The 55,493-nt window shown below is 70.1% G+C and carries 54 protein-coding genes, 1 tRNA gene and 6 pseudogenes (1 of these 61 running past the window's edge); 32 read left to right on the top strand and 29 right to left on the bottom strand.

Annotated features, from left to right (window positions below):
• A protein-coding gene (locus ABT297_RS25805) for an iron-containing redox enzyme family protein (protein ID WP_350554071.1) crosses the window boundary here: on the bottom strand, positions 1-447 show its beginning. 603 nt of this gene lie to the left of the window's left edge; only the first 447 of its 1,050 coding nucleotides appear in the window; the start codon lies at positions 445-447; the stop codon falls past the left edge of the window.
• 61 nt (positions 448-508) lie between these two features.
• On the opposite strand from ABT297_RS25805, the gene ABT297_RS25800 reads away from it, so the two are divergent.
• From ABT297_RS25800 to ABT297_RS25790, 3 genes are all read left to right on the top strand, one after another.
• Positions 509-1,474: a methyltransferase gene (locus tag ABT297_RS25800; protein WP_350554069.1), complete on the top strand. Its 966-nt coding sequence runs from the start codon at positions 509-511 to the stop codon at positions 1,472-1,474.
• Positions 1,474-2,616 carry a carboxylate-amine ligase gene (locus tag ABT297_RS25795; protein WP_350554067.1) on the top strand — a complete coding sequence of 381 codons (1,143 nt, stop codon included), beginning with the start codon at positions 1,474-1,476 and terminating at the stop codon, positions 2,614-2,616. Before ABT297_RS25800 ends, ABT297_RS25795 begins: the two co-directional genes overlap by 1 nt.
• Positions 2,617-2,973: 357 nt before the next feature.
• Positions 2,974-3,246 (top strand): GlsB/YeaQ/YmgE family stress response membrane protein, encoded by a 273-nt coding sequence (locus ABT297_RS25790; protein ID WP_350554065.1) that lies wholly within the window; start codon positions 2,974-2,976, stop codon positions 3,244-3,246.
• Positions 3,247-3,483: 237 nt separating this feature from the next.
• Here ABT297_RS25790 and ABT297_RS25785 read toward each other — a convergent pair whose 3' ends face one another.
• From ABT297_RS25785 to ABT297_RS25775, 3 genes are all read right to left on the bottom strand, one after another.
• Positions 3,484-4,623: a SigB/SigF/SigG family RNA polymerase sigma factor gene (locus ABT297_RS25785; protein ID WP_350554063.1), complete on the bottom strand. Its 1,140-nt coding sequence runs from the start codon at positions 4,621-4,623 to the stop codon at positions 3,484-3,486.
• Positions 4,624-4,952: 329 nt separating this feature from the next.
• The gene (locus tag ABT297_RS25780) at positions 4,953-5,450 is read right to left on the bottom strand and encodes an SPW repeat protein (protein WP_350554061.1); all 498 of its coding nucleotides are present in this window, start codon (positions 5,448-5,450) and stop codon (positions 4,953-4,955) included.
• 285 nt (positions 5,451-5,735) lie between these two features.
• Positions 5,736-6,428, bottom strand: coding sequence for a hypothetical protein (locus ABT297_RS25775; protein WP_350554059.1), 693 nt, complete (start codon positions 6,426-6,428; stop codon positions 5,736-5,738).
• 9 nt (positions 6,429-6,437) lie between these two features.
• Here ABT297_RS25775 and ABT297_RS25770 point away from each other — a divergent pair, with 9 nt between their 5' ends.
• A complete protein-coding gene (locus ABT297_RS25770) occupies positions 6,438-6,629 on the top strand; it encodes a hypothetical protein (protein ID WP_350554057.1) in 192 nt (63 codons plus the stop codon).
• Between the two features lie 445 nt (positions 6,630-7,074).
• Here the strand turns inward: ABT297_RS25770 and ABT297_RS25765 are convergent, their stop codons facing one another.
• From ABT297_RS25765 to ABT297_RS25750, 4 genes and pseudogenes are all read right to left on the bottom strand, one after another.
• Positions 7,075-7,524, bottom strand: coding sequence for a DUF1931 family protein (locus tag ABT297_RS25765; protein ID WP_350554055.1), 450 nt, complete (start codon positions 7,522-7,524; stop codon positions 7,075-7,077).
• 195 nt (positions 7,525-7,719) lie between these two features.
• Positions 7,720-8,514 (bottom strand): annotated as a pseudogene (gene gad, locus ABT297_RS25760) (glutamate decarboxylase); the annotation flags it as partial.
• Between the two features lie 213 nt (positions 8,515-8,727).
• Entirely contained in the window at positions 8,728-9,054 is a 327-nt protein-coding gene (gene trxA / locus ABT297_RS25755; RefSeq protein WP_350554107.1) for a thioredoxin, read from the bottom strand.
• Between the two features lie 256 nt (positions 9,055-9,310).
• Positions 9,311-9,580 (bottom strand): hypothetical protein, encoded by a 270-nt coding sequence (locus tag ABT297_RS25750; RefSeq protein ID WP_350554105.1) that lies wholly within the window; start codon positions 9,578-9,580, stop codon positions 9,311-9,313.
• A 778-nt stretch (positions 9,581-10,358) separates the two neighbouring features.
• Between ABT297_RS25750 and ABT297_RS25745 the strand changes: the two genes are divergently transcribed.
• From ABT297_RS25745 to ABT297_RS25725, 5 genes and pseudogenes are all read left to right on the top strand, one after another.
• Positions 10,359-10,715, top strand: a complete 357-nt coding sequence (locus ABT297_RS25745; RefSeq protein ID WP_350554053.1) for a hypothetical protein — start codon at positions 10,359-10,361, stop codon at positions 10,713-10,715.
• A 3-nt stretch (positions 10,716-10,718) separates the two neighbouring features.
• A pseudogene (locus tag ABT297_RS25740) lies at positions 10,719-10,899 on the top strand (phosphoribosyltransferase); the annotation flags it as partial.
• A 60-nt stretch (positions 10,900-10,959) separates the two neighbouring features.
• Positions 10,960-11,124, top strand: coding sequence for a hypothetical protein (locus ABT297_RS25735; protein WP_350554051.1), 165 nt, complete (start codon positions 10,960-10,962; stop codon positions 11,122-11,124).
• Between the two features lie 90 nt (positions 11,125-11,214).
• A complete protein-coding gene (locus tag ABT297_RS25730; protein WP_350554049.1) occupies positions 11,215-12,888 on the top strand; it encodes an FAD-dependent oxidoreductase in 1,674 nt (557 codons plus the stop codon).
• Between the two features lie 118 nt (positions 12,889-13,006).
• The gene (locus ABT297_RS25725; RefSeq protein WP_350554047.1) at positions 13,007-13,684 is read left to right on the top strand and encodes a BON domain-containing protein; all 678 of its coding nucleotides are present in this window, start codon (positions 13,007-13,009) and stop codon (positions 13,682-13,684) included.
• A 222-nt stretch (positions 13,685-13,906) separates the two neighbouring features.
• Here ABT297_RS25725 and ABT297_RS25720 read toward each other — a convergent pair.
• From ABT297_RS25720 to ABT297_RS25705, 4 genes and pseudogenes are all read right to left on the bottom strand, one after another.
• Positions 13,907-14,014, bottom strand: a pseudogene (locus ABT297_RS25720) (ClpB D2-like domain containing protein); the annotation flags it as partial.
• Between the two features lie 11 nt (positions 14,015-14,025).
• Positions 14,026-14,460: pseudogene (locus ABT297_RS25715) on the bottom strand (DUF2267 domain-containing protein); the annotation flags it as partial.
• Positions 14,460-14,672, bottom strand: coding sequence for a DUF2267 domain-containing protein (locus ABT297_RS25710; RefSeq protein WP_350554103.1), 213 nt, complete (start codon positions 14,670-14,672; stop codon positions 14,460-14,462). The gene ABT297_RS25710 and the pseudogene ABT297_RS25715, both read right to left, overlap by 1 nt.
• A gap of 99 nt (positions 14,673-14,771) precedes the next feature.
• Positions 14,772-15,353 carry an Hsp20/alpha crystallin family protein gene (locus ABT297_RS25705; protein ID WP_350554045.1) on the bottom strand — a complete coding sequence of 194 codons (582 nt, stop codon included), beginning with the start codon at positions 15,351-15,353 and terminating at the stop codon, positions 14,772-14,774.
• A gap of 175 nt (positions 15,354-15,528) precedes the next feature.
• On the opposite strand from ABT297_RS25705, the gene ABT297_RS25700 reads away from it, so the two are divergent.
• A complete protein-coding gene (locus ABT297_RS25700) occupies positions 15,529-15,801 on the top strand; it encodes a hypothetical protein (protein WP_350554043.1) in 273 nt (90 codons plus the stop codon).
• On the opposite strand, the gene ABT297_RS25695 is transcribed toward ABT297_RS25700, so the two are convergent.
• The 3 genes and pseudogenes from ABT297_RS25695 to ABT297_RS25685 all read right to left on the bottom strand — a co-directional run.
• Positions 15,782-17,206, bottom strand: a complete 1,425-nt coding sequence (locus tag ABT297_RS25695; RefSeq protein ID WP_350554041.1) for an NAD-dependent succinate-semialdehyde dehydrogenase — start codon at positions 17,204-17,206, stop codon at positions 15,782-15,784. The two genes, ABT297_RS25700 and ABT297_RS25695, sit on opposite strands and share 20 nt — an antisense overlap.
• 350 nt (positions 17,207-17,556) lie before the next feature.
• Entirely contained in the window at positions 17,557-18,708 is a 1,152-nt protein-coding gene (locus ABT297_RS25690) for a glutathione-independent formaldehyde dehydrogenase (protein ID WP_350554039.1), read from the bottom strand.
• 185 nt (positions 18,709-18,893) lie between these two features.
• Positions 18,894-19,264, bottom strand: a pseudogene (locus ABT297_RS25685) (IS1380 family transposase); the annotation flags it as partial.
• 114 nt (positions 19,265-19,378) lie between these two features.
• On the opposite strand from ABT297_RS25685, the gene ABT297_RS25680 reads away from it, so the two are divergent.
• Together ABT297_RS25680 and ABT297_RS25675 are read left to right on the top strand one after the other, a co-directional pair.
• Positions 19,379-19,684, top strand: a complete 306-nt coding sequence (locus ABT297_RS25680) for a hypothetical protein (RefSeq protein ID WP_350554037.1) — start codon at positions 19,379-19,381, stop codon at positions 19,682-19,684.
• A gap of 173 nt (positions 19,685-19,857) precedes the next feature.
• Positions 19,858-20,238: a response regulator gene (locus tag ABT297_RS25675; protein WP_350554035.1), complete on the top strand. Its 381-nt coding sequence runs from the start codon at positions 19,858-19,860 to the stop codon at positions 20,236-20,238.
• Between the two features lie 389 nt (positions 20,239-20,627).
• Here the strand turns inward: ABT297_RS25675 and ABT297_RS25670 are convergent, their stop codons facing one another.
• On the bottom strand, positions 20,628-20,930 hold the full coding sequence (locus ABT297_RS25670) for a hypothetical protein (RefSeq protein WP_350554033.1): 303 nt from the start codon (positions 20,928-20,930) through the stop codon (positions 20,628-20,630).
• A gap of 49 nt (positions 20,931-20,979) precedes the next feature.
• On the opposite strand from ABT297_RS25670, the gene ABT297_RS25665 reads away from it, so the two are divergent.
• The gene (locus ABT297_RS25665; RefSeq protein WP_350554031.1) at positions 20,980-21,156 is read left to right on the top strand and encodes a hypothetical protein; all 177 of its coding nucleotides are present in this window, start codon (positions 20,980-20,982) and stop codon (positions 21,154-21,156) included.
• A 667-nt stretch (positions 21,157-21,823) separates the two neighbouring features.
• Positions 21,824-22,927: an AI-2E family transporter gene (locus tag ABT297_RS25660; protein ID WP_350554029.1), complete on the top strand. Its 1,104-nt coding sequence runs from the start codon at positions 21,824-21,826 to the stop codon at positions 22,925-22,927.
• Positions 22,928-23,084: 157 nt separating this feature from the next.
• On the opposite strand, the gene ABT297_RS25655 is transcribed toward ABT297_RS25660, so the two are convergent.
• Both ABT297_RS25655 and ABT297_RS25650 read right to left on the bottom strand, forming a co-directional pair.
• Entirely contained in the window at positions 23,085-23,660 is a 576-nt protein-coding gene (locus ABT297_RS25655; RefSeq protein ID WP_350554027.1) for a type 1 glutamine amidotransferase domain-containing protein, read from the bottom strand.
• 1 nt (position 23,661) lies between these two features.
• Positions 23,662-24,213 carry an alcohol dehydrogenase catalytic domain-containing protein gene (locus tag ABT297_RS25650; protein ID WP_350554025.1) on the bottom strand — a complete coding sequence of 184 codons (552 nt, stop codon included), beginning with the start codon at positions 24,211-24,213 and terminating at the stop codon, positions 23,662-23,664.
• A gap of 319 nt (positions 24,214-24,532) precedes the next feature.
• Here ABT297_RS25650 and ABT297_RS25645 point away from each other — a divergent pair, with 319 nt between their 5' ends.
• Both ABT297_RS25645 and ABT297_RS25640 read left to right on the top strand, forming a co-directional pair.
• Complete coding sequence (locus tag ABT297_RS25645; protein WP_350554023.1) at positions 24,533-24,820, top strand: SRPBCC family protein; 288 nt, start codon at positions 24,533-24,535, stop codon at positions 24,818-24,820.
• Positions 24,821-24,915: 95 nt separating this feature from the next.
• Positions 24,916-26,076, top strand: coding sequence for a zinc-dependent alcohol dehydrogenase (locus ABT297_RS25640; protein ID WP_350554021.1), 1,161 nt, complete (start codon positions 24,916-24,918; stop codon positions 26,074-26,076).
• A gap of 82 nt (positions 26,077-26,158) precedes the next feature.
• Here ABT297_RS25640 and ABT297_RS25635 read toward each other — a convergent pair whose 3' ends face one another.
• Positions 26,159-27,061: a right-handed parallel beta-helix repeat-containing protein gene (locus ABT297_RS25635; protein WP_350554019.1), complete on the bottom strand. Its 903-nt coding sequence runs from the start codon at positions 27,059-27,061 to the stop codon at positions 26,159-26,161.
• Between the two features lie 27 nt (positions 27,062-27,088).
• On the opposite strand from ABT297_RS25635, the gene ABT297_RS25630 reads away from it, so the two are divergent.
• Complete coding sequence (locus ABT297_RS25630) at positions 27,089-28,582, top strand: recombinase family protein (RefSeq protein WP_350554017.1); 1,494 nt, start codon at positions 27,089-27,091, stop codon at positions 28,580-28,582.
• Between the two features lie 38 nt (positions 28,583-28,620).
• Here the strand turns inward: ABT297_RS25630 and ABT297_RS25625 are convergent.
• Positions 28,621-28,704, bottom strand: a tRNA-Leu gene (locus tag ABT297_RS25625).
• A gap of 326 nt (positions 28,705-29,030) precedes the next feature.
• Entirely contained in the window at positions 29,031-29,627 is a 597-nt protein-coding gene (locus tag ABT297_RS25620) for a hemerythrin domain-containing protein (RefSeq protein WP_350554015.1), read from the bottom strand.
• Positions 29,628-29,917: 290 nt separating this feature from the next.
• On the opposite strand from ABT297_RS25620, the gene ABT297_RS25615 reads away from it, so the two are divergent.
• Entirely contained in the window at positions 29,918-31,219 is a 1,302-nt protein-coding gene (locus ABT297_RS25615; RefSeq protein ID WP_350554013.1) for a M20/M25/M40 family metallo-hydrolase, read from the top strand.
• A gap of 37 nt (positions 31,220-31,256) precedes the next feature.
• Positions 31,257-31,973, top strand: coding sequence for a hypothetical protein (locus ABT297_RS25610; protein ID WP_350554011.1), 717 nt, complete (start codon positions 31,257-31,259; stop codon positions 31,971-31,973).
• A gap of 508 nt (positions 31,974-32,481) precedes the next feature.
• Here the strand turns inward: ABT297_RS25610 and ABT297_RS25605 are convergent.
• From ABT297_RS25605 to ABT297_RS25590, 4 genes are all read right to left on the bottom strand, one after another.
• Positions 32,482-32,802, bottom strand: a complete 321-nt coding sequence (locus ABT297_RS25605) for a hypothetical protein (protein WP_350554009.1) — start codon at positions 32,800-32,802, stop codon at positions 32,482-32,484.
• 270 nt (positions 32,803-33,072) lie between these two features.
• The gene (locus ABT297_RS25600; protein WP_350554007.1) at positions 33,073-33,264 is read right to left on the bottom strand and encodes a DUF5703 family protein; all 192 of its coding nucleotides are present in this window, start codon (positions 33,262-33,264) and stop codon (positions 33,073-33,075) included.
• Positions 33,265-33,276: 12 nt separating this feature from the next.
• The gene (locus ABT297_RS25595; protein ID WP_350554005.1) at positions 33,277-34,299 is read right to left on the bottom strand and encodes a YncE family protein; all 1,023 of its coding nucleotides are present in this window, start codon (positions 34,297-34,299) and stop codon (positions 33,277-33,279) included.
• 26 nt (positions 34,300-34,325) lie between these two features.
• Positions 34,326-35,297, bottom strand: coding sequence for an aldo/keto reductase (locus tag ABT297_RS25590; RefSeq protein WP_350554003.1), 972 nt, complete (start codon positions 35,295-35,297; stop codon positions 34,326-34,328).
• Positions 35,298-35,404: 107 nt separating this feature from the next.
• Between ABT297_RS25590 and ABT297_RS25585 the strand changes: the two genes are divergently transcribed.
• From ABT297_RS25585 to ABT297_RS25570, 4 genes are all read left to right on the top strand, one after another.
• Positions 35,405-36,448: an LLM class F420-dependent oxidoreductase gene (locus ABT297_RS25585; protein ID WP_350554002.1), complete on the top strand. Its 1,044-nt coding sequence runs from the start codon at positions 35,405-35,407 to the stop codon at positions 36,446-36,448.
• Positions 36,449-36,450: 2 nt separating this feature from the next.
• Positions 36,451-37,155 carry an MSMEG_4193 family putative phosphomutase gene (locus tag ABT297_RS25580; protein WP_350554000.1) on the top strand — a complete coding sequence of 235 codons (705 nt, stop codon included), beginning with the start codon at positions 36,451-36,453 and terminating at the stop codon, positions 37,153-37,155.
• A 191-nt stretch (positions 37,156-37,346) separates the two neighbouring features.
• Complete coding sequence (locus ABT297_RS25575) at positions 37,347-37,910, top strand: DUF3090 domain-containing protein (protein WP_350553998.1); 564 nt, start codon at positions 37,347-37,349, stop codon at positions 37,908-37,910.
• A gap of 6 nt (positions 37,911-37,916) precedes the next feature.
• The gene (locus tag ABT297_RS25570; RefSeq protein WP_350553996.1) at positions 37,917-38,720 is read left to right on the top strand and encodes an SCO1664 family protein; all 804 of its coding nucleotides are present in this window, start codon (positions 37,917-37,919) and stop codon (positions 38,718-38,720) included.
• Between the two features lie 11 nt (positions 38,721-38,731).
• Here ABT297_RS25570 and ABT297_RS25565 read toward each other — a convergent pair whose 3' ends face one another.
• Positions 38,732-39,091: a VOC family protein gene (locus ABT297_RS25565; protein WP_350553994.1), complete on the bottom strand. Its 360-nt coding sequence runs from the start codon at positions 39,089-39,091 to the stop codon at positions 38,732-38,734.
• Between the two features lie 109 nt (positions 39,092-39,200).
• Here ABT297_RS25565 and mshC point away from each other — a divergent pair, with 109 nt between their 5' ends.
• From mshC to ABT297_RS25550, 3 genes and pseudogenes are all read left to right on the top strand, one after another.
• On the top strand, positions 39,201-40,451 hold the full coding sequence (gene mshC, locus ABT297_RS25560; RefSeq protein ID WP_350553992.1) for a cysteine--1-D-myo-inosityl 2-amino-2-deoxy-alpha-D-glucopyranoside ligase: 1,251 nt from the start codon (positions 39,201-39,203) through the stop codon (positions 40,449-40,451).
• A 423-nt stretch (positions 40,452-40,874) separates the two neighbouring features.
• A complete protein-coding gene (locus ABT297_RS25555; protein WP_350553990.1) occupies positions 40,875-42,083 on the top strand; it encodes an RNA-guided endonuclease InsQ/TnpB family protein in 1,209 nt (402 codons plus the stop codon).
• A gap of 10 nt (positions 42,084-42,093) precedes the next feature.
• Positions 42,094-42,498, top strand: a pseudogene (locus tag ABT297_RS25550) (sodium:solute symporter family transporter); the annotation flags it as partial.
• Between the two features lie 162 nt (positions 42,499-42,660).
• Here ABT297_RS25550 and ABT297_RS25545 read toward each other — a convergent pair.
• The gene (locus tag ABT297_RS25545) at positions 42,661-43,776 is read right to left on the bottom strand and encodes a helix-turn-helix transcriptional regulator (RefSeq protein WP_350553988.1); all 1,116 of its coding nucleotides are present in this window, start codon (positions 43,774-43,776) and stop codon (positions 42,661-42,663) included.
• A gap of 90 nt (positions 43,777-43,866) precedes the next feature.
• Here ABT297_RS25545 and ABT297_RS25540 point away from each other — a divergent pair, with 90 nt between their 5' ends.
• Positions 43,867-44,328, top strand: coding sequence for an ester cyclase (locus tag ABT297_RS25540; protein WP_350553986.1), 462 nt, complete (start codon positions 43,867-43,869; stop codon positions 44,326-44,328).
• On the opposite strand, the gene ABT297_RS25535 is transcribed toward ABT297_RS25540, so the two are convergent.
• Entirely contained in the window at positions 44,325-45,119 is a 795-nt protein-coding gene (locus tag ABT297_RS25535; protein ID WP_350553984.1) for a GntR family transcriptional regulator, read from the bottom strand. The genes ABT297_RS25540 and ABT297_RS25535 overlap by 4 nt on opposite strands.
• Before the next feature lie 317 nt (positions 45,120-45,436).
• Between ABT297_RS25535 and ABT297_RS25530 the strand changes: the two genes are divergently transcribed.
• The 3 genes from ABT297_RS25530 (at position 45,437) to ABT297_RS25520 (ending at position 48,493) form a co-directional block, all read left to right on the top strand.
• Entirely contained in the window at positions 45,437-46,642 is a 1,206-nt protein-coding gene (locus ABT297_RS25530; protein WP_350553982.1) for an ISL3 family transposase, read from the top strand.
• A 66-nt stretch (positions 46,643-46,708) separates the two neighbouring features.
• Positions 46,709-46,912, top strand: coding sequence for a hypothetical protein (locus tag ABT297_RS25525; protein ID WP_350553980.1), 204 nt, complete (start codon positions 46,709-46,711; stop codon positions 46,910-46,912).
• Positions 46,913-47,185: 273 nt separating this feature from the next.
• Positions 47,186-48,493, top strand: a complete 1,308-nt coding sequence (locus ABT297_RS25520) for an MFS transporter (RefSeq protein ID WP_350553978.1) — start codon at positions 47,186-47,188, stop codon at positions 48,491-48,493.
• A gap of 412 nt (positions 48,494-48,905) precedes the next feature.
• Here ABT297_RS25520 and ABT297_RS25515 read toward each other — a convergent pair whose 3' ends face one another.
• On the bottom strand, positions 48,906-49,787 hold the full coding sequence (locus ABT297_RS25515; RefSeq protein WP_350553976.1) for a PAC2 family protein: 882 nt from the start codon (positions 49,785-49,787) through the stop codon (positions 48,906-48,908).
• A gap of 147 nt (positions 49,788-49,934) precedes the next feature.
• On the opposite strand from ABT297_RS25515, the gene ABT297_RS25510 reads away from it, so the two are divergent.
• Complete coding sequence (locus tag ABT297_RS25510; RefSeq protein ID WP_350553974.1) at positions 49,935-51,587, top strand: DUF2142 domain-containing protein; 1,653 nt, start codon at positions 49,935-49,937, stop codon at positions 51,585-51,587.
• A 10-nt stretch (positions 51,588-51,597) separates the two neighbouring features.
• The gene (metH, locus tag ABT297_RS25505) at positions 51,598-55,122 is read left to right on the top strand and encodes a methionine synthase (protein ID WP_350553972.1); all 3,525 of its coding nucleotides are present in this window, start codon (positions 51,598-51,600) and stop codon (positions 55,120-55,122) included.
• Positions 55,123-55,493 lie beyond the last annotated feature (371 nt).

Genomic DNA, 55,493 nt, shown 5'->3' with positions numbered 1-55,493 from the left:
CGGATCCGCCTCCCGCAGGTGATAGATCGATCGATGCATGACGAACTCGCGGAACTGTTCGATCGTGGCGCGGGCGGCGAGGTACTTCGACAGCTGCGGCCCGTCGTCGGCCTCGACCAGCGCGGTGAGCACGCGTGGCACCTCCCCCGGGTGGACCGAGGCTGGGAGCGGTACCAGCCGGCGCAGCGCAGCCTCGAAATGGCGCTCGGCCGCCTGACGCAGGGCCAGCAGCGACGGATGCCACTCCCAGCCCTCGTCGACGTCCTCGAAGCCCTGGTAGTGCAGCTCGTAGCAGACGTGCAGGGTCAGCTGCAGGTCCTCGTCGGCGAGCGGGTCCCCGGCGGCAGTGCCCGCTGCGGCAGGGCTGCCCGGTAGCTCGCGCGGGGCGCCGGCCAGGGCGTGCAGGAGCGCTGTCGAGAGCGGTCCCCGAGGGTGGGGTAGCTGCATGGGTGAGCAGGTTCCCGCCCGAGCCTCGGTTAAGCGTGAGGTTTCCGGGGAATTGCACGACGTGGGCTCAAGCATCGACGCCCTGCCGCGGCCGGACGCCGCGCTGCTCCGGCTCGGCGCGGCGCTCAAGGTGGCCGGCTACCGGTTCACCACTGTCACGCCTGCCACGCATGAGCGGGTCAACCGCCGGCCCGGCAACACATTCGGCCACAGCCTGACCGACGTACTGGGCTGGAGCCGGCCGTTCCGCCCCGACGCGGTGTCCGGCGAGGTCGTGGCGCTGCTCGACGCTGCGGGCGCGCTGCGGCGCGACGGCGACGTCTGGCGCAGCATGATCCGCGTCTCCAGCTACGACAATGAGCTGTTCGTGCACTCGGCGTTCCCGCCGGACGCACCCGACGCGGTGTTCTTCGGTCCGGACACCCACCGCACCGTCGACGCCGCGCTCGCGCACCTGGCCGGGCGGACGGTCGCGCCGGGGCGGGTCGCCGACGTCGGCTCCGGCAGCGGAGCGGTCGCCGTGGCCGTGGCCAAGCGCGTTGCGCGGTCCGACGTCCTTGCCGTCGACGTCAACCCCACCGCGGTGCGCTACGCCCGGCTCAACGCCGCGCTGGCCGGCACCACAAACGTCGAGGCCCGCCGCAGCGACCTGCTCGGCGACGTGGCCGGCAACTTCGACCTCATCGTCGCCAACCCGCCGTTCATGATCGACCCCGAGTGCCGGGCCTACCGCGACGGCGGCGGCCCGCACGGGCACGACGTGCCCATGGCCGTCATCGGCACGGCCGTGCACCGGCTCGCACCGGGCGGCTCCCTGGTGCTGTTCAGCGGCACCGGCATCACCGGCGGCCGCGACCCACTACTGGCGGCCGCCGCGGACCGGCTGGCCGGCACCGGCCTGCGCTGGACCTACCGCGAGGTCGACCCCGACGTGTACAGCGAGAACCTGGACGGCCCCGCCTACGCCCACGCCGAGCGGATCGCGCTCGCCGTGCTCACCGCGACCCGTACACGGGAGGACCGCTGATGGCGCTCACCGCATTGAGCCCGGCCGAGGTTGCCGCCACCGTCGCTGGGCAGACCGTCACCGTCGGCGTGGAGGAGGAGTTCCTGCTGCTGGACCCGGTCTCCTGGCACAACGCGCCACTGTGCGAGGCGGCCCGCGACGCGCTGCCGCCGGCCGTGCGCGAGCGTAGCCGGATCGAGTTCCGCCGCAGCATGATGGAGATGGTCAGCCCGGTCTGCACCGGCCTGCGGCAGTTGCGCCGGCACCTGCTGGAGAACCGGTCCGCCGCCGCGGACGCGGCCGCCGCGGTCGGCGCCCGCCTGGTGGCGGTGGCCGCCACCCCGCTGGGCGAGGCGGACACCAGCGTCGTCGACACGCCCCGGTTCCACGCGATCTCGCGTCACTACGGTCCGATCGCCCACGACCCGGCACTCTGCGGCTGCCACATACACGTCGGCGTGCCGGACCGGGAGCTGGCCATCCAGGTGTGCAACGCGATCCGCCCCTGGCTGCCGGTCGTGCAGGCGCTCACCGCAAACTCGCCCTTCCACGCCGGCGCCGACACCGGCCACGCCAGCTGGCGCGGCATCGCGCTGGAACGCTGGCCGAGCCTTGGTCCGTCGCCGTACCTCGAGTCGGCCGAGGACTACGAGCGCACCGTCGAGGAGCTGGTCGCGACCGGCGTGATGCTCGACGCCTCCATGGTGCTGTGGTGGGCGCGCCCGTCGTTGCGGTACCCGACGGTGGAGGTGCGTGTCGGCGACGTGTGCCCGACCACCGAAGACGCCGTCTTGGTCGCCGGCCTCGTCCGGGCGCTCGTGGCGACCGCCGTCGCCGGCATCGCCGCTGCCCGTCCGGCCCCGGGGGTGCCGGACCACCTGCTGCGCGCCGCCCACTGGAACGCGGCCCACGCCGGCCTCGACGGCACCCTGATCGACCTGCGCCGCCGCGCCGCCCGCCCGGCCTGGGAACTGGTGGACGAACTGGTGGCGACCGTAGGCGAAGCGCTCGACCAGCACGGCGACCGGGACGACGTCACGGCGGGCCTGGTGCGGCTGCGCCGGCACGGCAACGGCGCGGCTCGGCAGCGTCGCGCGTTTGCCAAAGGCGGCGGCGTACCGGGGGTGCTGGCCGAGCTAGCCGCGGTGACCACCAGCGGCTGACGGACATGGGGCCGATCAGCGCACGTCGCCGTCATGCTCGGCAGACCGGATTCCGTTGCCGGCCGGGAGTAGGCGCGCGGCACGCTTCGACACCGCACCCGATGGCGACTACTGGCACGACAACCCGGGCGTCGAACGCTGCGCATTGATCCGGCAGCACCGCGTTCTCCATGGCTCAGCGTTCGAGCCGGCCCCCGCCGCGGGCAAACCCCGGGCCGGGGAGCGCTCGTGGTCACCCGCGTTTGGCGACGGTCGCCGCCAGGTGACCTGTGCCACGGCGTGGGGTGGTGGTTTGCCGTCGATCCGGTTCGGGAATCCAGGCGTACAAGAACATTCCCCGAGACCTGGAGGCGTGACATGGCCATCGGTGGCATCATCTCCGCGCTGGTCGTCGGCCTGATCATCGGCGTGCTGGGGCGCCTGGTCGTACCCGGCAGGCAGCACATCCCGATCTGGCTCACCATCGTCATCGGCATCATCGCGGCGTTCATCGGCACCGCGATCGCGGGCGCCCTGGGCTACGCGAACACGCCCGGCATCGACTGGCTGGAACTGCTCACCCAGGTGGTGCTCGCCGCGCTCGGCGTGTGGGCGGTCGCCGGCTTCTACGGCCGGCGTAGCGCGCACTGACCCCGGTTCGGCTGGCTGCCGGCTGGGCCCGGGCGAGCGTCACGCCGGTGACGGGCCAGGAACTGCGCGACCGCGAACGCCCACTCCTGCACGGTGACGGTTTCTCCGCGCCAGATGGGCAGGTGCCCGAGTCCTGCGAGGATCAGCCCGGCGACGGTGGTGTAGCCGCCGCCGGGCAGGTGCTCCAGGTCGATGCCACAGGCCCAGGTGCGGCACGCAGGACCGGGTGCGAGCTGCTCAAGAGTCGGGTGCGGTGAGGTGGCGGTGAAGGAACTGCAGCGCGTGGGTGAGTAGGCGGGAGACGTGCATTTGGGAGATGCCGATCTCGGCGGCGATCTGGGTTTGGGTGAGGTTGCCGTAGAAGCGCAGTGCGACGATGTGCTGTTCGCGTTCGGGCAGGCGGGGTAGGAGGGTCCGTAGCGATTCGCGCATCTCGACCTGGGCGTATTCGGGTGGCTCGGCGCCGATGGTGTCGGCGATCGTGGCGTTCACGTTCGTGGTGGGCGTGGGGGTGTCCAGCGATATCGGCCGGTGCAGGCCGGCCGGGTCGAGGGCCTCGATCACGTCGTGCTCGTCGGTGTGCAGGTGCGCGGCGAGTTCGGCGCTGTTCGGTGGGTGGTGTAGCTGTTGTTGGAGGTCGCTGCGGGTGTGGCTGATCTGCAGGCGCAGTTCCTGCAGTCGGCGGGGTAGCCGTACCGTATTGGTGTGGTCGCGGAAGTGCCGCTTGAGTTCTCCGGTGATGGTTGGGGTGGCGAAGGCGCCGAACTCGATGCCCCGGGTCGGGTCGAACCTGTCGACGGCCTTGATCAGGCCCAGGGCGGCGGCTTGGAGCAGATCGGCCAGCGACTCGCCGTTCGTGCTGTAGCGGCGGGCGAGCCGGCGTGCGGTGGGCAGGCAGGCCTCGATGACGTCGTTGCGCAGCCGCTGCCGGTGCGGGTCACCCGGTTGGAGATGGTGCAGCCGGCCGAGGAGGTCGGTGACCTCAGGTGGCCAGTACCGGTCACGGATGTGCAGCTTGTCCAGGTCGACCGGGTGGCGTTGCCGTTCGGTGATCGGCCAGTCCACCTCGTCATAGGCGTGTAGGCGCTCGGCGGCATCGGCGATCTCCACCGCCGTGAGGACGATGCCGCTGGCGTGGGCCAGCTGGATGTCACCGTCGAGCCGCCCGGCGCGGCGCTGCAGGTACAGCAGGACGCTGATCGACGACGCGTCCATGAGCTCCAGCCGGGACGCGTCGAGCACGATTCGTCGGGAGCCGGCGTCGAAGCGGTCGAACACCAGTTGCCGTAGGTACGGCACGGTGGCGTAGTCGAGCACGCCGGCGAGTTCCAGCAGGCTGGCGTCGCCCCGGGCCGACAGCGTCACTGTCAGGTCCATGGCACCTCCCGCGCTCGCCGTTGCCGAACCGCGTTGACGGACCCGGCTGGGCACCGCACAAACCCGTATCCCGGATTGGTGGGCCCTGGGCTGGTGTATGCGTGCACGGCGCTTTAGCACACCGCTACCATCACTGCGGGCCCGCTGACACCGGACCGTGGCCTGCCACACCGCAAGCAAGCTCAGCAGCGGAGGCGACAGCTTGACCACTTGAGTCCCGGTCGCCGCCCAAACGGGCAGCGACCGAGCTTTGACCGTTGTGCCAGTGCTGCGGTGCGGTGACCGGTACCACGCTCAAGCGTCCCTGTCCGGACACCAGGACCCGATGGCTACCGCAACGTGCGCGCGGTGACCTCATGCCGCATCCGCATCGCCCCGAGGCCGCACAGCGTGATCAAGGCACCGGTGATGACGTTGGTGAGCACCGTGCCGCCGGCGACGTCGCTACCCTGGATGACCCAGGGTGCCACGATGGTCCATACTCCCAGGATCACCGGTACCCACGACAGGCCGTGCGTGCGGCCGTAGACCGTCGCATAGCCCACTGCGAGCAACACGACGACGGCCCCAATGATCAAGTTGTTGATGGCCAGGTCGCGCTCGGCGGGTCGAAAGCCGACGACCCACGGTGAGATCGCGAGGAATACTCCGGACAGGAACATCAGGCCATCGACCGACTGCGACGTCGGCGCCTCGGCGACCTCATCGTACCGCTCTCGCAGGGCGGCGACGCCGGGGCGTTCTTTGACTGCCGTCGGGGCTCCGCCGCCTCTGTCTCGCTGGGAGCGGTTGTACGGGCTGAAGCCTTCCGCGTCTGGGCGACTCATCACACCCTCCCTCAACTTTTGGGTTACGGATTCCTAGCCGATCTCGTGCCGAACAAACCTGACGTGCGGCGCGGTCACGTGGTGGCGAAGCGGTACCTCGACCGATTCGGGAATACTCACCCGCCGGTGCACGATGAGGAGGTCAATTCGCGCTCGACCCGATTCCAGGCCACGTTGGCCACACCGCTACGTGCTCCAAGGCTTTCTAACACCACCGCTTCCGGCAGCTCACGCCGATGCCCTCGTCCGACAGGTCGTGGCAGCGCACGCCGGCGGCCGCGGCGGCTAATGCTTGCCTTCGGCCGCCCGGCGCACCGCATCGCGGACACGGTCGACAACGGCGAGTACCGGGCCAGCTGCGATGTTGCCCTTCGCGGACTGCATGCCGGGGTGCGGGCGGGTCGGCGCAACGGCCTCGGCGGCTGAGCACCACCAGCACCGGCCAGGCGACGACCGCCCCCGATCCGGGTGAGCGGCCCGGGTGGGTGCCACGGGTGTGGCAGGACCAGCCCTTCGGGTGCCTCGTCCCTGGCGGACGAGGACTCCGGGGTAGGCGGTGCCGGCCGCTTCGAGCGCGGCGTCACGAGTTTCGAAGACCTCGTTGCTCATCAGAGTTTCACATTCGCCGCGCTGGTCGAGTCCGGACCGCTGCCAGCGCCAGGTGTCGTCCGGGTTGCGCCACATCCGCGCCAGCTCGTCCCGCCCTTCCGGCTCGATCGCCGCGGGGTGAGCACCGGTGGCGGCGGCCTTCATGTCCCGCGCGGTGAGTTCACTGACGTGTGCGGCGCTGCTGGCGCGCAGGGCCCGCGCGACGAACACGGTGACCGCCGCCACGGCGAACGGCAGCGTCGCCGCCAGCACCTGGAGCCGGTGGACCAGCCCGGTCACCGGCACGGCGAGCAGCCGGGCGATGATGTCGTCGGCGGCGGCGACGAGCAGCACCGCGAAGAATCTGAGGGCCCAGGCTCCGGCGGCCATCCGCCACGGGTGGTCGCGCGGCTTGTCCAGCAGCTGGTGGGAGGGGGCGCGATCGCGATCGGCTACATGCCCGGCCGGTACACGTTCATCGGCAACCGCGTGAACCACAACGGCCGCTGCCGGTTCTCGGACAACTCGCTCGACGGCATCATGATCGGCTCCGCCGTCACCGAAGCGCGCTGGCCGGGAACCGACTGCTGAACAACGGCAGGCAGGCCGAGCGGCGATGGCTCGGCGCCGGCGGCTCCGTGTCCCACCGCCCGCTCTGCCCGACCGACACCGCCGCCGCGGACTGGCTACTGGACGACACGCCGGCAAGGTCATCGCCTGCAGTTCGTAACAGGCGACGGTCTGGTGGCGCGCGACCGTGTGGCTCAAGGCGACGCGACCGTCGTTGCCAGCGTGCGGGGCGTCGCTGCCCGGCGATGACACCATCGTCGAGTTGCTCGAGCGAGAGCGCCGAGCAACGCCATCGTCCTCATCGCCGACGGCGGTCCCCGGAGACGGGTCACAGCTCGCGGCGCCCGCGTGCTCGGCCCGCGGTTCACGCCTTCGTGGCCGGCGCGCTCCGTCCATTGACCAGCGCTCGTTCGCCACCGCGTCGATGACCGCCGCGTGCCGCGTCATCATGTGCTGGTGCCTTCGATCACAGCAGAAGGTTGAAGATCCGGAGTGCTCCCTCCCAATGTGCGGTCTGCGGGTTCTTCAGCTCCGGGTCCATGATCTTGAATGTCCGCGCGAGCGCGACGCTCAGGCCACCGACGATGCCCGGCAGCCGGCGCTCGGTCTCGTCGCCCAGCGCGAGGTCCAGCGGCGGCCTTGGGGTGAGCGCGTCCAGGATGGGGCGCAGCTCAATCTTTTCGTCGAGGTTCCGGAACTCGTGGATGCGTTCCTGTAGGCCCTTCGTTACCGGCAGGTCGTGCGGCGCGATGACGTCGCGACCGTTCGCCTTCGCCGTGGCCTGTGCGATCAGGAGCAGGTCGTAGACCTTCTGGTCGACAAAGTCGCTGTAGCGTTTGAGGTCGTTCTTGTCCACGTCCAGGCTCGCCGCCGCCCGGAAGAAGCGTTCGAATCGCTCGATGGCCAGCACCGGCATCCCGGTACCTCCTCTTCTGTGAGTCGTCGGCAGCTACCCGCAATCGAGCCGCGCATGCGCCGTCGTACCTCAGCGGCTGAGGGCAGCGTCGCTTGATTCGAGCAGGGCCCGCGGATGGTCGTACACGCGGACTGCGCCCGCCTCGAGCAGCTCGGCGGCGCTGATGCCGCCGCAGGTCAGGCCGATGCACGCGAACGTCGGCATCTCGCCACCCAGGTAGTTGACCCGGAACACCAGATCCTCCGCCAGCGCGGCGGCGGCGCGCCAGACCACCCAGCCGAGGCCCGGGTAGACGAGGCCGTACTTGTGCCCGGACACGTTGATCGAGGCGACCCTGGGCAGCCGGAAATCCCAGTCCAGGTCCGGGTCGCAGAACGGCGCGACCATCCCGTCGGACGCCGCGTCGACATGCACTGGGATGTCCCATCCGGTGCGCCCGTGCAATTCGTCCAAGGCGGCGCAGATGTCCGCGACCGGCTCGTAGCTGCCGTCGAACGTGGAACCCAGGATGGCCACCACGCCGATCGTGTTCTCGTCGCAGCGCTCCACGGTCGCGGGCCCCGACAGATGGAACCGATCCCCCTCCATCGGTACCAGCCGAGCTTCCACATCCCAGTAGTTGGCAAACTTCTGCCAGCAGACCCGGGTGTTGATCCCCATGACGATGTTCGGCCGCTCGGTCGGCAGTCCCGCCGCCTGGCGCGCGTGCTGCCAGCGGCGCTTGAAGGCCAGCCCACCGAGCATGCACGCCTCGCTCGAACCGGACGTCGAGCAGCCTGGCGCCTGCCCGGCGTCGGGGGCGTGCCAGAGCCCAGCCAGCATCCGCAGGCAACGGATCTCGAGGTCGGCGGTGCGCGGGTACTCGTCCCGGTCGATCATGTTCTTGGTGAGGCTTTCGGTCGCCAGCCGAGTGGCCTCAGGCTCCATCCAGGTGGTGACGAATGTGGCGAGGTTGAGCGAGAGCTCCGGCCGCGGGGCCTCCCGGTCATGCTCGGGGCGTGACGACATGCCCTGACCTCCTGTCCGCTTCTGCACTCTCGCTTCAGCGCCACGTCGATCGCGTCGCGCAGCGCCCTCGGGCTGTCATACAGACCGGCGGCGCCCACATCCGCGCGCGGCGCGGCTCCCGTCGTCGTCGCGGCCGTCGCGGTCCGGGCTCGATGATCACTGGGTCAGCTTCGCGTCGTCGCACCGCCGGGGTGATCAGCGGATGCCCGCCAGGGTCGTGTCGGCCCATCGCCGCAACGCAGACGCTGGCGCGGCACCCGACTTGCGCGCGAGGACCTTGCCGTCGTGCATGATCAGCAGTGTCGGCACCGCCTTCACGTCGAAGCGTCGGGACAGCGTCGGAGCAGCGTCCACGTCGACCTTGACGAGCTTCACGTCGCCGGCGAGCTCCCGTGCGACCTGCTCCAGGGCGGGAGTTACCACGCGGCAGGGTCCGCACCAGGTCGCCCACAGGTCGACCACCACGGGAAGGGCCGACTGCTCAGCCACTGCGGCGAACGTGGTGTCGGTCGCGTCGGCGATCCACGGCAGGGGCTGATGGCAATTGCCGCACCGTGGGACGCCGGAGGCCGCCCCGGGAACGCGGTTCCTGCGCCCGCAGTGTGAGCAGACGACGATCTCCCCGCTCATCCGCGGGATCTGCCCGCAGCCGTGGCGGTTATGCACGGTGTGCGCCAACGTCAGATCCCGGGGGCGGCGACCCGTTCCGCCCGGTCACGCGTACGCCCGGCCCTACGGTCACAGCTCTTGGGCACACGGAGACCGGCCAGGTGCTCGGTCATGAACATCCCGGTGAGGTGATCGAGGTCAGAGCGTCTCGAGGGGAGTGGGGCCGACGGGCGGCGGAAACGCGCGGTCCAGGTCGGCGAAGTCCTCGGCAGTGAGTCGCACGTCCAGCGCGGCATGGTTCTCCGCGGTGTGCTCCGGGTGGGCCGCCTTCGGGATCGTGGTGATGCCGGATCTTGCCCTGTTGTTGCAGCAGCGTGAACGCCTCGACGGTCTCGTCGGCGGGCACCGGGCCGGGCCAGTGCAGCAGGTACAGGTCGATGTGATCGGTCCGCAGCCGGTGCAGGCTGCGGTCGCAGGACTCAATCGCGCCCGCCCGGTCGGGCGTTCTCCGGCAGGACCTTCGTCACCAGGAACACCTCGTCGCGGCGGCCGAAGACCGCTTCGCCAACGAGCCGTTCGGCGGCGCCGTCCCGGTCGGCGGACGTCGTGGTCGCCGGTTTCGAACATGGTGCGGTAGATGCCGCGGATCAGATCCTTCCTGCGGTCACACGGTCGCCTGCCCGCAGGAAGGAGACGACCTCGTCGTCCACGTCGTCGTCGGGTTCGGGGCGGCGCGTCGTCGACGACGGCAGCGTTGAACAGGCGGCCGTCCCGCCCGACGGCCGCGACTGACCAGCCGCCTCCTGCGGCGTGATCGCCGGAGTCTTGCGTGAGTTGACGATAGGCGCGGTGTGCCCAGACGCCGTGTGACGTGCCGGTTCTCCAGATAGGCCAGTGAAGTAGGCCTCCGCGAGTCATCGGTCAGGACGGCTGACATGCGCATCGTCACCGAGGCGAAGGTCGGGGCGCAAAGACCGTCGTGGCCACGCGCAACCGCGTCGTCACAACCGCATCCCACGTTCCCTCTGCTACCTAGACTGCCCCCGTGTCTTCTGTGCTGGTTGGCGTGAACGTGGCCAACGCGGGTAGTGGCACCAGTTAGGCGTCGGACGGTTGAGCGCGCATTGACCGTGGGCGTCGGATGGGCTGCGGTCGGAAGGCCGCCGAGGTTTCGGCTGGCCCACCAATGTGGAGCGCAGAGCAGGATGGTGATTCGGGTGGCAGTCAAGCTGAACGAACGCGGGTATCAGCACGCGCGGAAGCTCGTCGAAGACGGGCAGTACGTGCTTGACGACCGCGACGAGTGGAGTGAGCACCAGCCCTCGACGCGGCAGGAGAACGAATCCATCGAGCAGCACGGCTATGGCGAGTACGGGCGATGGCATCTCGGCGTCGACGATGAAGAGCCCGACGACACCAAGGCTCACTACAAGTTCCCATACGGCGACTTCGTCCGGGTGCATCGCTGCGGCGTGCTGTCCGCGGAGGTCCGCGCAGCGCAGCGCAAGTACTTCAAGATCGAGACGGCCGCCGCCCACCTGCACGGCATGCTGGACGCGTTGAGGGTGGGCTGAGCGATGTCGGACCGGCTGTTCCGTAACCGCCGGGATGCCGGTCGGGTCCTGGCCGTACCGGGGTCATGCTGACGTCGTGGTGCTCGGGCTACCCCGAGGCGGGGTGCCGGTGGCGTACGAGGTCGCGATGGGCCTGGTTGCACCGCTCGACATCTTCCTGGTGTGCAAGCTCGGCGTGCCGGGCCATTAGCGACTGGTACGTCGGCGAACGGGATCCCGCGTCATCGAACTCAACCGCTAGGCCATGAAGAAACTCGGCGGCGAGGCACGCCTGGAGATCGTCCCGAATGCCACGCACCTGTCCGAGGAACCAGGCACGGGGGAGCAGGTGGCCCAACTCGCCCGGGAACGGTTCGTCGAACACCTCACCCCGGTACCCGAACACCGCAGGCAACGCTCAGGCCGCTGAGCGCTTCGAGCCCTGTCTGATCCCGACATATCGGAACGAGGGGTTATTCGGCGACGCTTCGGGTAGATCGTATCCCCTGAGGGGGTGGATGTGAACGTGCTCCTCGAGACGCCGGACCGCTACGGGGCCTACCCACGCTTGGAGGACGCCCAAATTCAGGCCCTCGCCACCGAGGGCCAGCGCCACCGCACACAGACCGCCGAGGTACTCATCCGGGAGGGTGAGGAGAACTACGACTTCTTCGTGGTGCTTGCCGGCAAGGTAGCCAGTGTCGACGGGTTCGGCGGCGACGAACGTGTCATCAGCGTGCACGGCCCCAAGCGGTTTCTGGGGGAGCTGAGCCTGATCACCGGCCAGGCCGCCTTCTTCACATCGCAGGTGCGCGAGCCGGGCGAGGTCCTCAAGGTGCCGGTCGACCGTCTCAAGGCCGTTGTCGCGCGGGATTCCACCCTGGGTGACCTGATCCTGAAGGCGTACCTGAGCCGCCGCTCCCTGCTCATCGGCCGCAGTGCCGGGCTTCGGATCATCGGATCCTGCTTCTCGCCGGACAACCGGCGGCTGCGCGAGTTCGCCGCTCGCAACCGCATTCCCTACCAATGGGTCGACCTGGAGAAGGATCAGGACGCCGAGACGCTGCTGCGCGAACTGCACGTGCGACCGGAACAGACTCCGGTGGTGATCTGCCCGGCCGGGCAGGTGTTGCGGAACCCGAGCAACACGGAGCTGGCACAGGCGGTGGGCCTGCCCGCACCCCGACCTGGCGTCACGGTGTGCGACCTCGCCATCGTCGGGGCGGGCCCGGCAGGCCTCGCCGCCGCCGTCTACGGCGCCTCGGAGGGGCTGGTGACGGTCGCCCTCGACGAGTTCGCCACCGGCGGTCAGGCCGGCCGATCGTCACAGATCGAGAACTATCCCGGCTTCCCTGCCGGGATCTCCGGCGGGGAACTGGCCGAGCGGGCGGTCGTGCAGGCGGAGAAGTTCGGAGCCACGTTCACTGTGCCGACTCGAGCGTGCGGGCTGCAGGAACGGGGTGGCAACTACGTCATCGAGCTCGACAACGGCGGTGAGGTCACAGCCCGGACCGTCCTGATCGCGACCGGCGCCCGGTACCGCAAGCTCAACGTTCCGCGGTTCGAAGAGTTCGAAGCGGCCAGCGTGTACTACGCGGCGACCCTGTCGGAGGCACTGTTCTGCCGCGACGACCCGGTCGCGGTCGTGGGCGGTGGCAACTCGGCGGGCCAGGCAGCGCTGTTCCTGTCGAAATACACGCGGGTCGTGCACCTGCTGGCCCGCTGCAAGGACCTCGGCGAGACCATGTCGCGCTACCTGGTTGATCGGATCGAGACGACATCGGACGTTGAGACCCACCTCCGCACCGAGGTACGCGAGCTGCGGGGCGGCGACACACTCGAACGGCTCGTGGTCGAGGACGAGCGCACCGGGCAGCGCCGCGAGATTCCCGCCCGTGCGCTGTTCGTCTTCATCGGCGCGCAGCCGTGCACCGATTGGCTGACCGGTCAGGTCACCACCGACGAGGACGGCTTCATCCTCACCGGCCCGGACAGCGACGAGCCGGGCCCGCAGCGACGGCCTCTGCTGCAGACCAACCTGCCCGGCGTGTTCGCCGCCGGCGACGTGCGCAGTGGGTCGATCAAGCGGGTCACCTCGGCCGTGGGCGAAGGTGCCACAGCAGTGCAGCTGGTGTGGAAGTACCTCCAAAGCACCGGCCGCGTCGCCGACGACGCCGCAGCCCCCCTCGGATAGCTCCCCGGACCTCCTCGTCAACCCCATTGCAGGTCGAGGAGCACGTCACTCCCACCAGGTGGTTTCGCGTCAGTCGCGTAGACGAACGGTTGAATGTGGCCCGACGGAAGGAGCAGCCATGAGCACCGCAACCTTCACTCGCGCCGACGCCGACATCGAGCGGGACGTGATCGAGGAACTACGGTGGGATTCCCGCCTGCAGCCCAATGCCATAGCGGTCGGGGTACACAACGGCGTGGTGACGTTGGCCGGATGGGTCGACAACTACCCGAAGAAGTGGGCCGCCGAGCGTGCGGCGCACCGGATACGTGGGGTGAAGGCAGTCGCCAACGACATCGAGGTTCGGTTGCCGGTCGCGGCGCAGCTGCCGGACTCGGAGATCGCCGCGGCAGCCGTCCGCGCGTTGGAATGGGACGCGTTCGTCCCAATCGAGCAAGTCGAGGTGACGGTAACGAAAGGCTGGGTCACGCTGCGCGGCGAGGTCGAGTGGGAGCATGAGCGCAGGGCCGCGCAACGCGCCGTGGACAAGCTGCCTGGTGTGCGTGGGGTGACCAATCTGCTTTCGGTGCGTCCGCGGGTGCAGCTGTCGCCGAAAGACCTGCGCAGACGGATCGAGGAGGCACTCGTGCGCAGTGCCGAAACCGACGCCGAGCACCTGAACGTCGATGTGCGCAACGACAAGGTCGTGCTCACCGGCCGGGTCCGGTCGTGGGCGGAGCGGCGCGAGGCGGAACGGGTGGCCTGGTCCGCGCCCGGCGTGACCACCGTCGAGAACCGCATCGTCGTCGCCCCTTGATACGTACGCGCCGCTCAGCACCAGAAGCCACTCACCCCGACCCATCAAGGTCGGGGCGAGCGAGCGGTCTGGCTCGCGCCTAGGACGGCGCGGCGCCGACGTCGGCTGGTGCGCCGGCCCAGTCGATCTGGAGACCGGCCCGGCCGAGGTCGACCTGGACGCCTCGTCCCGGATCTCGCCCCGCAGAAGGATGCGGGCAATCGGCGTCTCGATCTGCCGCTGCAGATAACGGCGCAGTGGCCGAGCGCCGAACACCGGGTCGAAGCCCTCGGCCGCGAGGTGCCGTCGGGCGGCTTCGGTGACCCGCAGCCTGACGCGGCGGTCCTCCACAGCTGCACCTGCACGTCGAAGAACTCCTCGTCGTCCACGACGTCGCGCACCGTCGACAGCACGGCCCGGATGTACCGGATCACGCGGTCCGGGGGGAGCCCGGTGCGCCGGATGACCTCAACGATGAACTCCTCCGGAGCCAGGTCCGGATCGGGTGCCTCCTGGCCGCGCCGCAGCGCCGGATGCAGCTGTACCGGCAGGAACGTCATCAGGTCCTCGGCCTCGCCGCCCGATCCGCCGGGCAGGATCTCCAGGACGACCTCCCCCACGCGCTGCGCCTGCGCCGGGTCGAGCCCGGCGCGGTCCGCGACCTTGCGCACGAAGCTGTCCGCTGGGACACCGCCGGCGAATGTCCCCTTCGGCAGCAGGGGCGCGAATGTGCGGGGGAGCCGTGCCGTGAGGTGCCGGTAGGTGTCGTCGTCCAGCTCCTGGCCCAGCGCTGTCATCACCCCCGCCGCATGCCGCTGCGCCGCCTCGATCGGCGCGTCCTCCCGGTGAGCCACCGGCTCACGAAGTCGGCGGCATCGAACCGTTGCGCCGGGCTGGCGGTGAACAGCCACGGCGCTACCTCGAGCGGCAGGGCGGGGACCAGATGCAGCGCCTCGTCCTTGCCGATCCGCTCAGCCAGAGTCTCGAGGGTGGCGCGGACCGCCCGCAGTGCGGTCTCCTCGTCGCCGAGGCTCTGCCGGACCGGACGAAGTAGCTCTTCATAGCCATCCGTGTCACCGTCCTGCCCGCGTCTGTCTGGCCGGTCAGGTCAACGCCGGTCGCCCTGCCCGCTCTGGCCCCCCTGGCCGGTCGTTCCCGCCTGGCCCGCCTCGCCCGCGCGGCCCTGCTTGCCCTGCTGGCCCTGGATCTCGATCCGGCGCGGCTGCACGTCGCGCGACTTGCCGACGCTGACGGTCAGCACGCCGTTTTTGTACGTCGCCTCCACCCGGCTGGCGTCAATGTCGCTGGGCAGGTCGACGATGTATTCGAACTCGCCGGTCTGGCGGTTCTGGCGGCGCACCACGCCGCCGCGTTCGCGGTCCTGGAAAGAACCGGAGATGCGCAACTCCTCGCCCCGCATCTCGAGGTTGACCTCAGACGGGTCCACGTTCGGCAGATCGACGTCGATGACGTAGGCGTCCTCAGTCTCTTCGACGTCGATCGGCGGCGACAGCGGCGACCACGCGGCGGCCGGGGCCAGCGCGGTGGGATCGCCGAGGACCGCCTGCATCAGCTGCCCGAACCGGCTGTTGATGTCATCCAGTTCCCGGCGCGGATCCCACCGGTACGCCGGTGCTCCGGCCGGCTGACCGCTGCGACGCCGTCTGGAGGTGAACGGTGCGATCGTCATGGTGGATCGATTCCCTTCGTGAGTAGGAGCCGACCGCTCCCGCAAGGGCTTCGGTGGCTGCATCACCTTCGACCCTGAGCCGGTGCACGACGATGTGTTTCCCCCGGGCCGGATGAACCTCGCCGGCCGACCTGACCACCGCCCGCGCGGGTAGCCCGGCACCACGACCAGCGGAGTGCTCTTCGATCTCGACGGCACGCTCGTCGAAACCTCGTATCTGCACACGGTCGTGGTGGCAGGCATTCCGCCAGTATCAGAGTTTCTAACAAAGTCGGGCGACGTGCCGGTACGTGATGATGCAGTGGCGAGATTGAGGAACGCTTCATGGATGGTGCGTTGGACATCCACGGGCGCGGTGCGCCAGGTGGAGCACCTGCGCGCGTCATGGTTCCGACGAGCAATGGATCAGCAGCTCCGGGCCGAGCCCGTCAGCCGAGAGCGTCGGTGATGGGCGTGTCCGCGGGCATGGTCACGACCAGCTTCCGGTTGGCGAACTCCTTGAAGCCGATCGAGGACAGCTCCCGTCCGTACCCGGACAGCTTGATGCCGCCGAAGGGAAGGTTCGGCTCGGACGACGTCGGGTGGTTGATCCACACCATCCCGCTCTCGACCCGGCGTGCGACCGTCCGGGCCTGCGCCAGATCGCTGCCGAACACGGCACCGCCGAGGCCGTAGGGCGAGTCGTTGGCGAGCGCGACCGCCTCGTCGTCGCTGCGCGCCCGATACACGACGGCGACCGGACCGAACAACTCCTCGTGGAAGGCGCGCATCTTCGGGGTCACGCCGACGAGGACCGTGGGTTGCACGAATGCGCCGGGGCGATCGACCCGCCCGCCGCCGACGACCGCGGTGGCGCCCTTGTCGAGGGCATCACGGACCTGGTCCAACAGCTTCTCGGCGGCCCGCTCCGAGGACAGCGGCGCCAGCGTGGTGGCCTCGTCGGCAGGATCACCGGGCCGCAGCGCGCGCATACGCTGGGCAAGCGCGGTCACGAACCGGTCGAAGGTGCCGGACGTCACGATCATCCGCTTCGCACTCACGCAGCTCTGCCCCATGTTGTGCATGCGCCCCGCCATGGCCGCATCGACGGTGTGGTCGAAGTTGTCGCCTTCGAGAACGATGAACGGATCGCTGCCGCCCAGTTCCAGGACGCTCTTCTTCATGCTGCGCCCGGCCGCGGCCCCGACGCTGGCGCCGCCGCGCTCGCTGCCGGTCAGCGACGCGCCGCGCACGACGTCGAGTTCCACGACGCGATCGACCTCGGAGCCGGTGATCAGCAGGTTGGTGTACACCCCCTGCGGTATCCCCGCGTCGGCGAACAGCCGCTCCATGGCGAGCGCCGACTGCGGGGTGTTGCTCGCGTGCTTGAGCAGGATCGTGTTGCCCAGCACCAGATTCGGTCCGGCGAACCGGACCACCTGGTACACCGGGAAGTTCCACGGCTGGGCGCCCACGATCACGCCCAAGGGATCGTTGACGACGGCGGCCGACCCGCCGTCGAGCTCCAACGGCTCGTCGGCGAGCAGCCCGGGCCCCTCGTCGGCGCAGTACTGCAGGATCCTCGCGGACAGGTCCATCTCGGCGCGGCTGTGCCCGATGAGCTTGCCCATCTCCAGCGTCACCAACTGGGCCAGTTCCTCGCCGCGCTCGCGGAGCAGCCGCGCGGCCCGGCCGACCAGCGCGGCCCGTTCGTTGACGCCGACCCGGCGCCAGGACTGGAATGCGTGCTGCGCCTGCTGCGCCGCGTTGTCGACGGCCTCCGGGCTCATCGGCGGGAACTCGCGGACGAGCTGGTTGTTGTAGGGGTTGACGGTGGCTATCGGGCTGTGCCGGACAGCCGAGGGCGTGGACATGGGTTACTCCCTCGCGCAACGGTTTGGGGAATCACAACTGCTACCCCGCTAGCACCGCCCGAACCAGCCCGGGGTTTGCCCGCCCAAGGCTGACGTAGTGCGCTGCGATGAAGACGTTGAGCATGCGGAGGGTGGAACTGCCGGCCGGCGAACAGATTCCCGTGCTGGGGCGGGGGACCTGGGGCCTCGGTGAGGATCCGATGCGCCGCGACGAGGAACTCACCGCGGCGCGGCTGGGCCTAGACCTGGAGATGACTCTCATCGACACCGCTGTGATGTACGGCGGTCGTCACCGCCGATCTCGTCGACCACGCGAGGCTTCACGCCGGACTGGGCGGGAATCCTCCGCGTCAGAGGTCCGGGTGCATGATCACCTTGGTCCAGCCGCGCTCACGCTTGTCGAAGTGCTCGTAGCCCTCCGGGGCTCGGTTCAGCGGCAGTTCGTGCGACACGACGTACGACGGCCGCGCTTTATCCTCCACGATAAGGTTGAGCAGCGCCCGGTTGTAATCCTTGACGTTGCATTGCCCGGTGGCCATCGTCTGGCCCTTGGTCCAGAACCTGCCGCAGTCGAAGGCGACCTTCCCTTCCTCGTACAGCCGATCCGGGCTGCCCGGGTCCTTGGGTGTGAAGACGCCGACGACGCCGATCGTGCCGGCGAACTTGACGGTCTGCACGAGTGAGTTCACTGTCATCTCCGGATGCTCCCGCCCGGACGCGTCGTGGGCCTGGTAGCCGACGCACTCGCAGCCCCGGTCCGCGCCGAGGCCGTTCGTCTCCTCCATCACCCGGTCCGCCACGGACTCCTTGGAGGCGTCGATCGGAATCGCACCGATCTTCGCGGCGAGTTCCAGGCGGTCCTGGTGGTAATCGACCACCATGATCTTGGCGGCGTTCTTGATCGTCGCCGAGAGCGCGGCCATCTGACCCACCGGCCCGGCGCCGTAGATCACCACGGAGTCGCCGGGCTGCACGCAGGCGAGCTGCGTCGCGTGCCAGCCGGTCGGGAAGATGTCGGCCAGCATCACGTAGTCGCGCTGCCGATCCCGGTCGCGAGCGTTCTCCGGCAGCACGAGGCAGTTGAAGTCACCGAAGGGCACCCGCAGCATCTCGGCCTGGCCTCCCTCGTACGGGCCCATGCCGGCGAAGCCGTACGCGGCGCCGACCATGTTCGGGTCCGGATTCGTCTGCAGGCAGAAGGCGGTGAGGCCGCGCTCGCAGTTCGCGCAATACCCGCAGGAAATGTTGAACGGCAGGCATACCATGTCGCCGACGCGGACCTTGTCGACGCCCTTGCCTGCCTCGACCACCTCGCCGAGGTTCTCGTGGCCGAGGATCCGGCCGGTCTCCATGTCTGTGCGGCCGTCGTACATGTGCAAGTCGGAGCCGCAGATGTTGGTGGTGGTGATCCGGACCAAGACATCTTGCGGGTGCTCGATGCGCGGGTCCGGTACGTCCTTGACCGCGACGTTACGCGGTCCCTCGTACACGACAGCCTTCATGGCCACGCAGTACCCGGCCAGTGGGCGTTGAACTGGCCGGGCGGGCGAACCGGCGGGGCAGCTCACCTAGCGGCGGGCGCCGGCGCGCAGGTGGGTCCGCTCGATGAGGCGGAACCCGTGCTCCACCGAGGGCGGCCAGCACCGGTGGCGCCTCAGCAACCTCAGCGAGGACCGGTGGCGCAGCTTTTGGGTTGGGCGGCGGCGAGGTTGCCGGCCAGCAGCAGCATCTGGGTCCAGGCGAGCAGGTCGATGCCGGTGAGCGAGTTGGAGCCAGGCGGCGTCGATGGCCAAGGCGCGGGACGGGAACCGCCCGGAGCCGGTGTCTTTGCCGCAGCGAATGCGGTCCTCGACGCGGGCGTGGCCACGGTGGCGGGCTTCGAGGAACTGGACTGAACCCGGGCTGGGTGTCGGTGGCTGTCACCTGGTGACGCATGCCTTCGACGGTGTCGAACAGGGACAGTTGCGCGCCGGGATGCGGCGTCTCGCGGCGCACGATGAAGCGGATCCTGGCCGGAAACCCGTCATCGGAACCGGGTCCGGTGAGCTCACAGACTTGCTCGGCCCGTTCGTCGCTGCTGAGCCGTCAGTGCGAGTGCCTCCGTTGAGGCCGGCCCGCCTCACCTAGGCCAGCGCCGCGGTCTCGGTCACTCGGCTGAGCCGGGTGGAGTTGGTGGCGGAGACGATGCGGGCCGCGCTGGAGGCGTTGGCGAAGCTGGATGAGGTGTGGCTGGCTGGTGTGATGCCGTCGGAGTGGGCCGATCGCTATGGCCGGTCGGCGCGGCATGAGCGGCAGCTGACCGGTGCGGCGGCGGTGCGGCAGTACGTGGAACAGGTCGGCACTGACGGCATTGCTCTGCTATGTCCACGGAGCGCACCGAGGTACGGCAGTTCGCCGCCGGCGAGGACCGCCCTGCACGTCGTGCTGGGAGCGGAGCGATCTCCGGAATCAGAGGTTCCGCCGGAGGCAAGAGGTTGATTACACGCGCAGGGCGAGGCTGCGGGAGCAGCGGCATGAGCACGACGGGCATAGCGGTAGCCCAAAGCGTCGACAGCACCGCGCCGCGACGCCGCAGCTGCCCACGGGAACGACGCACCGGCTGTCGCGTCCGCGTTACGGTCAGGAGAGAATCTCTGCCTGGGGGTATGGGCGTGCGGTGTCTCATCGTTGACGACTCAGCCAGCTTTCTGGTGGCCGCCGAGCGGATGCTGACCAGTCAGGGTATCGATGTCGTTGGTTTGGCGTGCGACAGCGTGCAGGCGATGGCCGAACTGGACGCGGTCCGTCCGGATGTTGTCCTTGTGGACGTTTTCTTGGGTACGGAATGCGGTGTGACGTTGGCCCAGCGCATCGATGCGGTCACGCGGATGCACGGTAGCCCGGTCGACGTTATCCTGATGTCCACGCGTGCCCGGGAGGACCTGCTCGCGCTCGTCCGCGACAGTCCCGCCGTGGATTTCCTGAAGAAGGCGGAGTTGTCGGCGCGGACGATTCGGACCGCGCTGAGCAGCAGGGGTGCCGAGGCGCCGTGACACGACTCGGCGTCGATGGCCGTTGTTTGACGACGGCATGCGGGAGCGGCCCTCGGCGGCAGTCGTACCGTCAGCGTCGACGTCGCATCTCCTCACGCGGCTGCGTTCAGTCCTGTGCTTGCGCCAGATCGGCCTTGGCCCGGTGGAGAAGCACACGACCGAGCACACGGTCGTGCCCGATCATGAGCCGATCGCCCGGTACCCACGATGCGGCGCACTGCGTGCAGAACATCGCCCGGCGCCACGCCGCTGCCGCCGCCGTATGGGCCGCACCGAACTGCTCGTGGGCCCGACGCCGGGCCAGTACCGCCCCGACACGATGAGCCCCGATCGCGGCCAGACTGATCGGCGCCCAGCGGTCCCAGCCGATCGAGGAGACAGCGAGCCGCTCACGTGGGTTGTCGACGCAGTGCAGCGTGGCGTTGCCCCGGTCCCGGACCGTCCCGTGAGGCGAGCCCATCCGCCACAGCGCCGGTCGTGAAGCCGTAGATGCACTTGTGGAGCACATCGATGGCGAGCTCGCGGCGGGGCCACGACTGCGGCGGCGCGCCCACGCCGGTGGCGTTCTCCAGGATCTGGTCGTTGGTCAGGCGTACTGCGGTGAACATCGTCGACGCGACGGGACCACGCAGCCCCGCTTGCGCCACGACGCTACGCAACACACCGACGAGGGCTCCCTGGCCGTAGCGCATGGCCGCGTTCAGTGTTCGCAACCGGTCCTCGGGTCGCTCCGGCAGGCCCGTGAGCGGAGATCGAGCAGGGCTGCGTCGTCCGCTCGACGAGCTCGAGTCCGAGGTGGGCCGCGCGGAACGGGCGGTCGCCGAGGCGCATCGCCGCCATGCAGAGCTGCAGATGTCGCTGTGGGCGGCCTACAAACCCGAGTATGAGCGCTATCTGGGCGGGGAGGGGGACGGGTGACTCGCAGCGACGTGTTCCGGGCCGGTGACGTACTCAACGGGTACCGGCTGCTTGAGTATTTTCGGGTGGTCGGTGCCCCGACGACTTCGGACCGCACTTCCGAGGGCACAGGCGGTCGGGGCCGCACACTCCTGGGCAAGTTGCTCGGCAAGCTCAACGAGCGACGGACACCATGAACACGCCCTCGCGGTGCAGTGTGTGCGAGGCGGTGAACCAGGGCGGCTGGGAGTGCGCGGCCTGCGGGGCGGTGATGACACGCCGGTCAGCCGCGGCCACCGCGGTCCGGGGCCGCGTAGCGCCGGTCCCGATGCTGCCCGCCCCTGACCAGCCGCTTCCACCACCTTTGAAGCGGGCGATCAATCGGGAGCCCGTCGTCGAGGAGGAGTGGCCCTACGACGACGGGCTCAGCTTCAAGATGATCCCGCTGCCGTTCGGCTGCATCATGGTGGGCACACCGCGCGGCCGAACGCCGGGACGTCGCACACAACCTCCGGGTTCACCACATCCCCGGTGACGTCGCGGCAACCGCCGGGCCAGCACCGGAGTCGGTTGGGTTGCCGGCGTGCCGTCCGGGAAGACGCCAGTTCACCGACTCCCGCGGCGTCGCTGTCTCCCGGCCTGGCTGGGCATCGGGTTTCGTCCGCTCACCGGCGGGGAGTGTCGGAGGGTGATCAAGCAGAGCGGGCGATCCCCTGCACGCGTCACACTCACCGTCATCGGTCTGGTGCTGCTGACCCTGCTCGGCCTGCTCCTGCTCTATGAGACCAGGCGCGTCCTCGCCTGGATCGTCATCGCCGCGTTCTTCGCGACGGCGCTCAACCCGGCGGTGAGCTGGGCCGAGCGGCGCGTCAGATGTAAGCGGTGGCTCGCGACGCTCATCGTCTTCCTGCTGGTGTTCGTTGCTCTCGCCGGGGTCACGGTGCTGTTCGTGGTGCCGCTGGTCAAGGAAGCCGTCCAGTTCGTCGACGAGCTTCCTGCCCTCATCCGTGACACCCGTGCCGGTCGCGGGCCGCTCGGCGGCCTGGCCGACCGCTTCCGTCTACGCCAGTACGCGGAGCGGCACAGCGACCAGATCGACGCCTACCTCAGAGGCCTGGGCGCGCCGGCGCTGGCGTTCGTGCGCAGCGCGGCGACCGCCGTCGTCGGCATCGTGACGATTTTCGTGCTCGCCTACCTGATGGTGCTGCGGGGCCCACGCCTTGCCGATGGTGTGCTCCGCCTCTTCGAGCCCCGCCGCGCCGAGCGCATCCGCCGTGTCGGGAGCGACTGCGCGCGCACGATCACCGGCTACATCAGCGGAAATTTGCTCATCAGCGTGATCTGCGGGGTGCTCACGTACGTGGTGCTGCTGGTGCTGCACCTGCCGTTCGCGGCGCTGATCGCACTGTTCGTGGCGATCGCCGACCTCATACCGCTCGTTGGCGCCACGCTCGGCGCTGCCGTGGCGGCTGCCGCAGGATTCTTCCACTCCCTCACCGCGGGCATCGTCGTCGTCGTCTTCTTCGTCATCTACCAGCAGGTGGAGAACCACCTCCTGCAGCCGGTGATCATGTCGCGCACGGTGCAACTCGACCCGTTGACGGTCCTGGTGAGCATCCTGGTCGCGACAGAGCTCGGCGGCATCGTCGGCGCACTGCTGGCGATCCCGCTCGCGGCAATGCTGCAGATCATCGTTCGCGAGGTGTGGGCGGCACGCCGGGCTCGGCCCGCGGAGCCGGTCGCCGCGGAGGACCAGCGGGCGAAACCCGCCGACGACCGCGACCAAAGATGATGATCGTGGACCGCCGACAAGGATGAACCGTCGGCCGTTGTCCTCCCACGTTCTTGGCCTGCGGCAGGGGAGCGTCGATCGGGAGGGCGGGTTACGGCCTGAGCGTCCGCGAGCGGCGGACTCGGCCACTCGGCGGTCCGAAGCGACACCATCAGCCTCATGTCCGGCCTGCAGCGTCGCCGGATGTCGGCGCTTTGGCGAACTCCTGCACGATGCGCTCGCAGAAGGCGGGCAGGTCGTCGGGCGACCGGCTGGTGGTGATGTTGCCGTCGGTGACGACTTGCTCGTCGACCACCTCCGCCCCGGCGTTGCGCAGGTCGGTGCGCACGCTCGGCCACGAGGTCAGCCGGCGACCCCGCGCGACGTCGGCCTCGACGAAGTTCCACGGGCCATGGCAGATGGAAGCGACGGGCTTGCCCGACTGGACGAAGTCGCGGACGAATCGCACCGCAGCGGGTTCCATCCGCAACTTGTCCGGGTTCACTGTCCCGCCCGGCAGGAGCAGTGCCTCGTAGCCGTCGACCGACGCCGTGCCGACCAGTTGGTCGACCGCGAAGGTGCCGGCGTCGTCGAGGTCGTGGTCGCGCGCCCGGATCTCGCCGGTGGCGATGGAGACGACGGCGGTTTGGGCGCCGGCGTCCTCCAGCGCCTGCCGCGGCCGCTCCAGCTCGACCCGCTCCACCCCGTCGGCCGCGAGGATGGCGACGCGGCGTCCGTTCAGCACTCCGGCCATGTCACGCACCCGCCCTCGCCATCGCCGGGTGCAGGACGATCTTTGTCCAGCCCTCGTCCCGCTTGTCGAAGTGCTCGTAGGCCTCCGGCGCGCGGTCGAGGGGCAGCTCGTGGCTGACGCTGAAGGACGGCTCGGCCTTGCCCGCGGCGATGAGGTCGCGCAGCTGCCGGTTGTACTTCTTGACCGGGGCCTGTCCGCTGCCGATGTGCTGGCCCTTGAACCAGAACATGCCGTGGTCGAAGGTGAGCTTGCCCTGCTTCGCCAGCTTGTCGTTGACGCCGGGGTCCTGCGGCACGAAGACGCCGACGTTGCGGATCTTCCCGGTGAAGCGTACCGAGGCGACCAACCGGTTCATAGTCAGGTTGGCCTGCTCCTCGCCGTCGGGCTCGTGCGCCTGCTCAAAGTCGGTTCGGCCCTCGTACATGTGCAGGTCCGAGCCGCAGATGCTCGCCGATGTGATGCGAACCAGGACGTCGGTCGGGCGCTCGATCCGCGCGTCCGGCACATCCTTGACCCTGACCTGCCGTGGCCCCTCGTACACCACTGCCTTCATTGCTGCTTCCCCTCGTGGATGTCTTCCTCGGCTCCGGACCAGGGCCGAGATCTTCAGTACAGACGTCGAGTGAATCGCTGCGTGCCGGTACCGGCGTTTGTGCAACCGACCCGGCTGGGAGCCGGCGGCTCCTGATCGTGCCGGCCAAGCGTTGCTCGGCGTCACGTCGAGAACCTGACCTCCGGCGAGTGAAGCGGACGAACGCGTTTGGTTCGGTGACACCGAGGTGGGTACTGGCAGCGGGATCGCGCCGCGCCCCCGGTTCGTGGGCGGCGCGGTGGGCGCCGGCCGGTGCGGGCAACGGCGATGGGCTTCGCGCGTGGCGGTGCGGGCACACGCAGAGGAGATCGTCGACGACTCGCCCAGCGTGAGGATCGCGTGGCGCTCGGCCGAGGACGCCGACGTGCCCAACGCCGGTGCGGTGCGGTTCGTGCCGGCGCCCGATGGGTTGAGCACGGAGGTGTACGTCGTGCTGACGTACGACATTCCGGGCGGCGCGGTCGGCAAGGCGGTCGCGAAGTACTTCGGCGAGGAGCCGCATCAGCAGCTCGACGACGACCTGCGCCGGCTCAAGCAGGTGCTGGAGACCGGCGAGGTGGTCCGGTAAGACGGCGCTCCGTGGGGCAAGCGGGCACGCAAGGATTTCCCGCAGCGCCCGGCGCAGCCGCTGTCGGACGCCGAGCTCGCGAAGGGAGCGGACGAGTGAGGGCGAACACCTGGGCGGGGCGCAACAAGGTCGAGGTCCGTGACGTGCCGGACCCGAGGATTCTCAACAGCCGCGACGCCATCGTGCGGATCACTTCCACCGCGATCTGCGGCTCGGACCTGCACCTGGTCGACGGGTATGTGCCCACGATGCAGGACGGCGATGTCATGGGTCACGAGTTCATGGGGGAGGTGGTCGAGGTCGGATCGGGGGTGTCCGCGGACAAGCTGCGGGTCGGCGACCGGGTGGTCGTGCCGTTCCCGATCGCGTGCGGCGCGTGCGCCGCTTGCGCCGCCGAGCTGTACTCGTGCTGCGAGAACTCCAACCCCAACGCGGGCATCGCGGAGAAGATGTTCGGCCACCCGGTCGCCGGGATCTTCGGCTATTCGCATCTGACCGGCGGCTTCGCGGGCGGTCAGGCGCAGTACGCGCGGGTGCCGTTCGCGGACGTGAACCCGCTGAAGGTCGAGTCCGGCCTGACCGACGAGCAGGTGCTGTTCCTGTCCGACATCCTGCCCACCGGCTACATGGGTGCCGAGATGTGCGACATCCAGCCCAGCGACGTGGTGGCGGTGTGGGGCGCCGGCCCGGTCGGCCAGTTCGCCATGGACAGTGCCCGGGTGCTCGGCGCCGCGAAGGTGATCGCCATCGACAAGGAACCGTACCGGCTGCAGATAGCCGAACGGGCGGGCCACACGCCGGTGAACTTCGAGGAGGTCGACGTGCGCTCCCGGCTGCTGGAACTGACCGGTGGGCAGGGACCGGACAAGTGCATCGACGCGGTCGGTCTGGAAGCCACCCACGGCAGCGCGCACATCGCCGCGTACGACCGGGTCAAGCAGGCGGTGCGGTCCGAGACCGAGCGCCCGCACGCGCTGCGCCAGGCGATCCTGTCGTGCCGCAGCGGTGGCGTGGTCTCGGTGATCGGCGTGTACGGCGGTCTGCTGGACAAGTTCCCCGCGGGCGCCTGGATGAACCGGTCGCTGACCTTGCGTACCGGGCAGTGCCACGTGCAGCGCTACATGAAGCCGCTGCTGCAGCGCATCGAGCGCGGGGAGATCGATCCGACCCGGATCATCACCCACATCCTGCCGCTGGACGAGGCGGAGCGTGGCTTCGAGATCTTCAAGGAGAAGCAGGACAACTGCGAGCCCTGACGGCCACCCGCGATGGGCCGCCCGGCGAGCGCAGCGGCCCAGTGGACATGGCTGGATGCAACGGACCGCTCGACGTGGTGTCCTATGTGGACGGCAGGGCGGGCGCCAGATCCGTGCGTCCACGTCCGCCCTGTTGGCCGGCCGCAGGAACGTCGAGGTGCGGATCGTGCCGTCCGCAGCCCGTGGTCCGGTGATCGCCGACGGGTCGGTGCTGCTGATCAGACTCCAGGTGCTGTCGAGGTTCCACGAGTTGCCGGAGCCGCCCGACGAGCCCAGAGACACGTTGGTGGTGTTGGCAACCGCGAGGGTGTTCGTCAGCGTCGAGGCTGACTGGGAGACGTTGAACCCGTCCTTGCCGTTGTCCAGGCGTTGCCGTGGTCGAAGACCAGCGCGCCGGTGTTGCCGTCGTCGACGACGCCGCCAGCGGAGTTGTTCCAGGCCATGCAGTTGCGGATGACGTGGTTGACGGCCGGCGCAGGTCGTCGCCGCCGCCGAGCTTGAAGCCGTCGCCGTCGCTGGCGTAGTCGGGCAGGTTCCAGTAGTTGTAGCCGTTGTCGTACGCGATCGAGTCCTCGATGAGGATCGGCCGCAGGAACAGCCAGTTGTCGAAGCCGTCGTCGGCGTTGCGCCACAGCCGGGTACCGCGCACGACGTTGCCGGTACCGGAGCTCTCCCTATTTGCCAGGCCGTCCGCGCTCTCGCCGTTCTTGCGCGGGTCGTGGTTGCCGTAGCTGTCGAGGTTGATGATCTGGTTGTTCCACGATGCGCCCTGCAGGTGCAGGCCGGACTCGTAGTTGTCGCGGGTGATCAGCCGCTCGTGGCGCCCGTTGCTGGTATCGGCGCTGAAGATGCCGTACTGCCCGTTGACGATCTCCAGCCCGACGAAGCGCCACCGGTCGCCCTCGATGTGCAGCGTGCCGCGGTCGGAGCGCGGAATCGACGAGCCGTCGGCATGTATGCCGGAGTCTGGTGTCGAAGTATGCAATGCACCAGCCACAGTTCAGCCCAACGGGTGACAGTCCGGGCGCTCGCACTACCTGTGCGTCATGCTGTGCGCCGATCGGGTCTGAATCGGTTGTGCAGTATCTTTGCCCGTCGATCGGAGCGGCCGATGGCCGACCCTGCAGTGCGCAGCGAGTCCGACCTGTTGACCCACTGGGTGAGTCAGTCCCGGCCGGGGAAGAGATCGCGTCGCCGACGGCCTGACGAGGCCGGCGTGTTGCGGTTTGCGTTCTACGGTCGGGTTTCCACGGCCGACTTTCAGGAGCGGCATTCGTCGCGGCGGTGGCAGCGGGATGTCGCGGAGGACCTTGTTGACGGTCACGGCCGGATTGTGGCCGACTACTTCGATGCCGACCGGAGTCGACGGCTGCCGTGGCGGGACCGGCCGCAGGCGGCGTTGCTCCTCGCGGCGATCGCCGACCCGGACCGCGACTTCGACGCGGTTGTGGTGGGGGAGTATGAGCGGGCGTTCTACGGCGATCAGGTGCTGTCGTTGCTGCCGCTATTCGAGGCGTATGGCGTGCAGTTGTGGCTGCCGGAGGCGCACGGCCCGGTCGATCCTGCTGAGCCGGCGCATCGGGCGTTGCTGATGCTGCTCGGTGCGCAGTCGAAGCGGGAGGTGTTGCGGGCGCGTTCGCGGGCCCTGGCGGCGATGCGGGCGCAGATCCGGGATGAGGGCCGGTTCCTTGGTGGCCGTCCGTTGTACGGGTACCGGCTCGTAGACGCCGGCCCTCATCCGAACCCGATGCACGCGAAGTGGGGCCGGCGGCTCCAGCGGTACGACGAGGATCCGGCGACCGCGCCGACGGTGCGACGGATTTTCGCGGAGCGGCTGCGTGGCCGAAGCGTCTCGCGGATCGCCGCGATGCTGAACGCGGACGGGGTGCCGAGCCCGTCACAGGCCGATCCGGGCCGCAACCGCCATCGGGCCGGCGGCGGGTGGGGCTTGACGACGGTGCAGGCGATCCTGGCGAACGTGAAGTACACCGGGCGGCAGGTCTGGAACCGGCAGCCCGCACATCACACGCCGGCGCATCTTCCTGGGCCGTTCAAGACACAGCGGTGGGCGAGGACGAGCGAATGGGTCATCTCCAAACAGATGGTCCATCCGGCGTTGGTGTCCGAGGCCGACTTCATCGCGGCGCAGGAGATCACCGCGCTGCCTGCCCCGGTCCGTGGCGGCGTCCGGAGTTATCAGCTGGTCGGCTTGCTGCGCTGCGGGCTGTGCCGCCGACGGCTGGAGTCCTGTTGGTCGCACGGCCGGCCGGCGTACCGATGCCAGCACGGTCATTCCAGCGCCCGGCCACGACAGCCCAACCGGATACGGAACATCTACGTCCGCGAGGATCGGATGATCGTGGTCCTTCGCGCGCTGATCCACGAGGAGAACGTAGGCCTGGAAGGTCAACCGGTCTGGATGATCGCCCGCCATCTCCGTGAGCACGGGCTCGTGGTGATGTGCAGCAGAGCTGCCTGCGTGATCCAGGCGGAGTTTCCGAATTGAACCTTCTGCCCGGGTATGTCCGCGCGCAGGGGTTAACGTGTCGAAGGGGGGACTTGAACCCCCACGCCCTATACGGGCACTAGCACCTCAAGCTAGCGCGTCTGCCATTCCGCCACTTCGACTGGCTGAACCATTGTATGCGGTGCTTACTGCCCCGCTCGAACGGCCCTGCGATACAGTACATGGTCTGGCGCGATCTTCGCCAATCGGGGGCATCCGACACGCGACGGCCCCCGGTGCGAGGGCGCCGAGGGCCTGGTGGTGCCGGGTAACCGGAGGGGGAGCGGCCACCCAAGGCCTCTGTGGTGCCGGGCGTGCCGGGCCTTGGGCGTTGAGGATGCTGACGCCGCCCGGGCTGAATCGACAATGTCGCGACGATGGAAAATGATGCCCGCGCCGCGATGATCCACACGGCGGTTGCTGGGATTGCTCGACAAGCGTCAGCTGCTCAGAGGTCTTCCTCCCATGTCGTACGGCGGGAGAGAGCGTCCATCACCTTGTCCACGACGCCCAGGGCCGGGTCGACGATCTTGTCCAGGGGTGGGGTGGACGGGATGCCTGGGTGCGGCCTGGTCGGGGCGGCGGACCGGGCGATCTCGACCCGGTTGCCGAGCCGGACGAGTTCGCCGTGGGAGCAGTGCTCGCGCAGGGCCGGGAAGATCTCGGTCGCCGCGCGGTGCGCGTGTCGGCGGATACGCTCCGTGATTGACCACAGGGCCGTGTCATCGGTGGTCGAGTGCAGCCGTCGCAGCGCCACGAGCAGGTCCGCGTCGGCTGCGAGTTCGCGTTCGGCGATGGCCGGGCCATCCGGCAGTACCGAATGGACTGCTGGATAAAGGTATTGTTCCTCGGCCGCCAGGTGCCGCGCCAGGGTCGCCACCAGGACGTCCGACGCGGCCGGCTCGGTCGCCGCCCGGGAGCAGAGCCGGCCGAGGCGGTCGTGGTCCTCATCGAGCAGCTCGATCATGCTGCGCCCGGCCGGTTCGAACTCCTCGTCGGTCACGCCCGGTACGGGTGGCAGCGGCGGGAGCGGAACGGAACTCACCGTTGACCCTCCTCGATCGCTTGTGGTGCCGCACGGTTACCCGGCGGTCCGCCGCTTGAAACGGTAGGTTGCCCGCCACCCTTCTCGCCCGGACGTCAAGCGGCTATGGCGGGCCGGAGGGCCAGTCTTCGGCTGTCATGGGTCACCACCTGGGAATACTTCCACCCGAGCGCCTTTGGCCCGGCGTTTCTCGCTCTAAACTATGACTCTGGGTGAGCATCGAGGCGACGCCGTGTAGCCATCTTTGGACCACCCGGGAAACTGTCGGTGCCGCCTGATATGACTTCACCATGGACGCCACCGACGAGGTCATCGAAATCTGCCGAGATCTGCTGCGCATCGACACCACCAACACCGGCGACCTCGCCACCAGCGCCGGGGAGCGGGTCGCCGCCGAATACGTGGCGGAGAAGCTCGCCGAGGTCGGATTCCAGCCCGAGATCTACGAGAGCGAGCCGGGGCGTGCCAGCGTTATCGCCCGGTTCGAGGGCACCGACCCGTCACGCGATGCGCTGCTGATCCACGGCCACCTCGACGTGGTGCCGGCCGACGCGTCCGAGTGGTCGGTGCACCCGTTCGGCGGCGAGCTCAAGGACGGCTACCTGTGGGGGCGCGGCGCCGTCGACATGAAGGACTTCGACGCGATGGTCCTGGCGTTGGTGCGGCAGATGAAGCGCGAAGGCCGCAAGCCCCCGCGCGACGTCGTGCTGGCCTTCCTCGCCGACGAGGAGGCCGGCAGCACCTACGGCGCTCAGCATCTGGTGGACCGGCACCCGGACTGCTTCGAGGGCGTCACCGAGGCGATCGGCGAGGTCGGCGGCTTCTCCGTGAGCATCGGCGGCGACCAGCGGCTCTATCTCATCGAGACCGCGCAGAAGGGCATCGACTGGCTGCGCCTGCACGCCAAGGGCCGCCCGGGCCACGGCTCGATGATCAATGACGACAACGCGGTCACCGCGCTGGCCGAGGCGGTCGCCCGGGTCGGCCGGCACAAGTTCCCGATCGTGCTCACCCCGACAGTGCGCGCGTTCCTCGAGGAGGTCTCGCAGATGCTCGGCATCGAGCTCGACCTCGACGACCCCGAGGGTGCCGTCGCCAAGATCGGCCCGATCGCGATGATCGTCGGCGCCACGCTGCGCAACACCGCCAACCCGACCCGGCTCGCCGCCGGCTACAAGGACAACGTCATTCCCGGCCGCGCCTCGGCGACCATCGACTGCCGCACCCTGCCGGGGCAGTCCGAGGCGTTCGAGGAGGAGCTGCGGCGCATTGTCGGGCCGGACATCGACCTGGAGTACATCCACCGCCAGCCGGCCCTCGAGACCACGTTCGACGGGGCGCTGGTCGGGGCGATGTCGGCGGCGCTGCGGGCCGAGGACCCAGGTGCCGTGCCCGTCCCGTACATGCTCAGCGGCGGCACCGACGCCAAGCAGTTCGCGAAGCTCGGCATCCGCTGCTTCGGCTTCTCGCCCGTGCGCCTACCGGCCGATCTGAACTTCGCCGCATTGTTCCATGGCATTGACGAGCGCATTCCCGTGGAGGGACTACAGTTCGGCGTGCGAGTTCTCGACCGGTTCCTGCAGCAGTCCTGACCTAGCCAGCACTTCATCGATTTAGGGGAGTCCCATCATGACCGACCGGCACGCGGAGCTTGACGCCGCGCTCGAGCGCGTGATCGCGGCGGCCCGCGAGCACCTTGCCGCGGTCAAGGCCGCCAACGGGCGGGCCGACGACGACGAGGTGTGGCGCGCCTACGTGGAGCTCAACAACGCCTCCAACAGCTACGACGAGTTCCTGCTCGACGAGTTCGGCGAGGTCACCCCGTGGGACGTCGACGCGATCGACCCGGAGGAGGCCGACCGTCAGCTCGGCGTCGGTATCGGCGGCGTCGACGGTACCGAGGCGGAGGACCCGCACCCGCAGGTCATCTCCGTCCGCCAGCGCCGCGACTATCGCGTACCGAGCGTCGCAGCCCTGCTCCGCCTCGCCGAGGCCGCGCGCCGCGCCAACCCGGGCGACGGCGACGGCTCATCGGTAGAGACGGTCGGCGAGGCCGTGCTGGAGCTGATGCAGGCCGGCGACGGCTCGCTCGGCGCCCTGGACATTCCGGAGCTGGAGTCCCTCGACGGCGTGGTCATCGTCGCCGAGGTCGAGACCCCGCTGGACCCGGAGACCTACGAGGACGCCGACGGCGCAGGCCCGTTCGCACTGTCGGAGGGTGACCGTGTCGTCGACCGCCTCGACGAGCACGCCTTCGTCGACCTGGACGACGAGCTGGCCGAGGAAGAGGACGAAGCGGACGCCGCCGAAGGCTCCGGCCTGGGCAAGGCTGCGGAACGCCGCTGACCCGGGATCGGCCCGGCCCGGGGCGCCGCGATCCCGGGCCGGCCGCCACCCACGCGCCGGGCGCGCCGGACACGCCAGGCGCGCCGGACACAAGCCGGATACAACAGGCGCGCCGGGCGTGCCGGATCCGCCGGGCGTGCCGGGTGTGCCGGTAACGAAGAACGGTCCGATCAAGGGAAGGTCGGCCGGCACCGGCACGCCGGGGAGCATCGCGTGCGGCGCGACGGCCAAGGCGACGCCGGCGGCGGCGGTCGACACGCCGCAGAAGGCCGGGCGGTTCCAGGACCGGTCCAGGCCCCGGCGCAGCAGCGGGCCGACCGCCCGCACGGCGGTGACGGCCCCGCGACGGCGAGGGCGACCCGGCCGGGATCAGCCCGGCGAGGGCCGCGGCCAGCGCCGGCCGGCGCGGCGACGCTGAGCGTGAGGGAGGCGAGCGGCACGGCGATGCTGTCCGTCGTGGGATCGAGGCGAGTTCCGCCGACCACGGCGCCGCAACCGGCGCAACGCATCAAGCGCCGACGAGGTCACGTTCTGCGAGCCAGGGCCTTGCGTAGTCGGTTGACGGATAGCTGACCTGTCCACATCCGGGTGTCCGTGTCGGGTCCGGGGTGATGCAGGACGGGTGCGATCCATCGATCGCCCGCGGCACCACGATCCAGGCCAGGAGCACCAGCAGGACAGCCCCGACCGCCGGCCCGGCCCGGCGCGAGCGGGCGAGAAAGCCGCTCCAGACGGCGACCGGTACCACGGCGAGCAGCGCGGCGAACGTCGTGCGGCTGTCCCACGCAGTGGCGATCGCGAGTGCCTCGGCGATAGTGCAATCCGCCATCCGAGGCCCATACCGACAGATGATGACGAATCCCGTCCGACCGGTGATGACGCAGGCGTGAGCATGTTTTGGCGATCATGTGTGGGCATCGCGGCGAACACGGCCACGAGGGTCCGGCGGGGCACCCGAGGGCGTGGGCAGGACTCGAACCCGCACGCTGCGGAGCCCTGGAAGTATCCGGCGCGCCTGTGCACCCCGGTTGGCCCGGGCCGCCGCTGCGAGGGTGCTGGCATCCCGAGGCTGGCTGGGGCCGGTTGAAGACGTTGAAGACTACGTGCTGAGGCCGGGCAGCGTCTCGCTCGTGACGCGGCGGCGGAGCATCACCTGGCGGGTCCCGTCGGGATAGAGCCGCACCCGGGCGAGCTCCCAGCCGCCGTATTCGGCCTGGATCGTCAGCTGTGCGTTAGCGGTCATCCGGTCGACATTCGACGGCAGCCGCAGCGGCACATATTCGTAGTCCATGAACCGATACTGCTACGCCGGTATCCGGTGCACCAGCCCTTCCGCGCCGGTGGCGTCCGACCCGGCGACGGCCAGCGCGCCGGTGGACGGGTCGACGGCGACCGCGAGCGGCAGCCGCACAGTGGCGTGCCGGGCGACCTCACGGGGGGTACCGCCGCTCAGGTCGAACCCGACGACCTCGTTGCGCTGCGTGACGGTCACCCACAGCGTCCCCCGGCCGGGGTCGTGGGCGAGCGCCCACGCGCCGCCCGGCACCGGGTACCGCTGCCGCAGCAACAGCGGCCCGGTGTCGAAGACCAGCAGCTCGCCGTCCCGGGCGTCGATCACGGCGAACCGGCTCCTGCCGCCCGGCCTGCCGACCGCGGCGACCGCCACGGCGCCGTCGCCGGCCCGCAACGCCTCCTGGCGGGCGCCGGTGGCCGCGTCGTACACGGTCAGCGAGGACTGCCCGGCGTCCAGGACCGCGATGCGCTCCTCGTCGGCGGCCAGCGCCGACGGGCGGCCGCCGGTGCGGATGGTCCGGACCTCGGTCCCGGTGGCCGAGAGGATGATCACTTCACCGCGGTCGGGGAGGGCCACCGCGGTCCAGTCGGAGCCGCCCGAGGGCCGTGAGGCGCCCGGGGTGCGCGGCACCGCGATCGCGCCGCCCGGCGCGGGCAGTGGCCAGGACGCCGGCGCGGTGGCGCCAGGCGGCAGGTCGAGCACGGCCGCGCCGGCCACCGCGCGGAAGCCGCCGGCCACGGCGACCACGCCGCGGGGTGGCTCGGCGGCCGGGATCTCCGCGACGCCGGTGGCGGGCTCGTGCAGGACGAGTGCGGATTTCTCCGAAATGACCGCCACGCGTGCTCCGCCCGCGTCGAGCGCCACCCCGGCCGGCTTCGAGGGCACCGCCGAGGTCGAGCCCGCGGGCGGCGCGGAGGCCGGCGGGGCCCAGGTCGGGGTCGGGACCGTGGCGTCTGGGCGACCGGCTGACGTGCCGGCGTCACACGCGGTGAGCAGCAGCACGCCCGCCAGGGGGAGCAGTCGGCGCAACATGATCAGTCCAGGGTAAGTCTGCCGCTTTACGTCTGCCGCTCCGGATAGCCGGACGTGGGCGCCGACACGTCGTCGAGCGCGGCCCGGATCTCGCGCGGCAGCACGATCTCCTCGGTCTGCAGCGCGCCGAGCAGCTGCCCGACGGTGCGGGCGCCGAGGACCGGCGCCACCACGCCCGGGCGGTCGCGCACCCACGCGAGGGCCACCTCCAGCGGCGACACGCCGAGCCCGCTGGCGGCCGTGGCGACCGCCTCGACGATGCCGGTGCACCGGTCGTCGAGGTAGGGCGCCACGAACCGCTCGAAGTGCGGCGACGCGGCGCGGGAGTCGGCGGGCACGCCGGTGCGGTACTTGCCGGTGAGCACCCCCCGGCCGAGCGGCGACCAGGGCAGGATGCCGATGCCGAGCGCCGAGCAGGCCGGTATCACCTCGCGCTCGATGCCGCGCTCCAGCAGGGAGTACTCCACCTGCGTCGACACCACCGGAGCCCGGCCCGGCCAGGCCGCCTGCCAGGTGGCGGCGCGGGCGGTCTGCCAGCCGGAGAAGTTCGACACGCCGGCGTAGCGGGTCCGGCCGCTGCTCACGGCGATGTCGATCGCGGAGAGGGTCTCCTCCAGCGGCGTGTCGGGGTCGTACCCGTGCACCTGCCACAGGTCGACGTGGTCGGTCCCGAGCCGCTGCAGGGAGGTGTCCAGGGCGTGTAGGAGGTGACCGCGGGAGCCGTCGCGGCGGCGGGTCATGCCGGGGCGCAGGCCCGCCTTCGTGGCGATGACCAGCTCCTCCCGCGGTACCAGGCGGCCCACCAGGGCGCCGATGACGGACTCGGCCTCGCCGTCGGCGTAGACGTCCGCGGTGTCCAGCAGTGTGCCGCCGGCGTCGCGGAACGTCTTGAGCTGGGCGGCCGCGTCGTCGGCGTCGGTGTCACGGCCCCAGGTCATCGTGCCGAGGGCCAGTCGGGATACCGCCAGCCCGCTACGGCCGAGCGGTCGCTGCTGCATGCATGGAACGATACGGCGGGTTGGCGACTTCGTACGGTAGGCGTGCCCCCGGGGTTACCCTGGTGCCGCCCGTGCCGGGTCGCGCGGGGGACCCCTGGGAGGCAGTTGTGCGACTTGCGTTGAACCTCGGTTACCTCTCGTCATGGAACGACCCGGCCGGTCACCTGGCCGTCGCCCAGGAGGCCGACCGCCTCGGTTTTGCCTGCGTATGGGTGGCGGAGGCATACGGATCCGACGCTCCTTCGATGCTCGCCTGGCTCGCCGGGCAGACCGAGCGGATCGAGCTGGGCTCCGCCGTGTTCCAGATTCCGGCCCGCACGCCCGCCATGGCGGCGATGACCGCGGCCACGATCGACAAGCTGTCGGGCGGCCGGTTTCGGCTCGGCCTCGGCGTGTCGGGGCCGCAGGTATCCGAGGGCTGGCACGGGGTCCGCTTCGCCAAGCCGCTGGCGCGCACCCGGGAGTACGTCGACGTCGTCAACCTGGCCCTGACCCGCAAGCTCGTCGAGTACGACGGGGAGCACTACCGGCTGCCCCTGCCCGACGGCCCCGGCAAGGCGCTGAAGCTGATCCTGCACCCGGTGCGCGACCACGTCCCGGTGTACCTCGCCGCGGTCGGCCCGAAGAACCTCGAGCTCGCCGGCGAGATCGCCGACGGCTGGCTGTCGGTGTTCTTCTCGCCCGAGTTCGGCGAGGAGTCGCTCAGGCCGATCTCCGCGGGCCGGGCCAAGGCCGGCCGGACGCTCGACGGTTTCGAGGTGGCCGCGAGTGTACCGGTGGTGTTCGGCGACGACATCGAGATGTGCGCCGAGCTGGTGCGGCACTACGCCGCCCTCTACGTCGGCGGCATGGGCTCGCGCGAGCAGAACTTCTACAATGCACTGGCGACCCGGATGGGCTACGGCGACGCGGCGCGCGAGGTGCAGGATCTCTACCTGGCCAAGCGCCACCGGGACGCGGCGGCCGCCGTGCCGCTGGAATTCATCGACCGCACCTCGCTGCTCGGGCCCGTCGAGCGGGTCGCCGAGCGGCTGCACGCCTACAAGGAGGCCGGCGTGACGGAGATCTCCACCCTTGTCTTCGGCGACGCCGAGTACTCGATCGCCACCCTGCGCCAGCTCGCCGACGCCTGGTCGAAGGCGGGCCTGTAGGGGTGACCACCGTTCTGCTGCTGCGCCACGGCCGCACCGAGACCAACGCCACCGGCATCCTCGCCGGGCACCAGCCGGTGGGGCTGGACGAGGTCGGCCGGGCGCAGGCCGTCGCCGTCGGTGAGCGCCTCGCCGCCGCCAAGCTGCCCCTCGCCGCCGTGGTCAGCAGCCCGCTGCCGCGCTGCCGGGAGACCCTGGCCCTCGCCCTGCCCGACATCGCCGACGTGGTCGAGGACGACGCGATCATCGAGTGCCGCTACGGCGACTGGACCGGCCGGCCGCTCAAGCAGCTGGCCAAGGAGCCGCTGTGGGCGACGGTGCAGGCGCACCCGTCGGCGGCGGTGTTCCCCGGCGACGGCGGCGAGTCGATGGCGCAGATGTCGGCCCGCGCGATCGCCGCCGTCCGCGGCTGGGACGCCAGGATCGCGCGGTCGCACGGGCCGGAGGCGGTGTGGCTGGCGTGCAGCCACGGCGACATCATCAAGGCGGTCGTCGCCGACGCCCTCGGCATGCACCTGGACCTCTTCCAGCGCATCGCGGTCGAGCCGGCGTCGGTGACCGTGATCCGGTACACCCCGCTGCGCTCGTTCGTCCTGCGCCTCAACGACACCGGCGGTGACCTTTCGCCGTTCCAGCCTCCGGAGAAGCCCGAGGAGGAAATGTCATCCGACGCCGCGGTAGGGGGCGGCTCGGGCGGTTCCGTGTGATCATGTAGCCCGGCTGCGGCGGACGCCACCAAGAGTGGATAGAGTTTTGGGCATGAGCGGTGCGGTGTGGAGCGGAGAGGCCGCTCATCATGAGTGCGGGTTCAGCTCATGCTGCGGCCGGAGCGAGGCGGTGCCTGGCCGGGGACGGTCAGGCGAAGCCTCAACGAGCCAGACCAGGCGGAGGTGACAGCATGAGCCACCACGTGTATGCATTCGAGCCGCCGGAGCGGTTCGTCGCCGGCACCGTAGGTGCGCCGGGGGAGCGGACCTTCTTCTTGCAGGCGCGCGGCGGTGGCCGGCTGATCAGCGTCGCCCTGGAAAAGGTCCAGGTCTCCCTCCTGGCCGAGAAGCTCGAGGAGCTGCTGCAGGAGGCGCACCGCCGCTTCGGCGTCGACCTCGCCGCGGAGACGGTCGCCGGGACCGCCGACAACGAGCCCCTCGACATGCCGCTCGACGAGGAGTTCCGGGTCGGCACCCTCGGCCTGCAGTTCGACGTCGACTCCGCGACGGTCGTGATCGAGGCGATCGCGGTCGGTGAGGAGGAGGCCGAGGAGCCCGAGGAGGAGGACGACGACGAGCTCGTCACCGCCGACCGGGACCGGCTTCGGGTCCGGCTGACCCCGGCCGCCACCCGCGCGTTCATCGAGCGGGCCAAGCGGGTCGTCGCGTCCGGTCGCCCGCCGTGCCCGCTGTGCGGGCAGCCCCTCGACGCCCGCGGGCACCTCTGCCCGCGGCACAACGGCTACCGCCGGTAGTCCGGCGTGCCGGCCCTGCCCGAGGACGAGGCGCTGGAACTGCTGCGCCACGGTGCGGTGGAGCTGGAGGGCCGGCTCATGGATGCCTCCAACGCCACGCTGCGCTGCGTGATCACCCTCGGTGACACGGTGGCGCGGTGTGTCTACAAGCCGGTCAGCGGCGAGCGGCCGTTGTGGGACTTCCCCGACGGCACCCTCGCCGGCCGGGAGTACGCCGCATGGCTGCTGTCGCGGGCGACCGGCTGGGGGATCGTCCCGCCGACCGTCCTGCGCGACGGCCCCCTCGGCCCCGGCATGTGCCAGCTGTGGATCGACGACGAGCTGCAGAGCGACGAGCCGCTGCTCGGGTTCGTCCCCGCCGGCCAGGTGCCGAAGCACTGGCGGCGGATCATGTCCGCCCGCGACGAGCGGGGCCGCCCGTTCGTCCTCGCCCACGCCGACGATCCGCGGCTGGCCCGGCTCGCCCTCTTCGACGCGGTCGTGAACAACGCCGACCGCAAGGGCGGGCACGTGATCGACACCGTGGACGGGCACGTCCACGGCGTCGACCACGGCATCTGCTTCCACGCCGAGGACAAGCTGCGCACGATCATCTGGGGCTGGGCCGGCGAGCCGATCCCGGACGAGGGCCTCGAGGTGCTGGAGAAGCTGCGGGCGCAGTATTCCGCCGGCCTCGCCGAGTCGCTGTCGGAGCACCTGACCCCGGCCGAGGTGGCGATGATCTCGGTGCGTATCGGTGCGCTGCTGCGCTCGCGGCGCTTCCCGGAGCCCGACGAGGACCGCCACGCGATCCCCTGGCCGCCGATCTAGTCTCTGATCTCCTACCCGTTGCCGGCGATGTCGAACAGGTTGCCCTCCGGGTCGGCGAGGGTCGCCCACACGACGCCGTGCTCGTCGTGCTCGTCGACCTGCTTCGCGCCGAGCGCCACGGCCCGGGCGACCTCGCCGGCGTAGTCGTCGGTGTGCAGGTCGAGGTGGACGCTGTTCTTGCCCGGCGTGCGGTCGGGCACCTGGATGAACATCAGCACCGGGACCGCACCGCTCGCGCGGCCGACCGTGGCGTAGTAGTCCGACGCCTCCGGGTCCACCTCGCGCCGCAGCAGTTGCGCGTAGAACCCGGCCAGCACGGAGGCGTCACCGCTGCAGTCGACGGTGACATTTTCGATGGTCAGTTCCGACATTTCCTCATGCTCCTTTGCACTGGGAGATCAAAATGTAGCCGGTCCGTGGGTGGGAGGGCGGGGATCGTCACATCCCTCGCGGGTGCCGCTCACGGATAGGCTGTTGGTCATGGAGTCCTGGACCGCACCGGCGTTGCCCACGCTGCCCCGCCCCGGAGCCGGCGTCGCGCCGCTCAACCTCTTCGACTCGGCCCGGCGTGAGATCGCACCGGTCGAGCTCGCCGGGCGGCCCGCAACCATGTATGTCTGCGGCATCACCCCCTACGACGCCACCCACCTGGGACATGCTGCCACGATGGTAGCGTTCGACCTGGCCAACCGGGTCTGGCGCGACGCCGGCCACGAGGTCGACTACGTGCAGAACGTCACCGATGTCGACGACCCGCTGCTGGAGCGGGCCGCCCGCGACGGCGAGGACTGGGTGGTGCTCGCGATGCGGGAGACGGCGCTGTTCCGCGAGGACATGGAGGCGCTGCGGATCATCCCGCCGAAGCGCTACGTCGGGGCGGTCGAGTCGATCCCGCAGATCGCCCGCAAGGTGTCGGCGCTGCTGGCCTCCGGGCACGCGTATCCGCTCGAGGACGGCACCGGCGACGTGTACTTCTCCATCGCCACCGCGCCCGGCTTCGGCGGCGAGTCCAACCTGTCCCGCACTGAGATGCTGCGCCTGGCCGCCGAGCGCGGCGGCGACCCGCAGCGGCCCGGCAAGCGCGACCCGCTCGACCCGCTGCTGTGGCGAGGCCTGCGCGAGGGCGAGCCGGCCTGGGACGGCGGCGACCTCGGCCCCGGCCGGCCCGGCTGGCACATCGAGTGCGCGGTCATCGCACAGAGCCTGCTCGGCGACACCATCGACGTGCAGGGCGGCGGCAACGACCTGCTCTTCCCGCACCACGAGTGTTCCGCCGCGCACGCCGAGGCGCTGTCGGGCAAGGCCCCGTTCGCGACGCACTACGTGCACGCCGGCATGATCGGCCTCGACGGCGAGAAGATGTCCAAGAGCAAGGGCAACCTGGTCTTCGTGTCGCGGCTGCGCGCCGACGGCGTCGACCCGATGGCGGTGCGCCTCGCCCTGCTCGCCGACCACTACCGCAACGATCGGCAGTGGACCGACGACGGGCTCAAGACCGGCCAGCAACGGCTGTCGCGCTGGCGGGACGCGGCCCGGGCGGCCATCGGCCCGTCGGGCGCCGAGCTCGTTGCCCAGCTGCGCGAGCGCCTGAACGAAGACCTCGACACCCCCGGCGCGCTCGCCGCCGTCGACGCCTGGGTCGACGCGACGCTCGCCGACGCGGGCGACGACCGGGAGGCCCCGGCCCTGATGGCCAACGCGGTCGACGCCCTGCTCGGCGTCAAGCTCTAACGAGACAGCAGCCCTTCGGCAACTACCGGCTCTTCGACGCCGGCCACTCGTCGGACGGTGGCCGGCGGCGGAGTCGTCCGCGGCAGGCGCTCGTGGGCGCGCTCGTGGTACCCCGGCGTCGCGGGCGACGAAGCCGTCTGCGCGCCCCGGCACTGATCGCGTTCGTCCAGGACACCTCATCTACATCCTCATCCTTTGTCGCGGTGTACTACTCGCCAGCGAAGCTCGGCGGCTAGGGCGCGATCCTCGACGCCGCCGACGCGAGGCTCGCCAAGACACCCTCGGTCGCCGACGGCATCCTGATCAACGCCGACAACCAGGAACCCATGCGGGGCAGGGCCGGCCGGTCCGCCACCGAGGCGGATGGGCGTCCGCCCGCGTGTCGCGGCAGGGGTCGCTGTTGGGCTTGCTAGGTTGTGCGCCGTGGTCAGGGCGGTGAAGCGGGCGTTCAAGTTCCGCTGCTACCCGACTGACACGCAAGCCGCCGAGTTGGCGCGTACGTTCGGGTGTGTCCGCAAGGTGTACAACCTGGCCCTCGCGGCGCGTACTGAGGCGTGGACCCAGCGGCAGGAGCGGATCAACTACAATGCGACCTCGGCGATGCTGACGGCGTGGAAGCGGACCGACGAGCTGGCGTTTCTCAACGATGTCTCGTCGGTGCCGCTGCAGCAGGCCCTGCGGCATTTGCAGGTGGCGTTCACGAACTTCTTCGCCAAACGTGCCCGCTACCCGAGCTTCAAAAGCAAAAAGCGCTCGCGTCGGTCGGCGGAGTACACCACCAGCGCCTTCCGCTACCGCGACGGCAAGCTCACCCTCGCCAAGATGACCGAGCCGTTGCACATCGTATGGTCGCGGCCGCTGCCCGAGGGAGTGTCCCCGTCTACCGTGACCGTGTCCCAGGACGCGGCCGGACGCTGGTTCGTCTCCCTGCTCGTCGAGGACCACATCGCATCGGCGCCGACCACCACGGCGGCGGTCGGGATCGACGCCGGGCTCGAGCATCTGCTGACCCTGTCCACTGGGGAGAAGATCAGCAACCCCAGGTACGAAGGCCGCGACCGCGCCCGGCTGGCCCGCGCACAGCGGAAACTGTCCCGCAAACAGCAAGGCTCCGCCAACCGGGCCAAGGCCCGGCGCACAGTCGCCCGCATCCATGCACGGATCGCCGACCGGCGCCGCGACCACCTGCACAAGCTGAGCACTCGGCTCGTTCGTGAAAATCAAACGATCGTGATCGAGGACCTGACCGTCCGCAACATGGTCCGCAACCACACCCTGGCCCGCGCCATCTCGGACGCGGCGTGGCGGCAGTTCCGCACCATGCTGGAGTACAAAGCCGATTGGTACGGCCGTGAGGTGATCGCGGTCGACCGCTGGTTCCCGTCCTCCAGACTCTGCTCGGCCTGCGGGGCGCTGGCCGAGCGGATGCCGCTGAACGTGCGGACGTGGACGTGCCAGTGCGGCACCGCCCACGACCGCGACCTCAACGCGGCACGCAACATCCTGGCCGCCGGGCTGGCGGTGACAGCCTGTGGAGCTGGTATAAGACCTCAACGGGAGTCCTCCCGGACGCGGCGACCGGCGATGAAGCAGGAAAACCCGAGGGCGACCACGGGACTCCCCGCCCATTAGGGCAGGGGAGGATGTCAACAAGCGCAATATGTCGGCACCACTTCCGGCGTACTCGCTGCTGCTGGGCTACGCCGCGATCGCCGCCGGCGTCACCCCGCTGAAGAACGCCAACGGCACCAACGACAACAACACCGTGGTGCCGCTGCTGTTCGACAAGCTCTTCCCGGACTGGTTCGCCGGCGTCGCCTACGCGGCCATCGGCATCGGCGCGCTGGTGCCGGCGGCGATCATGTCCATCGCCGCGGCGAACCTGTTCACCCGCAACATCTACCGGGAGTACCTCAAGCGCGACGCCACCCCGGCCCAGGAGGCCCAGGCGTCGAAGCTGATGTCGCTGCTGGTGAAGTTCGGCGCGCTGGTCTTCGTGGTCTTCGTCGATCCGCAGTTCTCCATCGACCTGCAGCTCATCGGCGGCTGGGTCGCCGGCATGGGCCTTCGCCGACGAGGGCGACCCGCGGCTGTCCGGCGTCCCCGGCGCCGTCCACGGTCGCGCCCGACCCCATCACCTGAGCGGTCTCCTGACGAGCGACGGCCACGGTCCCCGCGACGCGCGGCGGGATCGTGGCCGTCGCGCCGGTCAGGCCTGCGCGGGCAGATACCAGCCGTACGGGCTGGGCAGCGACCCGCTGAGGCGGGCCGGCAGGTAATGACGCCCGAACAGCTCGGCGAACAGGTCGGCTCGGCTGGAGACGGCCAGCTTGGACATGATCGACTTCAGGTGGTCGCCGACGGTGTGCACGCCGATGCCCAGCGCCCGCGCGATCTGCGCGTTGGAGCGGCCGTGCAGCACCAGCTCGGTGACCTCCCGTTCCCGGCCGGTGAGCGCGTAGGCCCGCACCAGCACGTCGGCGAGGTGCGTCTGCCGCGCCGGTTCGATGACGACCGCGACATGACCGGCGTCACCGCTGAGCATCGACGCGTGCAGCAGCAGCCAGCTACCGCCGCGGCGGGGCAGGCGCCCCTGGGCGGGCGTGACGCCGCCGTCACCCGATCCGGCCGCCCGGGCCATGGCGGCAACGGAACGCACCGCGCTGGGCAGCGCCCCCGGGCTGTCCATCTCCGCCAGCCAGCGCTCCGCGGCGGCGCTGGTGGAGATGACGGCGCCGGCGGCGTCGACGACGAGGACACCCGGCGGCTCGGGCAGCCCTGGCGCCGCACCCGCCGCGGCCCGCAGCAGGCAGCGGCGCAACCCGTCGCCGACGATCGGCCCGAGCGCGGCGAGCAGCCGCGTGTCGGCGCGGGTGAACGGCGCGCCGCCCAGCCGGTATCCGACGAACGTGCCCCAGCACTCGTTCCGGTCGGTGAAGACGGCCCGCAGCTCGTCGGTCACGCCGAGGCCGGACAGCAGCTGCCGCCAGCGCGGCGAGCGCGTCAGGTCGCCGCCGGTCGTCTCGTGCAGGCCGGCCGCGACGGTGCCCTCGGCGAAGAGCGCCGCGAACGTGTTCACGTCCGGCTCACCGAACTCCAGGTCGAACAGCCGCTGCTCCAGCGCGTGGTCCTCGTCGCGGCCGACGAGCACGCAGCTGGTGAACAGCAGGGTCGCCGGGTCGGTGGTCGACCAGGCGGCCAGGTCCCAGCCGATCTCGGCGCGCAGCACAGCGTCGAGCTGCGTGCGGTACGCCGTCAGGTCGAGCCCCAGGTGCGACAGGCGCAGCACGGCCCGCCGCGTCCTGTCCAAGGCCGTCGTCCGCATGAGATCGAATGTAGCCACCCCGGCCGCGGCGGCGTCCCCCCGAATTCCGGGGATGGCCCGGGGTCCGGCCGCCTCCCTAGCGTCGCCGCCATGACCACGTCACCGACTACGCAGGACACCGACATCGTCGAGCGCAACAAGCGCACCATGCGCCGCATCTACGAGGAGATCATCGACCGGGGCCGGACCGACCTCATCGACAAGCACTTCACCCCCGGCCTGGTCAACCACACGGCGCCCGAAGCGCTGCGCAACGGTACCGGGGCGATCGTGGGGCTGGTCAGCATGCTGCGCACCGCGTTCCCGGACTGCCGCACCGAGATCGAGGAGCTGACCGGCGCGGGCGACGTGGTGGTGATGCGCAACTGGTACTCCGGCACCCACCTGGGCCCGTTCCTGGGCAACGCGCCGACCGGCCGCACCTTCCGGTTCCGTCAGATGCACTGGATGCGCTTCGACGCCGACGGCCGCGTCACCGACCACTGGGGCGTGCGCGACGACGTGAGCCACCTGCAGCAGCTGGGCCTGATCGACGAGCCGCCGGCGGGCTAACCAAGGGCCAGGCCCGGTTCGTCGTCGGGGAGGCCGGGGCGCGGGGCCGGAATACGGTACTCCTCGGTCAGGGTGGTCATCGGTCCCGGCCACGCCGCCTGGGCGACCTCGATCGGCTTGTGGTCCTCGTCGTAGGCGACGTGGAGCAGCACCAGCACCGGCGTGTCGGGGCGGATCTGCAGCAGCTCCGCCTCCTCGCGGGTGGGCAGCCGGGCGCTGACCTGGTCGCGGGCGCTGGTGTAGCGGCGCCCGAGCTCCTCCTCGACCTCCTGGTACAGCGGCCGGTCGAACACGTCCGGCCGCTCGATCGAGGTGCCGCGCACGTCGTTGGGCCGGAACCAGGACGCCCCGACCTCGACCGGCGCGTCACCGGTACGCACGAGGTGCCGCCGCACGAGCAGCGGCGCCCCGGCGTCCAGCCCGAACGCCTCGGCCACGTCGGCCGGCGCCGGCATCTGCGCGACGATCATCAGATGCTGCCGGTACCGCGTGGCGAGCTCCGCGTGGTACCCGCGCTGTGCGCCGTATCGCCCGCGGGAGAGCCGGTTCATCCGCCGCTTGGTCCCGCGCACGAACGTCCCCGACCCCGGCCGCGTGATGAGCAGCCCCTCGATGCGCAGCTGGTCGATGGTGCGCTGCACGGTCTGCTTGGCCACCCCGAACTGCGCCGCGAGCGCGGGGATGGAGGGCAGCCGCTCCCCGGGCGCCCAGTCCCCGCGCTGGATCTGTGCCCGCAGCTGAGCCCCGATCTGCCGGTGCGGAAACTCGGCAGCCCCCGGATTGATCGTCATACAACGAAACCTAGTCTCCTAGGAAGGTTTGCGCAATCACTTGCCTGGCGCGCTGTTCCTAGCTTGGCGCTCGCTTCGCTCGGGCGCTGCCGGGGGGTTCCCACCCCGGACCCCCCATGCCCGCTTCGCGAGCACTTTTGCCTGCGCTGCGCGGCCGCTGCGGCCTGGGTGCGGCTTGCTGTTGGCGTCTGCGGTACTGCCCGAGGCCCCGTCCCGGACGCCCCTGTCGGCGACGCGTGAAGAATGGATCTGACCCAATTTTCGTGATCAGAGACTAACCCCCGGCTTCCAAAATCCACTGTGTATGGTCGGCCGCCATGCGAGTTTCTGATCTTGCTGTGGTTCTGCCTCACCTGGCAGCTGTGGTCGTTGAGAAGGTCGAACGCGTGGCATCTGGGCTGCGATTACACGTGCGAGCGAGGTCTCGCCGGGCCGCGTGTCCGCGGTGTAGCCGCCGGTCGAGCAGGGTGCATAGCCGATACGAGCGTCGCTTGACCGATGCTGCGGTGGCCGGCTCCCCGGTGGAGTTGCGGTTGCGGGTTCGCCGGTTCTTCTGCGACGTAGATCTCTGCCCGGCCCAGACCTTCGCAGAACAGATTCCGGGACTGACCAGCAAATGGGCGCGTCGCAGCCCGCTGATGCGCAGATCGCTCGAGATCATCGCGCTCGCCCTTGCCGGGCGAGCCGGCGCCCGACTGGCCATGCTGATGGGTCTTGCGGCCAGCCGCAGCAGCATGCTGCGCCTGATCCGCGCGCTCCCGGACCCCGCTGATGGTGAGGTAACGGTTCTGGGCGTTGATGACTTCGCGTTGCGCCGGGGGCACCGCTACGCGATCGTGCTGGTCGACGTCGATACCCACCGTCCGATCGAGGTTCTTGCCTTTCGGCGGGCGGAGACGTTGCAACGCTGGCTCGCCGCTCATCCCGCAGTGCGGGTGATCTGCCGCGACCGCGCCGGCAGCTATGCCGAAGGCGCCCGGTCCGGTGCGCCGACCGATGGCATCTGTGGAAGAACCTGGGCGAACATGCCGAGAAGACTGTCGCTCGGCACCTGCGCTGCCTGCTCGCAGCACCCACCGAACCCGCGGTGGCGGTCGCAGACTCGGAACAGATCTCTCTGCCGGCCTCCGTTTACCGGTCCGAGCAGGGCTTGCTGGCACCGCGCACCCGGCAGCGCTACCGACAGGTCCAGGACCTACTCGCGCAAGGTGTCACCATCCGCGCGATCGCCCGCGAACTCGGCCTGGCCCGTGGAACCGTGCGCCGGTTCGCCCGCGCGAGCAGTATCCATGAACTGCTGGCCAAGCCTCATCCCGGACGTCCGCGCGTGCTCGACGAACACGCCGACTACCTGCGTCAGCGCCTGGGCAGCGGCGTCACCAACGCCGTCACGTTGTGCGCCGAGCTCCGCGAGCGCGGCTACCGCGGCAGCACTACCACCCTGCGCACCTACCTACGTCCGCTGCGGGCCGCTGCCGGCCGACCACCGGCACCACGACGGCCACCGAAAACTCGCCAGCTGACCAGCTGGCTGCTCACCCAACCAGACCGGCTCACCGACGACGACCGCGACCAACTCGCCCAAGCGCGTGCCGCCTGCCCGCACCTCGACGCCCCTGGCCACCCACATCTCGGCCTTCGCCGAGATCCTGACCGCCCGACAAGGACAGCGACTCAACGACTGGATCACCGCGGTCGAAGCCGACGACCAGCCCGACCTGCGATCCTTCACCGCCGGCCTGCGCCGTGTCGATATGCCTCTCGTGCAATCACTGACACCGAGGGGCCAGTGAGGCTCCGGGAGCGTCCGGTACTGAAGTGGCCCAGCAAACCTTGTTACCCGAGTGAGGATCTTTGGCTAGGGTGAGGACCGTAAGTGATCCCGTGAGGAGCTGAGGCATGGTCGGTCGTTCGAGCACGCGTTGACACCGTAGGCCGTAATCGGCCTGTCATCGCGTGCTGCCCTTGATAAGCGCGGCATAGCGAGCCTTCCTACCTACCACCGTCAGTGCATTCATGCACGACGGTAGGTGGACCTTGCCCAACGCCTCTCAAGGGATACCCCTGTGCCGTCCAACTCCTCCGCCTTCTCCGATTCTGCTCGGCCCGACAGCCCACCTAGCCTGTGGCGCAACTCGAGTTTCCGCAGTCTTTGGGCAGGGCAGACAGCCTCACAGCTGGGTGAACAATCCGGCTTCATTATTCTGCCGCTGATCGCTGTCTTGACGCTGGACGTCGACCCTGGCCAACTCGGCGCCCTGCGTGCCGTCGAGCAAGCACCACAACTGCTGCTCACGCTCTTCGCCGGCGTGTGGGTGGACAGATGGCAAACCCGCACCGTCATGGCGCTGTCGGACCTCGGCCGTGCCTTGATATTCAGCGCAGTCGCCGCTTGCGCCCTGGCCGGGCTTCTCAGGCTGCCGATGCTGCTGGCCTGCGCCTTGACCGTCGGCGTCCTGTCAGTGTTGTTCAATACGGCGTATCAGGTGTCACTGGTACGCCTGTTGAAGCGCGATCAGCTCCTGCACGGCAACAGCGCGATCGAAGCGAGCCGGTCCGCCTCCCAAATGACAGGTCCTGCCCTGGGAGGGGCGTTGGCGTCGTTGCTGTCAGCACCGCTGGCCATCGTGTCCAGCGCACTGTTCTTTAGCGCTTCGTTCCTAGCCATCGCTCACATTCGTCACCGCGAGACGATCCCGCAGCATCCGAGCGGTCCACGCAAGATGCGGCAGAACATGCGCGAGGGCATCCGCTTCGTTACCGGCAATAAAATCCTGCGCACGGTGAGCCTCGCCTCGGCAGCGTTCCAGCTGTCCCTGGCCGCCACGACGACCGCCTACCTGCTCTTTCTCCCACGAGAACTACACCTGTCCGCTGCCGTCATCGGATTAGCGCTAGCGGCCACAGGACCCGGCGCTCTGCTAGGCGCGCTGCTCGCCGCACGCCTACCCAGCCGCCTCGGCTACGGTCCAGTCCTCATAGCCGCTGCCGTGGTCGGAAACGGCATCATGCTGTGCCTGTCCGCGCTGCACGGCAACTCGCTGACCACCATCTGCGCACTCATCGCGATCAACTTCACGTTCGGCGCATGCGGACAACTGATCAACGTCAGCATCATCGCCGTCCGACAAGCTGTCACCCCCGGCTTCCTGCAGGGTCGCGTCGCCGCAACAATCAGCTTCGCCGGCATGGGCATGAGCCCGCTCGGGGCCCTGCTCGGCGGTCTCCTGGCCGACCACCACGGGCTTCGCGCCGCTCTGCTCATCTCGGCTAGCGGCCTGTTGATGTCTCCGATATTGATGATCTTGTCTCCGCTTCGCCGACTAGGACGGATCGTTCCCAGGCCAGACCCGACCTATGAACAGGCGCACTGACGCCGGCCTCTCAACACTCCTTCGCTCCTGCGGCGCAGCGAAGGCCAGGTTGGTTCCCACTCCGGACCCTCAAGCCGGTTCGTGGCACTTTGCGAGCGTCTGCGGCGCGGGGCACGCCGGGTGGATCTCTTGCCTGGCGCGTGCTTCGCGGGCACTCCTGCCTTCGCGGTGTGGCCCCTGCGTCGTGGCCGCGCTTCGCGTGGGCGCTGCTGGAGGTCCGGCCTCGGAGCCCCCGTGCCCGTTCCGCGGGCACCCTTGCGGGCGTTTCGCACGACCCGCGCGATCTCCCGCGGGCGGCTGCGGCGAGGGCGCGCCGAGGCGTTGCTCGCCTGGCGCGCCCGTCGCCGTCTCCCGCGTCGGCGGTCTGCTGTGCAAGGTGGACCGGGTGCGTGGCACCCCGTCGCAGTACGGGCTACCAGGCGCCCGTTGCGGAGGGGCCGGCCTGGCCGCCGCGGCGGCGGAGGTACTTCTCGAACTCCTGGGCGATCTCGTCGCCGGTCAGCGGCTGCAGGCCCGCGTCGCCCGAGCGTTCCTCGAGCTCGCGGACGTATTCGGCCAGCTCGGCGTCCTGCTCGGCGGCCTGCTTGAGCCGCTCCTCCCAGTCCGCCGACTGCATGGCCAGGTCGCCGGTGGGGACGGGCAGGTCCAGGATCTCCTCGACGCGGTGCAGCAGGGCCAGGGTGGCCTTCGGGCACGGCGGGTTGTTCGCATAGTGCGGTACGTGCACCCAGAATGACACCGACTCGAGGTCGGCGCGTGCGCACGCGTCGTGCAGCACGCCCACGATGCCGGTCGGGCCCTCGTAGCGGGACGGGATGAGGCCCAGCCGCTCCGCCGCTTCGGGCGACGAGCGGGGCGGGGCGGAGCCGCTGACCGGCAGCGGGCGGGTGTACGGCACATCGGCGAGCAACGCGCCCAGCAGCACGATCCGGTTGACCTCCAGGCTGTGGCACACCTCGAGGATCTCCTCGCAGAAGGTGCGCCAGCGCATGCTCGGCTCGATGCCGCGGATGAGCACGATGTCGCGCTCGGAGTCGGGCGGGCTGGCCACCGCGAAGCGGGTCGTCGGCCACTCGATGCGCCTCGTCTCGCCATCGGACATCAGCACGGTCGGCCGGTTGACCTGGAAGTCGTAGAAGTCCTCCGGGTCGAGCGAGGCGATCGTCTCGGCGCCCCACTCCTGCTCGAGATGCTCGACGACGGCGGTCGACGCATCGGCAGCGTCGTTCCACCCTTCGAACGCGGCAATCGCGACAGGGGAGCGCAGCACGGGCAGGCCGTCGAACTCGGTCACGGTTCCAGCCTACGTGGAGGGGCGCGAGATGGCTTGCGGGCCGCGCGGGTACGGACCAGATCGGCGTGGATACAGCGGGCGACCGATATGGGGTGATCTGTCATGCTTCGTAGAAAAGCTCATAAAATCTCTCGATAGCATCCGGGCATGCGAAACGGACGCAGGGCCTGGCTGGTGGCCTTCACGGCCTTCTTCCTGGTGTTCGGCGCGTGGTGCTTCGCCGCGCCGTTCGACGGGCCCGCGGACGAGGTCCAGCACACCATCCGGGCGGCCGGGGTCGCCTCGCTCGACCCGGGACAGATCTTCGCCCGCCCGGCCGTCGTCCCCGACGCGTTCGGGCGCCCGGGCATGGGTGCCTACCAGCGGGTACCCGTCGGCATGGACGCCCACGCGATGTGCTTCGGCCCGAAGCCGAAGGTGTCCGCGGCCTGCGCGGCGGGGCTCAAGGGCGGCCCGATCGGCGAGGTGAGCACCAGCGCCGGGCGCTACAACCCCCTGTATTACCTGGTGGTGGGCCCGGTGCTGCGCTGGTGGCCCAACTGGGGCGGCCTGGTCACGGCCCGGCTGATCAGTGCGGCGCTGTGCGCGGCGCTGCTGGCCTCGGCGTTCGTGTCACTGCTGCGCTGGTCGCGCTTCGGGCTCGGCGCCGTGGCACTGCTGGCGGTGGCCACCCCCATGCTGGCCCACCTGGCCGGCGGCGTGAATCCCAACTCGGTGGAGATCGCGGCCGGGATCGCGTTCTTCGCGGCGGGCATACCGCTGCTGCTGGAGCCGCCCGACCTGGTCGCCAAGAAACCGCTGGTCACACTGCTGGGCATCAGTGCTGTGCTACTGCTCACGCTCCGCTCGGCGGGCCCGGCGTGGTGCGCGTTCGCGTTCTTCGCTCTCGCGATTCCGGTGCGCCGGAAGTGGCTGCGCGAGTACTGGAAGCTGCCGCGGGTCAAGTTGTGGACCGGCGGCGTGACCCTTGCCGTAGTGCTGTCGGCGGCCTGGATCGTCGGGATGAAGACCGGCGAGCTCGTGCCGCCGCCGCCCGGGCTGTGGCACTACCGCTTCGGCCAGGCGGTGGCGGTCTACGTCGACAGCTGGTGGATCTACATCGAGGGCATGATCGGCGTCGCCGGCTGGTTCGACGTCGTGATGTGGCAGCCGGTCTACGCGGTCTGGGCGATGCTCGTCGGTGGCCTGGTCTTCTTCGGCGGGATCGCCGGCGACTGGACGGTGCGCTGGCGGTACCTGGTCATCCTGCTCGGCGGCGTGGCGCTGCCCGGCGTCCTGCAGGTCAGCCAGGCCAACCAGACCGGGTTCATCACCGCCGGGCGGTACATGCTGCCGCTGCTGGCCGGCCTGCCGCTGCTGGCGGCGTGGACGCTGGAGCGGCGGCTGCTGGACGCGGCGGGCGCCCGCAGCCTGGCCCGCACGTTCGTGGTGTTCCTGCTGCCGGTACACCTTGTGCTCCTGGTGTGGGCGATGGTGCGCTGGCAGCGTGGCATGCCGCGCACCGCGGGCCTCGGCTGGTTCGACCCCCTCGCCGGCAGCTGGCACCCGCCGACCGGCTCGGTGACCCCACTGGTGATCATGGTGGCGGGGCTCGCCTGCACCGCTGTGGTGTTCTGGCGGGTACCGCACGAGGAGGCCCCGGCCGCGCCGGCGCCCGCCGCGCAGCAGGTGCCGGAGCGGGCACCGACCGGCCAAAGTGCCGACGTGACGAGCGAGCTTCCCAGCCAGCGGGAGATCGGGTCCGACACGTGGCGGGAATCGCGTGTGCCCGGGGCAGAGGCCACCCCAGGCTCCCGTTAGCCTTTGGGATATGGCGGATCTACTGAAGACGCTCGCTGAGCGGGTGCTCCTCGCCGACGGCGCGATGGGCACCATGCTGCAGGCGGCCGAGCTCACCCTCGATGACTTCGAGGGGCACGAGGGCTGCAACGAGGTCCTCAACGCGACGCGGCCGGACGTCGTCCGGGGCGTGCACGAGCAGTACTTCGCGGCCGGCTCCGACGCCGTGGAGACCAACACGTTCGGCGCCAACCTGGCCAACCTCGGCGAGTATGGCATCGAGTCGCGGATCCGCGAGCTGTCGGAGGCCGGCGCGCGGCTGGCCCGGGAGGCGGCCGACGCGCACAGCACGCCGGAGCGGCCCCGGTTCGTGCTCGGCTCGATCGGCCCCGGCACGAAGCTGCCGACGCTCGGGCACGCGCCGTTCGCCGTGCTGCGCGACGCCTACTTCGACAACGCCGCCGGCCTCATCGACGGCGGTGCCGACGCGCTGATCATCGAGACCTGTCAGGATCTGCTGCAGACGAAGTCCGCCATCATCGGCGCCCAGCGCGCCATGTCCGCCGCCGGCCGGGTCGTGCCGATCATCACGCACGTCACGGTCGAGACGACCGGCACGATGCTGCTGGGCTCGGAGATCGGTGCGGCGCTCACCGCGCTGGAGCCGCTGGGCATCGATCTCATCGGGCTCAACTGCGCCACCGGGCCCGCCGAGATGAGCGAGCACCTGCGCTACCTCGCCCAGCACGCGAAGGTGCCGGTCTCCGTGATGCCCAACGCGGGCCTGCCACAGCTGACCGCGAACGGGGCCTACTACCCGCTGACCCCGCAGGAGCTGGCGGAGGCGCTGCAGCGCTTCGTCCTGGAGTACGGTGCGGGGCTCGTCGGCGGCTGCTGCGGCACCACGCCGGCCCACATCAGCGCCGTCGCGCAGCGCCTCGGCCGTCAGGCCCCGGTGGCCCGCGTCCCGCAGCTCGACCCCGGCATCGCCAGCATCTACCACCACGTGCCCTTCCACCAGGACGCCAGCGTGCTCATGGTCGGCGAGCGCACCAACGCCAACGGCTCGAAGGCGTTCCGGGAGGCCATGCTCGACGGCGACTACCAGACCTGCGTGGAGATCGCCCGGCAGCAGGCCCGCGACGGCTCGCACATGCTCGACCTCAACGTCGACTACGTAGGCCGCGACGGCGCGCAGGACATGCGGGAGCTGGCCGGCCGGTTCGCCACCGCCTCGACGCTGCCGATCATGCTGGACTCGACCGAGCCCGAGGTCATCGCGGCCGGCCTGGAGATGCTCGGCGGGCGCTGCATCGTCAACTCGGTCAACTTCGAGGACGGCGACGGCCCCGGCTCCCGGTTCGCCCGGATGATGCCGCTGGTCAGGGAGCACGGCGCGGCGGTGGTGGCGCTGACCATCGACGAGGAGGGGCAGGCGCGCACCGCCGAGTGGAAGGTCCGCGTCGCGAGCCGCCTCATCGACGACCTGACCACGAAGTGGGGCATGGCGGTCGAGGACATCCTCGTGGACTGCCTGACCTTCCCGATCACGACGGGTCAGGAGGAGGTCCGGCGCGACGGGATCGAGACGATCGGGGCGATCCGGGAGATTTCCCGGCTGTACCCGGGGATCAACTTCACCCTGGGCATCTCCAACGTCTCGTTCGGTATCAACCCGGCGGCCCGGCAGGTGCTCAACTCGGTCTTCCTGCACGAGTGCCAGCAGGCCGGCCTGACGAGCGCGATCGTGCACGCCTCGAAGATTCTGCCGATGAGCCGGATCCCCGACGAGCAGCGCGAGGTCGCGCTGGACCTGGTCTACGACCGCCGGCGCGAGGGCTACGACCCGCTGCAGAGGTTCATCTCGCTGTTCGAGGGCGTCGACGTCGCCTCGGCCCGTGCCTCCCGCGCGGAGGAGCTCGCCGCGCTGCCGCTGGACGAGCGGCTCAAGCGGCGCATCATCGACGGCGAGCGGGCGGGCCTGGAGGCCGACCTCGACGAGGCGCTGACCGGCATGCCCGCGCTGACCATCATCAACGACGTGCTGCTGGACGGCATGAAGACGGTCGGCGAGCTGTTCGGCTCGGGTCAGATGCAGCTGCCGTTCGTGCTGCAGTCCGCCGAGGTGATGAAGGCCGCGGTCGCTTACCTCGAGCCGCACATGGAGAAGTCCGCCGACGACGCCGGCAAGGGCCGCATCGTGCTGGCCACGGTTAAGGGCGACGTCCACGACATCGGCAAGAACCTCGTCGACATCATCCTGTCCAACAACGGGTACGAGGTCGTCAACATCGGCATCAAGCAGCCGATCTCGGCGATCATCGAGGCCGCCGAGACCCGCCAGGCCGACGCGATCGGCATGTCCGGCCTGCTCGTCAAGTCCACGGTGATCATGAAGGAGAACCTGGAGGAGATGAACGCCCGCGGCGTGGCGGAGCGCTGGCCGGTGCTGCTCGGCGGCGCCGCGCTGACCCGCGCCTACGTCGAGGACGACCTGCGGGCGCTGTACCACGGCGACGTGCACTACGCCCGTGACGCCTTCGAGGGCCTCGCCCTGATGGACCGCGTGATGACCGCCAAGCGCGGCGGCGCGCCGGTGATCGACACCGAGCGCGAGGCCGCCCTGGCTGCCCGCCGCGAGCGGCGCGCCCGCACCGTCGAGGTCCGCGAGGACCTGCCGTCGCTCGACGACGCCTCGGTGCGCTCCGACATCGACTTCGACGTGCCCGTGCCGACCGCCCCGTTCTTCGGCACCCGGGTCGTCAAGGGCATCCCGCTGAGCGACTACGCGGCCCTGCTCGACGAGCGGGCCACGTTCCTGGGCCAGTGGGGCCTGCGCGGCGCCCGGGGCGGCACCGGCCCGACGTACGAGGAGCTGGTGGAGACCGAGGGGCGGCCGCGGCTGCGGTACTGGCTGGACCGCCTCGCCTCGGACCGGGTGCTCGAGGCCGCGGTCGTCTACGGCTACTTCCCCTGCTACTCCGAGGGCAACGACCTGGTCGTGCTGGACGAGAACGGCCACAGCGAGCGGGCCCGGTTCTCGTTCCCGCGCCAGCGCCGCGACCGCCGCCTGTGCATCGCCGACTTCTTCAAGCCGCGCGACGCCACCACCAGGCCCGGCCAGCTCGACGTGATCGGGATGCAGCTGGTCACGGTCGGCCAGCCGGTCTCCGACTACACCGCGAAGCTGTTCGCCGAGAACGCCTACCGCGACTACCTCGAGGTCCACGGCCTGTCGGTGCAGTTGACCGAGGCCCTGGCGGAGTACTGGCACAAGCGTGTCCGCGAGGAGCTCGTCCTGCCCGACGGCCGCCCCATGGCCGACGAGGACCCTAAGGACCTCGACGGCCTGCTGCGCACCGACTTCCGCGGCTGCCGGTACAGCTTCGGCTACCCGGCCTGCCCGGACCTGGAGGACCGCGCGAAGACGGTCGAACTGCTGCGCCCGGACCGCATCGGCGTTTCCTTGTCGGAGGAGTTCCAGCTCGTCCCGGAGCAGGCCACGGACGCGATCATCATCCACCACCCGGACGCGTCCTACTTCAACGCCAAGTAACACCGCGACCAGAACGCAGCGCCACGCAGCGCCCGCAGGAGTGCTCGCGAAGCGGGCCCGGGGGTTCCCGAGGTCGGAACCCCCGGCGGCGCTCGCGTGGAGCGCGCGCCAAGCTAGAAGCGGCAACCGCAACCACTGGGCGCAACCACTGCGCGCAGCGCCCGCAAAAGTGCTCGCGAAGCGGGCATGGGGGGTTCCGGGGTGGGAACCCCCCGGCAGCGCCCGCGCGGAGCGCGCGCCAGGCTAGGAACTGCCCGCGCGAGGCCGCGCCCAGCGGTAACCGCGACCGCTGGGCGCAACCACTGCGCGCAGCGCCCGCAAAAGTGCCCGCGAAGCGGGCATGGGGGGCTCCGGGGTGGGAACCCCCCGGC

The organism is Dactylosporangium sp. NPDC000555 (genome assembly GCF_040300025.1).
GTDB lineage: Bacteria > Actinomycetota > Actinomycetes > Mycobacteriales > Micromonosporaceae > Dactylosporangium.
This window is presented reverse-complemented; position numbering and strand designations above follow the sequence as displayed.

Bases quoted from the DNA above. Each gene is read 5' to 3' on its own strand.
- ABT297_RS25725 (WP_350554047.1), top strand. From the start codon at position 13,007: ATGAGCACCGCAACCTTCACTCGCGCCGACGCCGACATCGAGCGGGAC.
- ABT297_RS25590 (WP_350554003.1), bottom strand. From the start codon at position 35,297: ATGCAGCAGCGACCGCTCGGCCGTAGCGGGCTGGCGGTATCCCGACTG.
- ABT297_RS25765 (WP_350554055.1), bottom strand. From the start codon at position 7,524: ATGCCGGTGCTGGCCATCGAGCGATTCGAACGCTTCTTCCGGGCGGCG.
- ABT297_RS25705 (WP_350554045.1), bottom strand. From the start codon at position 15,353: ATGACGATCGCACCGTTCACCTCCAGACGGCGTCGCAGCGGTCAGCCG.
- ABT297_RS25695 (WP_350554041.1), bottom strand. From the start codon at position 17,206: ATGTCCACGCCCTCGGCTGTCCGGCACAGCCCGATAGCCACCGTCAAC.
- ABT297_RS25795 (WP_350554067.1), top strand. From the start codon at position 1,474: ATGGCGCTCACCGCATTGAGCCCGGCCGAGGTTGCCGCCACCGTCGCT.
- mshC (WP_350553992.1), top strand. From the start codon at position 39,201: ATGGAGTCCTGGACCGCACCGGCGTTGCCCACGCTGCCCCGCCCCGGA.
- ABT297_RS25790 (WP_350554065.1), top strand. From the start codon at position 2,974: ATGGCCATCGGTGGCATCATCTCCGCGCTGGTCGTCGGCCTGATCATC.
- ABT297_RS25510 (WP_350553974.1), top strand. From the start codon at position 49,935: ATGCGAAACGGACGCAGGGCCTGGCTGGTGGCCTTCACGGCCTTCTTC.
- ABT297_RS25605 (WP_350554009.1), bottom strand. From the start codon at position 32,802: ATGGCGGATTGCACTATCGCCGAGGCACTCGCGATCGCCACTGCGTGG.
- ABT297_RS25785 (WP_350554063.1), bottom strand. From the start codon at position 4,623: ATGGACCTGACAGTGACGCTGTCGGCCCGGGGCGACGCCAGCCTGCTG.
- ABT297_RS25650 (WP_350554025.1), bottom strand. From the start codon at position 24,213: ATGAAGGCAGTGGTGTACGAGGGGCCACGGCAGGTCAGGGTCAAGGAT.
- ABT297_RS25615 (WP_350554013.1), top strand. From the start codon at position 29,918: ATGGACGCCACCGACGAGGTCATCGAAATCTGCCGAGATCTGCTGCGC.
- ABT297_RS25565 (WP_350553994.1), bottom strand. From the start codon at position 39,091: ATGTCGGAACTGACCATCGAAAATGTCACCGTCGACTGCAGCGGTGAC.
- ABT297_RS25610 (WP_350554011.1), top strand. From the start codon at position 31,257: ATGACCGACCGGCACGCGGAGCTTGACGCCGCGCTCGAGCGCGTGATC.
- ABT297_RS25670 (WP_350554033.1), bottom strand. From the start codon at position 20,930: ATGCGCTACGGCCAGGGAGCCCTCGTCGGTGTGTTGCGTAGCGTCGTG.
- ABT297_RS25540 (WP_350553986.1), top strand. From the start codon at position 43,867: ATGACCACGTCACCGACTACGCAGGACACCGACATCGTCGAGCGCAAC.
- ABT297_RS25575 (WP_350553998.1), top strand. From the start codon at position 37,347: ATGAGCCACCACGTGTATGCATTCGAGCCGCCGGAGCGGTTCGTCGCC.
- metH (WP_350553972.1), top strand. From the start codon at position 51,598: ATGGCGGATCTACTGAAGACGCTCGCTGAGCGGGTGCTCCTCGCCGAC.
- ABT297_RS25780 (WP_350554061.1), bottom strand. From the start codon at position 5,450: ATGAGTCGCCCAGACGCGGAAGGCTTCAGCCCGTACAACCGCTCCCAG.
- ABT297_RS25530 (WP_350553982.1), top strand. From the start codon at position 45,437: ATGCGAGTTTCTGATCTTGCTGTGGTTCTGCCTCACCTGGCAGCTGTG.
- ABT297_RS25545 (WP_350553988.1), bottom strand. From the start codon at position 43,776: ATGCGGACGACGGCCTTGGACAGGACGCGGCGGGCCGTGCTGCGCCTG.
- ABT297_RS25690 (WP_350554039.1), bottom strand. From the start codon at position 18,708: ATGAAGGCTGTCGTGTACGAGGGACCGCGTAACGTCGCGGTCAAGGAC.
- ABT297_RS25600 (WP_350554007.1), bottom strand. From the start codon at position 33,264: ATGGACTACGAATATGTGCCGCTGCGGCTGCCGTCGAATGTCGACCGG.
- ABT297_RS25655 (WP_350554027.1), bottom strand. From the start codon at position 23,660: ATGGCCGGAGTGCTGAACGGACGCCGCGTCGCCATCCTCGCGGCCGAC.
- ABT297_RS25775 (WP_350554059.1), bottom strand. From the start codon at position 6,428: ATGGCCGCCGGAGCCTGGGCCCTCAGATTCTTCGCGGTGCTGCTCGTC.
- ABT297_RS25735 (WP_350554051.1), top strand. From the start codon at position 10,960: ATGAAGAAACTCGGCGGCGAGGCACGCCTGGAGATCGTCCCGAATGCC.
- ABT297_RS25595 (WP_350554005.1), bottom strand. From the start codon at position 34,299: ATGTTGCGCCGACTGCTCCCCCTGGCGGGCGTGCTGCTGCTCACCGCG.
- ABT297_RS25535 (WP_350553984.1), bottom strand. From the start codon at position 45,119: ATGACGATCAATCCGGGGGCTGCCGAGTTTCCGCACCGGCAGATCGGG.